The 54861-nt window shown below is 72.9% G+C and carries 55 protein-coding genes, 2 pseudogenes and 1 riboswitch (2 of these 58 cut by a window edge); of the genes and pseudogenes, 26 read left to right on the top strand and 31 right to left on the bottom strand.

The annotated features are described in order from the left end of the window. Positions 1-245: the final stretch of a hypothetical protein gene (locus ABTZ91_RS21285; protein WP_352078742.1), read on the top strand. The gene continues 547 nt to the left of window position 1, outside the view; the window shows 245 of its 792 coding nt (coding positions 548-792); the start codon falls outside the window, past its left edge; it ends in the stop codon at positions 243-245. A 222-nt stretch (positions 246-467) separates the two neighbouring features. Here the strand turns inward: ABTZ91_RS21285 and ABTZ91_RS21280 are convergent, their stop codons facing one another. The 3 genes from ABTZ91_RS21280 to ABTZ91_RS21270 all read right to left on the bottom strand — a co-directional run bounded on the left by ABTZ91_RS21280 (position 468) and on the right by ABTZ91_RS21270 (position 2625). After that, complete coding sequence (locus tag ABTZ91_RS21280; protein WP_352078741.1) at positions 468-713, bottom strand: chaplin; 246 nt, start codon at positions 711-713, stop codon at positions 468-470. A 129-nt stretch (positions 714-842) separates the two neighbouring features. Beyond that, complete coding sequence (locus ABTZ91_RS21275) at positions 843-1487, bottom strand: response regulator transcription factor (RefSeq protein WP_352078740.1); 645 nt, start codon at positions 1485-1487, stop codon at positions 843-845. Further along, the gene (locus tag ABTZ91_RS21270; RefSeq protein ID WP_352078739.1) at positions 1480-2625 is read right to left on the bottom strand and encodes a GAF domain-containing sensor histidine kinase; all 1146 of its coding nucleotides are present in this window, start codon (positions 2623-2625) and stop codon (positions 1480-1482) included. Before ABTZ91_RS21270 ends, ABTZ91_RS21275 begins: the two co-directional genes overlap by 8 nt. 700 nt (positions 2626-3325) lie before the next feature. Between ABTZ91_RS21270 and ABTZ91_RS21265 the strand changes: the two genes are divergently transcribed. Next, positions 3326-4063: a transglycosylase SLT domain-containing protein gene (locus tag ABTZ91_RS21265; RefSeq protein WP_352078738.1), complete on the top strand. Its 738-nt coding sequence runs from the start codon at positions 3326-3328 to the stop codon at positions 4061-4063. Between the two features lie 100 nt (positions 4064-4163). Here the strand turns inward: ABTZ91_RS21265 and ABTZ91_RS21260 are convergent, their stop codons facing one another. Then, positions 4164-6767, bottom strand: a complete 2604-nt coding sequence (locus tag ABTZ91_RS21260; protein ID WP_352078737.1) for an FHA domain-containing protein — start codon at positions 6765-6767, stop codon at positions 4164-4166. Positions 6768-6987: 220 nt separating this feature from the next. Here ABTZ91_RS21260 and serB point away from each other — a divergent pair, with 220 nt between their 5' ends. After that, on the top strand, positions 6988-8220 hold the full coding sequence (gene serB, locus ABTZ91_RS21255) for a phosphoserine phosphatase SerB (RefSeq protein ID WP_352078736.1): 1233 nt from the start codon (positions 6988-6990) through the stop codon (positions 8218-8220). A gap of 199 nt (positions 8221-8419) precedes the next feature. Here serB and ABTZ91_RS21250 read toward each other — a convergent pair whose 3' ends face one another. The 4 genes from ABTZ91_RS21250 to ABTZ91_RS21235 form a co-directional block, all read right to left on the bottom strand. Continuing rightward, positions 8420-8941, bottom strand: a complete 522-nt coding sequence (locus ABTZ91_RS21250) for a histidine phosphatase family protein (RefSeq protein WP_352078735.1) — start codon at positions 8939-8941, stop codon at positions 8420-8422. A 35-nt stretch (positions 8942-8976) separates the two neighbouring features. Further along, on the bottom strand, positions 8977-9201 hold the full coding sequence (locus ABTZ91_RS21245) for a hypothetical protein (RefSeq protein WP_352078734.1): 225 nt from the start codon (positions 9199-9201) through the stop codon (positions 8977-8979). 179 nt (positions 9202-9380) lie between these two features. Next, positions 9381-9497, bottom strand: a complete 117-nt coding sequence (locus ABTZ91_RS21240; protein WP_345489730.1) for an SGM_5486 family transporter-associated protein — start codon at positions 9495-9497, stop codon at positions 9381-9383. A gap of 17 nt (positions 9498-9514) precedes the next feature. Next, complete coding sequence (locus ABTZ91_RS21235) at positions 9515-10903, bottom strand: MFS transporter (protein ID WP_352078733.1); 1389 nt, start codon at positions 10901-10903, stop codon at positions 9515-9517. 86 nt (positions 10904-10989) lie between these two features. Between ABTZ91_RS21235 and ABTZ91_RS21230 the strand changes: the two genes are divergently transcribed. Then, entirely contained in the window at positions 10990-11724 is a 735-nt protein-coding gene (locus ABTZ91_RS21230) for a FadR/GntR family transcriptional regulator (RefSeq protein WP_352078732.1), read from the top strand. A gap of 17 nt (positions 11725-11741) precedes the next feature. On the opposite strand, the gene ABTZ91_RS21225 is transcribed toward ABTZ91_RS21230, so the two are convergent. The 3 genes from ABTZ91_RS21225 to fabG all read right to left on the bottom strand — a co-directional run bounded on the left by ABTZ91_RS21225 (position 11742) and on the right by fabG (position 13819). After that, complete coding sequence (locus ABTZ91_RS21225) at positions 11742-12137, bottom strand: hypothetical protein (RefSeq protein WP_352078731.1); 396 nt, start codon at positions 12135-12137, stop codon at positions 11742-11744. A gap of 181 nt (positions 12138-12318) precedes the next feature. Continuing rightward, positions 12319-13095, bottom strand: a complete 777-nt coding sequence (gene fabI / locus ABTZ91_RS21220; RefSeq protein WP_352078730.1) for an enoyl-ACP reductase FabI — start codon at positions 13093-13095, stop codon at positions 12319-12321. 4 nt (positions 13096-13099) lie between these two features. Continuing rightward, positions 13100-13819 (bottom strand): 3-oxoacyl-[acyl-carrier-protein] reductase, encoded by a 720-nt coding sequence (gene fabG, locus ABTZ91_RS21215; RefSeq protein WP_352078729.1) that lies wholly within the window; start codon positions 13817-13819, stop codon positions 13100-13102. Between the two features lie 186 nt (positions 13820-14005). Here fabG and ABTZ91_RS21210 point away from each other — a divergent pair, with 186 nt between their 5' ends. The 3 genes from ABTZ91_RS21210 (at position 14006) to tyrS (ending at position 18292) form a co-directional block, all read left to right on the top strand. After that, a complete protein-coding gene (locus ABTZ91_RS21210; protein WP_352078728.1) occupies positions 14006-15574 on the top strand; it encodes a TldD/PmbA family protein in 1569 nt (522 codons plus the stop codon). Then, complete coding sequence (locus ABTZ91_RS21205; RefSeq protein ID WP_352078727.1) at positions 15571-16962, top strand: metallopeptidase TldD-related protein; 1392 nt, start codon at positions 15571-15573, stop codon at positions 16960-16962. Before ABTZ91_RS21210 ends, ABTZ91_RS21205 begins: the two co-directional genes overlap by 4 nt. 64 nt (positions 16963-17026) lie before the next feature. Then, positions 17027-18292: a tyrosine--tRNA ligase gene (gene tyrS / locus ABTZ91_RS21200; protein WP_352078726.1), complete on the top strand. Its 1266-nt coding sequence runs from the start codon at positions 17027-17029 to the stop codon at positions 18290-18292. A gap of 88 nt (positions 18293-18380) precedes the next feature. On the opposite strand, the gene ABTZ91_RS21195 is transcribed toward tyrS, so the two are convergent. Beyond that, positions 18381-18656: a GlsB/YeaQ/YmgE family stress response membrane protein gene (locus tag ABTZ91_RS21195; RefSeq protein ID WP_352078725.1), complete on the bottom strand. Its 276-nt coding sequence runs from the start codon at positions 18654-18656 to the stop codon at positions 18381-18383. A gap of 175 nt (positions 18657-18831) precedes the next feature. On the opposite strand from ABTZ91_RS21195, the gene ABTZ91_RS21190 reads away from it, so the two are divergent. Both ABTZ91_RS21190 and ABTZ91_RS21185 read left to right on the top strand, forming a co-directional pair. Then, entirely contained in the window at positions 18832-19188 is a 357-nt protein-coding gene (locus tag ABTZ91_RS21190) for a DUF3099 domain-containing protein (RefSeq protein ID WP_352078724.1), read from the top strand. Between the two features lie 169 nt (positions 19189-19357). Further along, positions 19358-19603, top strand: a pseudogene (locus tag ABTZ91_RS21185) (hypothetical protein); the annotation flags it as partial. Between the two features lie 81 nt (positions 19604-19684). On the opposite strand, the gene moaA reads toward ABTZ91_RS21185, so the two are convergent. The 3 genes from moaA to ABTZ91_RS21170 form a co-directional block, all read right to left on the bottom strand. Next, the gene (gene moaA / locus ABTZ91_RS21180) at positions 19685-20674 is read right to left on the bottom strand and encodes a GTP 3',8-cyclase MoaA (RefSeq protein WP_352078723.1); all 990 of its coding nucleotides are present in this window, start codon (positions 20672-20674) and stop codon (positions 19685-19687) included. A 150-nt stretch (positions 20675-20824) separates the two neighbouring features. Further along, positions 20825-22450: a cation acetate symporter gene (locus tag ABTZ91_RS21175; RefSeq protein ID WP_352078722.1), complete on the bottom strand. Its 1626-nt coding sequence runs from the start codon at positions 22448-22450 to the stop codon at positions 20825-20827. Continuing rightward, complete coding sequence (locus tag ABTZ91_RS21170; RefSeq protein WP_352078721.1) at positions 22447-22839, bottom strand: DUF485 domain-containing protein; 393 nt, start codon at positions 22837-22839, stop codon at positions 22447-22449. Before ABTZ91_RS21170 ends, ABTZ91_RS21175 begins: the two co-directional genes overlap by 4 nt. Before the next feature lie 271 nt (positions 22840-23110). Here ABTZ91_RS21170 and ABTZ91_RS21165 point away from each other — a divergent pair, with 271 nt between their 5' ends. Both ABTZ91_RS21165 and ABTZ91_RS21160 read left to right on the top strand, forming a co-directional pair. After that, the gene (locus ABTZ91_RS21165; protein ID WP_352078720.1) at positions 23111-24649 is read left to right on the top strand and encodes a S8 family serine peptidase; all 1539 of its coding nucleotides are present in this window, start codon (positions 23111-23113) and stop codon (positions 24647-24649) included. A gap of 87 nt (positions 24650-24736) precedes the next feature. Continuing rightward, positions 24737-26053, top strand: a complete 1317-nt coding sequence (locus tag ABTZ91_RS21160) for a CoA transferase (RefSeq protein ID WP_352078719.1) — start codon at positions 24737-24739, stop codon at positions 26051-26053. Here ABTZ91_RS21160 and ABTZ91_RS21155 read toward each other — a convergent pair. From ABTZ91_RS21155 to ABTZ91_RS21130, 6 genes and pseudogenes are all read right to left on the bottom strand, one after another. Next, positions 26043-27086 (bottom strand): zinc-dependent alcohol dehydrogenase family protein, encoded by a 1044-nt coding sequence (locus ABTZ91_RS21155; RefSeq protein ID WP_352078718.1) that lies wholly within the window; start codon positions 27084-27086, stop codon positions 26043-26045. The two genes, ABTZ91_RS21160 and ABTZ91_RS21155, sit on opposite strands and share 11 nt — an antisense overlap. A gap of 12 nt (positions 27087-27098) precedes the next feature. Then, positions 27099-27791: a lysoplasmalogenase gene (locus ABTZ91_RS21150; RefSeq protein WP_352078717.1), complete on the bottom strand. Its 693-nt coding sequence runs from the start codon at positions 27789-27791 to the stop codon at positions 27099-27101. Beyond that, the gene (locus tag ABTZ91_RS21145) at positions 27788-28681 is read right to left on the bottom strand and encodes a sterol desaturase family protein (protein ID WP_352078716.1); all 894 of its coding nucleotides are present in this window, start codon (positions 28679-28681) and stop codon (positions 27788-27790) included. Before ABTZ91_RS21145 ends, ABTZ91_RS21150 begins: the two co-directional genes overlap by 4 nt. Before the next feature lie 114 nt (positions 28682-28795). Continuing rightward, on the bottom strand, positions 28796-29509 hold the full coding sequence (locus ABTZ91_RS21140) for a VIT family protein (RefSeq protein ID WP_352078715.1): 714 nt from the start codon (positions 29507-29509) through the stop codon (positions 28796-28798). Positions 29510-29583: 74 nt separating this feature from the next. Next, on the bottom strand, positions 29584-30468 hold the full coding sequence (locus tag ABTZ91_RS21135) for an SDR family NAD(P)-dependent oxidoreductase (RefSeq protein ID WP_352078714.1): 885 nt from the start codon (positions 30466-30468) through the stop codon (positions 29584-29586). 104 nt (positions 30469-30572) lie between these two features. Beyond that, positions 30573-30734: pseudogene (locus ABTZ91_RS21130) on the bottom strand (acetoacetate decarboxylase); the annotation flags it as partial. Positions 30735-30980: 246 nt separating this feature from the next. Here ABTZ91_RS21130 and ABTZ91_RS21125 point away from each other — a divergent pair. The 5 genes from ABTZ91_RS21125 (at position 30981) to ABTZ91_RS21105 (ending at position 36122) form a co-directional block, all read left to right on the top strand. Further along, positions 30981-31955 carry a DEDDh family exonuclease gene (locus tag ABTZ91_RS21125; protein WP_352078713.1) on the top strand — a complete coding sequence of 325 codons (975 nt, stop codon included), beginning with the start codon at positions 30981-30983 and terminating at the stop codon, positions 31953-31955. Between the two features lie 53 nt (positions 31956-32008). After that, a complete protein-coding gene (locus ABTZ91_RS21120; protein ID WP_078489738.1) occupies positions 32009-32242 on the top strand; it encodes a hypothetical protein in 234 nt (77 codons plus the stop codon). Positions 32243-32323: 81 nt separating this feature from the next. Next, positions 32324-33163, top strand: coding sequence for an SURF1 family protein (locus tag ABTZ91_RS21115; protein WP_352078712.1), 840 nt, complete (start codon positions 32324-32326; stop codon positions 33161-33163). A gap of 64 nt (positions 33164-33227) precedes the next feature. Continuing rightward, complete coding sequence (locus ABTZ91_RS21110) at positions 33228-35030, top strand: glycoside hydrolase family 15 protein (RefSeq protein WP_352078711.1); 1803 nt, start codon at positions 33228-33230, stop codon at positions 35028-35030. Positions 35031-35366: 336 nt separating this feature from the next. Then, on the top strand, positions 35367-36122 hold the full coding sequence (locus ABTZ91_RS21105) for an SDR family oxidoreductase (RefSeq protein ID WP_352078710.1): 756 nt from the start codon (positions 35367-35369) through the stop codon (positions 36120-36122). A 74-nt stretch (positions 36123-36196) separates the two neighbouring features. Here ABTZ91_RS21105 and amaP read toward each other — a convergent pair whose 3' ends face one another. Genes amaP through ABTZ91_RS21080 form a run of 5 tightly spaced genes read right to left on the bottom strand, consistent with a single transcriptional unit; the run spans position 36197 to position 38440 of the window. Beyond that, on the bottom strand, positions 36197-36784 hold the full coding sequence (gene amaP, locus ABTZ91_RS21100; protein WP_352078709.1) for an alkaline shock response membrane anchor protein AmaP: 588 nt from the start codon (positions 36782-36784) through the stop codon (positions 36197-36199). A gap of 4 nt (positions 36785-36788) precedes the next feature. Beyond that, positions 36789-37397, bottom strand: a complete 609-nt coding sequence (locus tag ABTZ91_RS21095) for a DUF6286 domain-containing protein (protein WP_352078708.1) — start codon at positions 37395-37397, stop codon at positions 36789-36791. Then, complete coding sequence (locus ABTZ91_RS21090; protein WP_352078761.1) at positions 37394-37744, bottom strand: hypothetical protein; 351 nt, start codon at positions 37742-37744, stop codon at positions 37394-37396. Before ABTZ91_RS21090 ends, ABTZ91_RS21095 begins: the two co-directional genes overlap by 4 nt. Before the next feature lie 15 nt (positions 37745-37759). Next, complete coding sequence (locus ABTZ91_RS21085) at positions 37760-37951, bottom strand: hypothetical protein (RefSeq protein ID WP_352078707.1); 192 nt, start codon at positions 37949-37951, stop codon at positions 37760-37762. 30 nt (positions 37952-37981) lie between these two features. After that, the gene (locus ABTZ91_RS21080) at positions 37982-38440 is read right to left on the bottom strand and encodes an Asp23/Gls24 family envelope stress response protein (protein ID WP_352078706.1); all 459 of its coding nucleotides are present in this window, start codon (positions 38438-38440) and stop codon (positions 37982-37984) included. A gap of 93 nt (positions 38441-38533) precedes the next feature. Between ABTZ91_RS21080 and ABTZ91_RS21075 the strand changes: the two genes are divergently transcribed. Beyond that, positions 38534-39184, top strand: coding sequence for a hypothetical protein (locus ABTZ91_RS21075; protein WP_352078705.1), 651 nt, complete (start codon positions 38534-38536; stop codon positions 39182-39184). A gap of 175 nt (positions 39185-39359) precedes the next feature. On the opposite strand, the gene ABTZ91_RS21070 is transcribed toward ABTZ91_RS21075, so the two are convergent. The 3 genes from ABTZ91_RS21070 to ABTZ91_RS21060 form a co-directional block, all read right to left on the bottom strand. Continuing rightward, complete coding sequence (locus ABTZ91_RS21070; protein ID WP_352078704.1) at positions 39360-40196, bottom strand: enoyl-CoA hydratase/isomerase family protein; 837 nt, start codon at positions 40194-40196, stop codon at positions 39360-39362. A 130-nt stretch (positions 40197-40326) separates the two neighbouring features. Beyond that, positions 40327-40548 (bottom strand): helix-turn-helix domain-containing protein, encoded by a 222-nt coding sequence (locus ABTZ91_RS21065; protein ID WP_006123601.1) that lies wholly within the window; start codon positions 40546-40548, stop codon positions 40327-40329. A gap of 341 nt (positions 40549-40889) precedes the next feature. Continuing rightward, entirely contained in the window at positions 40890-42488 is a 1599-nt protein-coding gene (locus tag ABTZ91_RS21060; protein ID WP_345489663.1) for an ABC-F family ATP-binding cassette domain-containing protein, read from the bottom strand. Between the two features lie 221 nt (positions 42489-42709). Here ABTZ91_RS21060 and ABTZ91_RS21055 point away from each other — a divergent pair, with 221 nt between their 5' ends. Beyond that, entirely contained in the window at positions 42710-43600 is an 891-nt protein-coding gene (locus tag ABTZ91_RS21055; RefSeq protein WP_352078703.1) for a neutral zinc metallopeptidase, read from the top strand. Positions 43601-43693: 93 nt separating this feature from the next. Then, complete coding sequence (locus ABTZ91_RS21050) at positions 43694-44095, top strand: VOC family protein (RefSeq protein ID WP_345489659.1); 402 nt, start codon at positions 43694-43696, stop codon at positions 44093-44095. A 34-nt stretch (positions 44096-44129) separates the two neighbouring features. Here the strand turns inward: ABTZ91_RS21050 and ABTZ91_RS21045 are convergent, their stop codons facing one another. Continuing rightward, complete coding sequence (locus tag ABTZ91_RS21045) at positions 44130-45512, bottom strand: hypothetical protein (protein WP_407078000.1); 1383 nt, start codon at positions 45510-45512, stop codon at positions 44130-44132. Between the two features lie 484 nt (positions 45513-45996). After that, positions 45997-47124: a hypothetical protein gene (locus tag ABTZ91_RS21040; protein WP_352078701.1), complete on the bottom strand. Its 1128-nt coding sequence runs from the start codon at positions 47122-47124 to the stop codon at positions 45997-45999. Between the two features lie 335 nt (positions 47125-47459). On the opposite strand from ABTZ91_RS21040, the gene ABTZ91_RS21035 reads away from it, so the two are divergent. From ABTZ91_RS21035 to ABTZ91_RS21005, 7 genes are all read left to right on the top strand, one after another. Further along, a complete protein-coding gene (locus tag ABTZ91_RS21035; protein ID WP_352078700.1) occupies positions 47460-48722 on the top strand; it encodes an inorganic phosphate transporter in 1263 nt (420 codons plus the stop codon). A gap of 25 nt (positions 48723-48747) precedes the next feature. After that, complete coding sequence (locus ABTZ91_RS21030) at positions 48748-48969, top strand: hypothetical protein (protein ID WP_352078699.1); 222 nt, start codon at positions 48748-48750, stop codon at positions 48967-48969. 159 nt (positions 48970-49128) lie between these two features. After that, a riboswitch (cobalamin riboswitch) is annotated at positions 49129-49202 on the top strand. A gap of 54 nt (positions 49203-49256) precedes the next feature. After that, entirely contained in the window at positions 49257-50231 is a 975-nt protein-coding gene (locus tag ABTZ91_RS21025) for a cobalamin biosynthesis protein (protein ID WP_352078698.1), read from the top strand. Beyond that, positions 50228-51736, top strand: a complete 1509-nt coding sequence (locus ABTZ91_RS21020) for a cobyric acid synthase (protein ID WP_352078697.1) — start codon at positions 50228-50230, stop codon at positions 51734-51736. Before ABTZ91_RS21025 ends, ABTZ91_RS21020 begins: the two co-directional genes overlap by 4 nt. 70 nt (positions 51737-51806) lie before the next feature. Continuing rightward, the gene (locus ABTZ91_RS21015) at positions 51807-53879 is read left to right on the top strand and encodes a putative cobaltochelatase (protein ID WP_352078696.1); all 2073 of its coding nucleotides are present in this window, start codon (positions 51807-51809) and stop codon (positions 53877-53879) included. Continuing rightward, positions 53879-54487 carry a cob(I)yrinic acid a,c-diamide adenosyltransferase gene (gene cobO, locus ABTZ91_RS21010; RefSeq protein WP_352078695.1) on the top strand — a complete coding sequence of 203 codons (609 nt, stop codon included), beginning with the start codon at positions 53879-53881 and terminating at the stop codon, positions 54485-54487. Before ABTZ91_RS21015 ends, cobO begins: the two co-directional genes overlap by 1 nt. Further along, on the top strand, positions 54481-54861 hold the 5' end (the start) of the coding sequence (locus ABTZ91_RS21005) for a cobyrinate a,c-diamide synthase (RefSeq protein ID WP_352078694.1). It continues 978 nt past the right edge of the window; 381 of the gene's 1359 nt are visible here — the first part of the coding sequence; it begins with the start codon at positions 54481-54483; its stop codon lies off the right edge, out of view. The genes cobO and ABTZ91_RS21005 overlap by 7 nt, the downstream gene beginning before the upstream one ends.

Raw genomic sequence — 54861 nt, 5'->3', positions numbered from 1 at the left:
AACCCGGCCGCGAGGTCCTGGCCCCCGGCTACCCGCCGCGCGCGGTCCGCGTCCTGGAGCTGGCCCAGCGCATCGGCCTGCTCGTCGACCTGGCCTACGACCACGGCCACGGCGGCGCGGTCAGCGCGGCCGAGATGGCGGCGCGGGGGGCGGCGCTGCGGCCGGTGGAACGGGTGGCACGCCGGGCGCAGGTCGCGGCGTACAACGCGTACGTGGAGGAGCGGGAACGCGAACGGGGCGTCTGACGCCGCCCGCCGGCGCCGCCTCGCACCGGGGCCGCCCGGCGGGCGCGGTTCCTCCCGCTCCCACGGTCCGGCACGCCCGGACGCCCGCCACCACCGGTGGACGGAGTCCACCGCAGCGGGACGAAGCCCGAGAGGCGCCCGGCGCCGAGCGGTGCGGGCCCCGTGTCGAGAAGGGGACCGGCCCCCGGGGGATCGTCCAGGGGCCGGTGGTTCAGCGGGGCGTCAGTGGTTGACGGCCGTGTTGCCGAAGGCCGGGTTGAGCAGGCCGATCACGTTGACCGTGTTGCCGGAGACGTTCACGGGGACGTGGACCGGGACCTGCACCAGGTTGCCGGAGACGACGCCCGGCGAGTTGAGGGCCTGACCGTGGGCGTGCGCGCCGCCGTGGGCGGAGGCGACGCCCGCGCCGGCGGCGACGATGCCACCGGCGACCATGGTGAGGGCAGCGGCCTTCTTGAGGTTGTTCACTTCAGGATCCTCCTGGTCATCGCTGCGGCCGGTCCGCCGCAGCACGCCCTGGAGAACGCCGCCACCCCCCGTTCGTTACGCCGAACGGGGGACATCCACCCGACAGTATGAAAAAGGGAACGGTCGTGCCTACGAGGTGAGGCCGTGCCGTACGGCCCAGAGCGCGGCCTGGGTCCGGTCCGCGAGGTCCAGCTTCATGAGGATGTTGGAGACGTGCGTCTTCACCGTCTTCTCGGACAGGACCAGCGCCCGGGCGATCTCCCGGTTGGAGCGGCCGTCGGCGATCAGGCCGAGGACCTCCCGCTCCCGCTCGGTCAGCGAGGAGCCGCGGCCCGTGCCGCCGCCCTGGTCCTCCTGGCTGAGGAGCGCGTCGGCCACCTCGGGCTGGAGCAGCACGTGGCCGGCGTGGACGGAGCGGATGGCGCCGGCGAGGGCGTCGGGGTCGATGTCCTTGTAGACGTAGCCGCACGCGCCGGCGCGCAGCGCGGGGACGACCGTGCGCTGCTCGGTGAAGCTGGTGACGATCAGGACGCGGGCGGGATGGGCGAGCTCGCGCAGCCGGCGCAGGGCCTCGATGCCGTCGGTGCCGGGCATCTTGACGTCCATGAGGACGACGTCGGGCCGCAGCTCCTCGGCGGCGGCGACGCCCTCGGCGCCGTCGGCGGCCTCCCCCACGACCTCTATGTCGTCCTGGACCTCCAGGAAGGTGCGCAGGCCGCGGCGGACGACCTGGTGGTCGTCGACGAGCAGGACGCGGATGGGCTTGTCAGCCACCGGGAACCTCCATCTCGATCGTGGTGCCCCGGCCCGGGGCCGATGTGACGGTGAGCGTGCCGCCGACGCCGGCGGCGCGGTCGCGCATGGAGACCAGGCCGAGGTGGCGGCCGGCGGTGCGGACCGTGGCGGGGTCGAAGCCCCGGCCGTCGTCGGTGACGGTGAGCCGTGCTCCCTGGCCGCTGCGGCTGAGGGAGACGGTGACGCGGGCCGCGCCGGAGTGGCGCAGCGCGTTGTGCAGGGCCTCCTGGGCGACGCGGAGCATGGCCTCCTCGTGGGCGGCGGGCAGCGCGCGGACGCCGGTGCTGTCGAAGGTGACCCGGGCGGTGTGGGCGCGGTCGAGGACCTGGACCTGGGTGCGCAGGGTATGGACCAGGCCGTCCTCGTCGAGGGCGGCGGGGCGCAGCTCGACGACGGCGGCGCGCAGCTCGTCGGCGGCCTCGGCGGCGAGCTCGGCGACCTGCTGGAGCTCGCCCTTGGCGCGGGCGGGGTCGCGGTCGACGAGGGCGGCGGCGGCCTGGGCGGTGAGCCGGAGGGAGAACAGCTTCTGGCTGACGGCGTCGTGCAGCTCGTGGGCGAGGCGGGAGCGCTCCTCGGCGATGGTGAGCTCGCGGCTGCGCTCGTAGAGCCGGGCGTTGGTGAGGGCGATGGCCGCGTGCTGGGCGAGGAGGGTCAGGAGCTCCTCGTCCTCGGCGGTGAAGCCGCAGCCGCCGGACGGCATGGGGCAGCGCTTGTTGGCGAGGAAGAGGGCGGCGAGGATCTCGTCGCCGTCGCGGACCGGCAGGCCCAGGAAGTCGGACAGCTCGGGATGGGCGTCGGGCCAGCCCTCGAAGCGGGGGTCCTCGCGGACGTCGTCGAGGCGCTCGGGCTCGGCCTTGTGGAGCATGGAGGCGAGGATGCCGTGCTGGCGGGGCAGCGGGCCGATGGCGCGCCACTGCTCGTCGCTGACGCCGTCGACGACGAACTGGGCGAAGCCGCCGTGGTCGTCCGGGACGCCGAGCGCGGCGTACTCGGCGTCGAGCAGCTCGCGGGCCGAGACGACGATCGTCTTGAGGACGTCACGGACCTCCATCTGGCGGTTCATCGCCAGCAGGGCGCTGCTCACGGCGGCCAGGCCGGAGCTCGGTCGATGGCTCATGCGCTCACCGTACCGGCGGGGTGTGACGGTCCGTATCCCCCCGGGGCCGGCGGTGGGCTAGGACCACGGGCCTAGGCCGAGGGGCCGCGGCGGGGCCGGGGCGGCGGAGCCCTGGTGGGACCCGAGCCGGGCCGGGGGCCGGCGAGGTCCTGGCGGGACCGGGCCCGGGATCGGCGGAGCCCTGGTGGACGCCGAGGCGAGGGGGTCCTGGTGGGCCCCCGACAGGGGCAGCGGAGCCCTGGTGGGCCCTGTCCGCGCCGGGTGCCGGCGGGGCTCTGGTGGGACCGGGGCGGGACAGGCCCGCCCGTGCCGTGAGACCGCGGGTGGGGTGCGGGGGCGACTCCCGTAGGAGGTCGGTCGGCGGTCTCTCCTCCCTCCGGAGGAGGTGCCTCACTGTGCGCATTGCAGGCGCAACATGCGGTGAGGTTGTTACGTGACCGATGTGAGCCCGCGCATAGGACCCACGTCACGTACGAATCCCCCTAGTGGACACGTAAAGGCGAGATGAGCGCTGGGGCACCTGGTCGCGGACCCCTCGGTGCGCGCCCTTGCGAGGCCCCTGATCCACTACCGGGGATCGTACGTCACACCTTTGCCACGGGTTTTTGCTGCCGCTAAGAATTGCGTCCGTCGCCGCCGAGCAAGGCGTAGCGCCGCCCGGCCTGAGCGACCCCCCAGCGATTCGAAGAGGTAGTCCTGCATGTCTGCGAACACCCCTGGCCACAGTCGTGGTCTGAAGAAGACCCACAAGGCCACGATCGCCGGCGTCGCCGCTCTGAGCGCCGCGGCGCTCGGCTTCTCTCTCATCCCTGGCAACGCTTCCGCCGAGGTCGAGCCCCAGGCCCTCGCGAACACCCAGCAGGTCGCGTGGTCCTACGACGCGAACAGCCCGCAGGCCAAGGCCATGGCCGCCAGCCTGGACGAGCAGACCTCGGCCTTCGCCCTGAAGGCGAAGCAGGAGGCCGCCGCCAAGGCCAAGGCCGCCGCCGAGGCCAAGAAGAAGGCCGAGGCCGCCGCCAAGGCCGCCGCCGCGAAGAAGAAGGCCGAGGCCGCGGCGAAGAAGCGCGCTGCCGAGAAGGCCGCCGCGAGCCGTGCCGCCGCCCGCAAGCCCGTCTTCGCGAACAACCTCGACGGCTGGATCCGCGAGGCGCTGCACATCATGAAGAAGCACAACATCCCGGGCACCTACGAGGGCATCCACCGCAACATCATGCGGGAGTCCAGCGGTAACCCCCGGGCCATCAACAACTGGGACATCAACGCCATCAACGGCGTCCCCTCGAAGGGCCTGCTCCAGGTCATCTACCCGACCTTCAAGGCCTACCACGTGCCGGGCACCAAGTTCGACCAGTACGACCCGGTCGCCAACATCGTCGCGGCCTGCAACTACGCGGCCGACCGCTACGGCTCCATGGACAACGTCAACAGCGCGTACTGAGCCGGCGGCCGGGACGCGCAGGACATGCCGAAGGGCGGCACCCCGTGCGGGGTGCCGCCCTTGGCGTGCGTACGGACCGGGCGTACGGGCCGGGTCCCCGCTACTTGCGCATGACCTCCGGCTCGTGGCGGCGCAGCAGCCGCGCCACGAGGACACAGCAGACCGCGGCCATCAGCAGCTGGATGCCGAGGTCGATGCTCCACTGGGCGACCGTGTGCTCCCACAGCGGGTCGGTGTTGCCGGGGTTCTTGTGGTCCCACGGCGGCATCAGGTGCGCCAGGTCGAGCGTGGTGCCCGCGCCGGCGATGCCCCAGCGGGACGGCATGAGCCAGGCGAACTGCTCCAGGCCGGGCGAGCCGTACACCTGGAAGAGGATGCCGGTGAAGACGACCTGGACGATCGCGAACATGACCAGCAGCGGCATGGTCTTCTCGGCGGTCTTCACCAGCGAGGAGATGACGAGGCCCACCATCATCGAGGTCAGGCCGAGCGCGATGACCTGGACGCACAGCTCGACGGCCGGCGGCATGAACAGGCCCTCTTCGGGCAGCTCGCGGGTGGAGAAGCCGATACCGCAGATGATCACGCCCTGGAAGGCGGTGATCAGGCCGAGGACGATGACCTTGGACATCAGGTACGCGGAGCGGGACAGGCCGGTGGCGCGCTCCCGCTCGTAGATGACCCGTTCCTTGATCAGTTCTCGTACGGAGTTGGCGGCGCCCGAGAAGCACATGCCGACCGCGAGGATCAGCATGATCGTGCCGGCGTCGCCGTTGTAGCGGGACGGCGGCGTGGGCCGGCCGAGGCCGAAGTCGGCCGGGATGACCACCGAGACCGCGCCGAGGACGGCCGGCAGGATCACCATCAGGGCCAGGAAACCCTTGTCGGAGGCGATCACCGATACGTAGCGGCGGATCAGGGTCCACAGCTGGGAGCCCCAGCCCTGCGGCTTGGGCGGCTTGCTCATCGCCTGCTGCGCCTGCTGCGGCATCTGGACCGGCTGGGCGGCGACGGCGTCGATCTCGGCCGCGTACATCTGGTAGTGCTGCGAGCCCTTCCAGCGGCCCGCCCAGTCGTAGTCGCGGTAGTTCTCGAAGGCGGAGAAGACGTCGGCCCAGGTGGAGTAGCCGAAGAAGTTCAGCGCCTCGTCCGGCGGGCCGAAGTACGCCACCGAGCCGCCGGGCGCCATCACGAGCAGCTTGTCGCACAGGCCCAGCTCGGCCACCGAGTGGGTGACCACGAGGACCGTGCGGCCGTCGTCGGCGAGGCCGCGCAGCAGCTGCATGACGTCGCGGTCCATGCCGGGGTCGAGACCGGAGGTGGGCTCGTCCAGGAAGATCAGCGACGGCTTGGTCAGCAGCTCCAGGGCGACGGAGACGCGCTTGCGCTGGCCACCGGAGAGGGAGGTGACCTTCTTCTCCTTGTGGATGTCGAGCTTGAGCTCGCGCAGGACCTCGCCGATCCGGGCCTCGCGCTCGGCCTCGGCGGTGTCGCCGGGGAAGCGGAGCTTGGCCGCGTAGCGCAGGGCCTTCTGGACGGTCAGCTCCTTGTGCAGGATGTCGTCCTGCGGGACCAGACCGATGCGCTGGCGCAGCTCGGCGAACTGCTTGTAGAGGCTGCGGTTGTCGTAGAGGACGTCGCCCTGGTCGGCGGGCCGGTAGCCGGTGAGCGCCTTGAGCAGGGTCGACTTGCCGGAGCCGGAGGGGCCGATGACGCCGATGAGCGACTTCTCGGGGACGCCGAAGGTGACGTCCTTGAGGATCTGCTTGCCGCCGTCGACGGTCACCGTGAGGTGGCGGGCCGAGAAGGAGACCTCGCCGGTGTCGACGAACTCCTCGAGCTGGTTGCCGACGATCCGGAAGGTCGAGTGGCCGACACCGACGATGTCGTTGGGGCCGAGGAGGACGGTGCCGCCCTTGGGGATCGGCTGACCGTTGACGTACGTGCCGTTGTGCGAGCCGAGGTCGCGGATCTCGAACCGGCCGTCGGGCGTCGCGTGAAACTCGGCGTGGTTGCGGGAGACCTGGAGGTCGGAGACGACCAGCTCGTTCTCGAGCGCACGGCCGATGCGCATGACGCGGCCGAGGTTCAGCTGGTGGAACGTGGTGGGGCTGCGGTCGCCGTGCATCGGCATCGCGCCCTGCGGGCCGGCCTGCTGGTGCGGGACCTTCGACGCGTAGACCTCCTGCGGGGCCTGCTGCGGCTGCTGGAACGGGGCCTGCGGCGGGGCCTGGTGCGGCTGCTGCTGCCAGCCCTGCTGCTGCGGGGCGTGCTGCTGCGGCGGGGCCTGGTGGCCGGCCCAGTCGGCCTGCGGGGCCTGGTGCGGCGCGGCCTGGTGGGCCGGCTGCTGCACGGGCTGCTGCGCCTGCTGGTGCGGGACCGCCTGCTGGGCCGGAGCCCCGGCGGCGGCGAGGTTCAGCCGCGGCCCGTCGGTGGCGTTGCCGAGGTGGACGGCCGAGCCGGGGCCGATCTCCACCTGGTGGACCCGCTGGCCCTGTACGAACGTGCCGTTGGTGGAGCCGTGGTCCTCGATGACCCAACTCCGGCCGCCCCAGCTGATGGTGGCGTGCCGCCACGAGACCCTGGCGTCGTCGATCACCAGGTCGCCCTGGGGGTCACGGCCCAGGGTGTACGACCTGGACGGATCGAGGGTCCAGGTCCTTCCATTCAATTCCAGTACGAGTTCTGGCACTCCATGCCCCACTACTTGTCCCCCGATGCACCCCCGTCGTCGGGAGCCCAGGGATGGTGAACATCCTGGGGAACTATTTCAGGCCCCGGCCCGTATCCGAAAGTCGGGCCGCGTGAAGAGCTTGCGTACGTGCACAGGGCGGGCCTTCCGGACAGCAAGGCGGCCACGCGGGTGTCCGTCAGGCGGGACGGGGGACCGGGTGGCACCCGGTGCCCGATACGGTGGAAGAACCATGAGCGCATCGCAGACATCGGACGTCCCCGCCTCGGACGTGCCCACTCTTCTCGTCAAGATCTTCGGGAAGGACCGTCCCGGGATCACCGCCGGACTCTTCGACACCCTCGCCGCCTACTCCGTCGACGTCGTGGACATCGAGCAGGTCGTGTCGCGCGGCCGCCTCGTGCTGTGCGCGCTCGTCACCGAGCCGACCGTCGCCAGCCAGGGTGAGCTGCGGGCGACCGTGCACAGCTGGGCGGAGTCCATGAAGCTGCAGGCCGAGATCATCTCGGGCACCGGCGACAACCGTCCGCGCGGCGAGGGACGCTCGCACGTCACCGTGCTCGGGCACCCGCTGACCGCCGAGCAGACGGCGGCCATAGCGGCCAGGATCGCCGGGAGCGGCGGCAACATCGACCGTATCTTCCGGCTCGCGAAGTATCCGGTGACGGCCGTCGAATTCGCCGTCTCGGGCTGTGCGACGGAGGCGCTGCGCACCGCGCTCGCCACCGAGGCGCACTCCATCGGCGTCGACGTGGCCGTGGTCTCCGCCGGGCTGCACCGCCGGGCCCAGCGGCTGGTGGTGATGGACGTCGACTCGACGCTGATCCAGGACGAGGTCATCGAGCTGTTCGCGGCGCACGCGGGCTGCGAGGACAAGGTCGCCGAGGTGACGGCGGCGGCGATGCGCGGCGAGCTGGACTTCGAGCAGTCCCTGCACGCGCGGGTGGAGCTGCTCGCCGGGCTGGACGCGTCCGTGGTCGACAAGGTCCGCGAGGAGGTGCGGCTGACGCCCGGGGCGCGCACCCTGATCCGTACGCTCAAGCGGCTCGGCTACCAGGTGGGTGTCGTCTCCGGCGGATTCACGCAGGTCACCGATGATCTGAAGGAGAAGCTGGGGCTGGACTTCGCCCAGGCGAACACCCTGGAGATCGTCGACGGCAAGCTCACCGGCCGGGTGACCGGGGAGATCGTGGACCGGGCGGGCAAGGCGCGGCTGATGCGCCGCTTCGCGGCGGAGGCCGGGGTGCCGCTGGCGCAGACGGTGGCGATCGGTGACGGTGCCAACGACCTGGACATGCTGAACGCGGCCGGGCTCGGGGTGGCGTTCAACGCCAAGCCGGTGGTGCGCGAGGCAGCGCACACGGCGGTGAACGTGCCGTTCCTGGACACGGTGCTCTACCTCCTCGGGATCACCCGCGAGGAGGTCGAGGCCGCGGACGGCGGCGCGGAGGACCTGCTGCACTGAGGCACGGGTACGACGTGAGGCACGGGTACGACGTGAGGCGCGCGGACGCCTGGAGACACCCGGAGCCTGAGGACACCCGGCCGCCTGGGGAAACCCGGACGCCTTGAGGGTGAGCGGACGCCTGGAGGCGCGGGAACGCCTTGAGGGCGCGTACGACAGGGGCCCGGCCGTCGACCGACGGCCGGGCCTTCGCGTTCACTCAGGCGTGCGGGGCCCAGAAGTCGACGAGGGTGGCGTCCATGCCGTGCTCGACGGACTTCCAGGAGCCGTCGAAGGTGACGACGGCGAAGGCGGCGGTGGGGAAACCGCTGCGGTTCATCCGGGCGAGCGCGTCGCCCTCGGAGGCGCCGGCGAGGGCGTCGGCCAGTGCGTGCATCCCGGGGTTGTGGCCGACGAGCAGGAGGTCGGCCACCGTGTCGGGGGTCTCGTTGACCAGGGCGATGAGCTCGCCGAGCGAGGCCTCGTACAGCCGCTCCTCGTACACCGTCTTGGGGCGCTCGGGCAGCTGGGCGGCGGCGAGCTTCCACGTCTCGCGGGTCCGCACGGCGGTGGAGACGAGGGCCAGGTCGAAGCCGATGCCGCTGTCGGCGAGCTTGCGGCCCGCCACCGGGGCGTCCTGGCGACCGCGATCGGCGAGCGGGCGCTCGTGGTCTGAGGTCTGGGGCCAGTCCGCCTTGGCGTGTCGGAGGAGCACGATCCTTCGGGGTGTGTCGACGCTCATGCACCACAGCTTCGCATGAATCGGCCCGGGTCGGCTCAGAGAGGAAGGGTTTGCTGGATCCGTGCCAGGATGCCCCCGATTCCGGGGTCGGCGCCCGCCGCGTGGGCGTCTCCCGGTCCCGTGATGAGGAGGAAGAGGGCGACGAACGCGAGGACCGGGAGGGCCAGTGCCCACCAGGGCAGTCGGGTGTCGACGCCGGCCGGGACGGCGCGGGCGGCGCGGACGTCGCTCCGGGCTCCGGTCTGGGTTCGCGTCGTCATGGCTCGCGCCGTCATGTCCGCCTCCGTGGGAGGGGATCCGGCTGGGCCGGGATCCGTGTGCTCGCTGCTTCACGTCCCAACGTACGGAGTGCTCGGGCCCCGGCCCATCAGGTGATCCACCCACTTCACCCTGACACCCGCCCCCTAGGGGACGGGGGGACGGCCCCGTCCCCGGCGGCTCACGGAGAGGCGAGGGAGGCGATGACGGCGATGACGACCGTGATGCCGATCATCGTGCCGAAGACGATGAGGAGCTTCTTCTGGCCGTTCGGGGGGTTCGGTTCGAGTACGGGCATGCGAACAGTCTCGCATCTCAGCATTCGTCCTCGACCGTCCGGTCCCGCCCCGCGAGGCTGCCGACGACCATCTGCGGGATCATCAGGCCGCCCATGAGGGCGATCGGCAGGCCCCAGCCGCCGCTGTGCTGGTAGAGGACGCCGACGAGCAGCGGCCCTGGGATGGAGATGAGGTAGCCGACGCTCTGGGCGAAGGCGGAGAGCCGCACGACGCCGGTGCCGGTGCGCGAGCGCATCCCGATCATGGTGAGGGCGAGCGGGAAGGCGCAGTTGGAGACGCCGAGGAGCAGGGCCCAGGCCCAGGCGCCGGCGGCGGGCGCGAAGTAGAGGCCGGTGTAGCCGCCGAGGCCGCACAGGCCGAGGGCGACGACGATGGGGCCCTGGTTGCGCATCCGGGACGCGAGCCCGGGGATGACGAAGGCGAGCGGCACGCCCATGACCATGGTGACGGCGAGGAGCACGCCCGCGGTGGAGGCGGGGACGCCGGCGTCGCGGAAGATCTGCGGCATCCAGCCCATGGTGATGTACGCGCCGGTGGCCTGGAGGCCGAAGAAGACGGCGAGGGCCCAGGCCGTGCGGCTGCGGGTGATGCGCGGCGCGGCGGTGGCGGGGGCGGGAGCGGTGGCACCCGCGCGCGTGTCGGGGACGGCGGCACCCGCCTGCGTGTCGGGGGCGGCGGCACCCGCGCGCGTGGCGCCGTCCTGCCGCCCGGCGCCCTGGCCAGGAACCACGGCCCGCCCGGCGCCTCCGTCCGCGGCGCGGTCGCGCAGCAGCGGCAGCCACGGCAGGACGGCGAGGGCGGCGAGGGCCGCCCAGATGCCGAGGCCGAGGCGCCAGCCGCCGCCGAGGGCCGCGGTCATCGGCACGGTGGCGGCGGCGGCCAGCGAGGTGCCGAGGGCGAGGGCCATCGAATAGAGGCCGGTCATGCTGCCGACGCGGTCCGGGAAGTACTTCTTGACCAGGACCGGCATGAGGACGTTGCTGAGCGCGATGCCCATGAGGGCCAGGGCGCTGGCGGCGAGGAAGCCCGCGGTGCCGCCCGCGAAGGGCCGAAGCAGCAGGCCCGCGAGGATCGCGGCCATGCCGGCGCAGACCACGGCCGCGGGGCCGAAGCGGCGGGCGAGGCGCGGGGCGGCGATGCCGAAGACGGCGAAGCAGAGCGGCGGTACGGAGGTGAGGACGCCGGCGACGGTGCCGCTCATGTGGAGGTCGGCGCTGACCTCTTCGAGCAGGGCGCCGAGGCTGGTGATGGCCGGGCGCAGGTTGAGGGCGGCGAGGACGAGTCCGACGACGACGAGCCGGGTAACCCAGCGGGCGGGCCGGGCGGGTGCGGAAGAATCGGCGGCGTCCCGGGCGGGGCGGGCCGTCCGGGTGGCGGGTGCGAGGGTCTGCTGCTCGTCAGGCATGCAGCCCATCATAGAATCATGGGATGATTGGTTGTCCAATTTCGAACCAATCTCTCGCCTCTTTCGAACGGAACGGCAGGTGCAGCATGGCGCTCGGCCATCCCCGGCGTACCGGGCTCTCCGATCAGGTGATCGCCGAGCTGCGGAACCAGATCACCTCCGGCGAGTGGCCGGTGGGGTCACGGATCCCGACGGAGCCGGAGCTCGTGGAGCAGCTGGGCGTGGCCCGCAACACCGTGCGGGAGGCGGTCCGCGCGCTCGCGCACAACGGGCTGCTCGACATCCGGCAGGGCTCGGGCACCTATGTGGTGGCGACGAGCGAGCTGGCCGGGGTGATGCACCGCAGGTTCGCCGGCTCCGATCCGCGGCACGTCGCGGAGCTGCGCTCCACGCTGGAGTCCTCGGCGGCCCGGCTCGCGGCGCAGCGGCGCACGGACCGGGACCTCAAGCAGCTGGACGCCATGCTCCTCAAGCGCGAGGAGGCGTGGGAGTCGGGCGACGCGGAGGAGTTTGTGACGGTGGACGCGGCCTTCCACCACGCCGTGGTGGTGGCCTCGCACAACGAGGTGCTCACCGAGCTGTACGCGGATCTGGGGCACGTGCTGCGCGAGTGGCTGCGCGAGGACGTGGGGCGGGAGCTGCGGCCGGAGAACCACATGGACCACGCGCGTCTGGTGGAGGCGATCCGGGCGGGCGACGCCGAGCGGGCGGCGGCGGAGGCGGCGAGCTATCCGTTCCTGTGCCTGAGGGACCCGGGACGGGCTCCGGAACGGGACCCGGGACGGGCTCCGGAACGGGACACCGGAGCTCGCACGGCCTGACCCGAGGACGGCAGGCCCTACCCGCGGCCCGCCGGCTCGTGGGTGATCCAGGCCGAGCGGACCTCCTTCCAGCAGCGGCCGGTCACCTGGGCGTAGTCGGCCGGGGGCACGGCGACGGGAGCGCTGTCGGTGTCGAGGTCCCACCAGCGGGCGCATTCGACGTGCAGCCGGACCCGGTCGGTGTCGGGATAGGGGTTGCGGCAGTACGCCGTGACGTGGGAGCCCTCCACGACGATGCCGCACGAGGCGCCGAAGTTCTCGCGTTCCCCGGCGGCGGGTGCCGTGACGGTCTCGGTGAAGGAGGAGTCGTCCACCGGGGCGGGGTCGGCGCGGACCTCCGCGGCGACGGCGATGCCGGCGAGGAGAGCGGCGGCCGTGGCGAAGGCGGCGGCCCCGCGGTGCAGCACGCGCATGCCCGTACCTCCTCCCCGAGCAGTAGCCGGAACGTCACGCCCTGAACATCGTGCTCTGACCCAGTCTGAGGTGATTCGGCCCAGTTTTCGACTCGGGCCCCGGGTTGCGAAAACGCGAAGGGGCCGGGTGCCGCCCCACAGGCGGGCACCCGGCCCCTTCACACGTACGGCCGCTCCGGCGTCAGGCGCCGATCGCGTGCAGACCGCCGTCGACGTGGACGATCTCGCCGGTCGTCTTCGGGAACCAGTCGGAGAGCAGCGCCACGATCGCGCGGCCCGCCGGCTCCGGGTCGGACAGGTCCCACTCGAGCGGGGAGCGGCTGTCCCAGACGCTCGCCAGCTCGGAGAAGCCCGGGATGGACTTGGCGGCCATCGAGCCGAGCGGGCCGGCCGAGACCAGGTTGCAGCGGATGTTCTGCTTGCCGAGGTCACGCGCCATGTAACGGTTCGTGGCCTCCAGGGCGGCCTTGGCCGGGCCCATCCAGTCGTACTGCGGCCAGGCGAACTTCGCGTCGAAGGTGAGGCCGACGACCGCGCCGCCCTCGCTCATCAGCGGCAGCAGCGCCATGGTCAGCGACTTCAGGGAGAAGGCCGAGACGTGCATGGCGGTGGCGACGGACTCGAACGGCGTGTTCAGGAAGTTGCCGCCGAGCGCGTCCTGCGGGGCGAAACCGATGGAGTGCACGATGCCGTCGAGGCGGTCGCCCAGGTGCTCGCGGACCTGGCCCTCCAGACGCGCGAGGTGCTCGTCGTTGGAGACGTCGAGCTCCAGGACCTTGACCTTCTCGGGCTGCGGCAGCTTCTTGGCGATGCGCTCGGTCAGCGTCGGCCGCGGCCAGGCGGTGAGGATGATCTCCGCGCCCTGCTCCTGGGCCAGCTTCGCGGCGTGGAAGGCGATGGAGGACTCCATCAGCACACCGGTGATCAGGATGCGCTTGCCCTCGAGAATTCCGCTCATGTGATCAGTGACCCATGCCCAATCCGCCGTCAACCGGGATGACGGCTCCAGTGATGTACGAGGCGTCGTCCGAGGCGAGGAACTTCACCGTGGCGGCGATCTCCTCGGGCTGCGCGTAGCGGCCCAGCGGCACCTGGGACACGATGCCGGCGCGCTGCTCGTCGGTGAGCACCGCGGTCATGTCGGTGGCGACGAAACCGGGCGCGACGACGTTGAAGGTGATGTTGCGCGAGCCGAGCTCACGGGCGAGGGATCGCGCGAAACCGACCAGTCCGGCCTTCGAGGCGGCGTAGTTCGCCTGGCCCGCCGAGCCGAGCAGACCGACGACCGAGGAGATCAGCACGACCCGGCCCTTCTTGGCGCGCAGCATGCCGCGGTTGGCACGCTTGACGACCCGGAAGGTGCCGGTGAGGTTGGTGTCGAGGACGGACGTGAAGTCCTCCTCGGACATGCGCATCAGGAGCTGGTCCTTCGTCACGCCGGCGTTGGCCACGAGGACCTCCACCGGACCGTGCTTCTCCTCGATCTCCTTGTACGCCTGCTCCACCTGCTCGGCGTCGGTGATGTCGCACTTGACGGCCAGGCAGCCGAGGTCGGTCAGGGCGGCCGGCGGCTCGCCGGACCGGTACGTGAACGCGACCTTGTCGCCCGCCTCGGCGAACGCGCGGGCGATGGCGAGGCCGATGCCCCGGTTTCCTCCGGTGACGAGAACCGAGCGGCTCAACGGATCACCCTTTCGATAGCGGTCTGGTATGCCGAAAACCTATCGGTCCCTTCCGCGATACGGAGAATCGGGCCCTGACAGTGGCGTCCTGGTGTCACTGTCGGGTCCCTACAGAAAGGTCTGGGCATCGCGGCGGAAAGCACGACATGATCGGGGGCGACCGGTCTCACACGACAGGAGACAGCTGTGCAATCTGGGACCCCCCATTCCCTCGACGAAGCCTTCACCCAGCTTCCGTTGCGGGCGCTCGCCGACGCGGCGCTCGCCCGCGCGCGGGCGCTCGGCGCCGAGCACGCCGACTTCCGCCTGGAGCGGGTGCGCAGCGCCTCGTGGCGGCTGCGCGACGCCAAGCCGTCCGGTTCCTCGGACATCACGGACCTCGGCTACGCGGTGCGGGTGGTGCACGGCGGGGCGTGGGGATTCGCGTCCGGGGTGGACCTGACCATGGACGGGGCCGCGCGGGTCGCCTCCCAGGCCGTGGCGATGGCGAAGCTGTCGGCGAAGGTGATCGCCGCGGCCGGCTCCGACGTGGGGGCACCTCCCACGCCCGGAGGGCTGTGGGGGAGGGTGGAGCTCGCCGAGGAGCCGGTGCACGCCGACAAGGTGTGGATCTCCTCGTACGAGATCGATCCGTTCACCATCTCCCCCGAGGAGAAGAGCGGGCTGCTCGCCGAGTGGAGCGCGCGGCTGCTGCGCGCCGACGGGGTGGCGCACGTGGACGCCTCGCTGCTCACCGTCTTCGAGAACAAGTTCTACGCGGACACGGCCGGCACCGTCACCACCCAGCAGCGGGTCCGGCTGCACCCGCAGCTGACGGCGGTCGCCGTGGACGCCTCGACCGGCGAGTTCGACTCGATGCGGACGATCGCGCCGCCGGTCGGGCGCGGCTGGGAGTACCTGACCGGCACCGGCTGGGACTGGGACAAGGAGCTGGAGGAGATCCCGGAGCTGCTCGCCGAGAAGATGCGGGCGCCGAGCGTCGAGGCCGGGCGCTACGACCTGGTCGTCGACCCCTCCAACCTGTGGCTGACGATCCACGAGTCGATCGGCCACGCCACCGAACTGGACCGGGCCCTCGGCTACGAGGCGGCGTACGCCGGCACGTCCTTCGCCACCTTCGACCAGCTGGGCAAGCTGGCCTACGGCTCCTCGATCATGAACGTGACGGGTGACCGGACCGCCGAGCACGGGCTCGCGACCATCGGGTACGACGACGAGGGCGTCGAGGCGCAGTCCTGGGACCTGGTGAGGAACGGCACGCTCGTCGGCTACCAGCTGGACCGGCGGATCGCGAAGCTGACCGGCCTCGGCCGCTCCAACGGCTGTGCCTTCGCCGACTCCCCCGGCCATGTGCCGGTGCAGCGGATGGCGAACGTGTCGCTCCAGCCGGATCCCGGTGGTCTGTCCACCGAGGACCTGATCGGCGGGGTCGAGCGGGGCATCTACGTGGTCGGTGACCGCTCCTGGTCCATCGACATGCAGCGCTACAACTTCCAGTTCACCGGCCAGCGCTTCTTCCGCATCGAGAACGGCCGCCTGGCCGGTCAGCTGCGGGACGTGGCGTACCAGGCGACGACGACGGACTTCTGGGGCTCCATGGAGCAGGTCGGCGGCCCCCAGACGTACGTCCTGGGCGGCGCGTTCAACTGCGGCAAGGCCCAGCCGGGCCAGGTCGCCGCGGTCTCCCACGGCTGCCCGTCCGCCCTGTTCCGGGGTGTCAACATTCTGAACACGACGCAGGAGGCCGGTCGATGAGCCGCGTCAGCAAGCCGTACGAGATCGTCGAGCGGGCCCTTGAGCTGTCCCGCGCGGACGGGTGTGTCGTGATCGCGGACGAGGAGTCGTCGGCGAACCTGCGCTGGGCGGGCAACGCGCTCACCACGAACGGCGTCACCCGTGGCCGTACGCTCACGGTGATCGCCACCGTGAACGGGGCCGAGGGCACCGCCTCCGGTGTCGTCTCCCGGTCCGCCGTGACCGCCGACGACCTGGAGCCGCTGGTGCGGGCCGCCGAGGAGGCCGCGCGGGCCGCCGGGCCCGCGGAGGACGCCCAGCCGCTGGTCGAGGGCGTGCCGGTGTCCCCCGGCTTCACCGACGCCCCGGCCGAGACCTCCTCCGCCGTCTTCGACGCCTTCGCGCCCGCGCTCGGCGAGGCCTTCGCCCGGGCCAGGGCCGGCGGCCGCGAGCTGTACGGGTTCGCCCACCACCAGCTGACCTCGACCTATCTGGGCACCTCCACCGGGCTGCGGCTGCGCCACGACCAGCCCAACGGCACCCTGGAGCTCAACGCCAAGTCGCCGGACCGCACCCGTTCCGCGTGGGCCGGGCGCTCGACGCGGGACTTCAAGGACGTGGATCCGACCGCGCTGGACGCGGAGCTCGCCACCCGGCTCGGCTGGGCGAAGCGGCGGATCGAGCTGCCGGCCGGGCGGTACGAGACGCTGCTGCCGCCGACCGCCGTGGCCGACCTGCTGATCTACCAGCTGTGGTCCTCGGTGGCGCGGGACGCGGTGGAGGGCCGCACGGTCTTCTCCAAGCCCGGCGGCGGCACCCGGATCGGCGAGACCCTCTCGCCGCTGCCGCTGACCCTGCGCAGCGACCCGAACGAGCCGGGCCTGGAGTCGGCGCCGTTCGTGATCGCCCACTCCTCCAGCGACGACTCCTCGGCCTTCGACAACGGTCTGCCGGTCCCTCCCGTGGACTGGGTACGCGACGGCAGGCTGGAGCACCTGATCACCACCCGGCACTCCGCCGCGCTTACTCGCTTGCCCGTGGCCCCCGGAGCGGGGAACCTGATCCTGGACGCCGGCGGCGAGCGGTCCCTGGAGGAGATGGTCGCCGCCACCGAGCGCGGCCTGCTGCTGACCTGCCTCTGGTACATCCGCGAGGTCGACCCGGCGACGCTGCTGCTCACCGGGCTCACCCGGGACGGCGTCTACCTCGTGGAGAACGGCGAGGTGGTCGGCGAGGTGAACAACTTCCGGTTCAACGAGTCGCCGGTCGACCTGCTGTCGCGGGCCACCGAGGCGGGCCGGACGGAGAAGACGCTGCCGCGCGAGTGGAGCGACTGGTTCACCCGGGCCGCGATGCCCGCCCTGCGGGTGCCGGACTTCAACATGAGCTCGGTCAGCAAGGGGGTCTGACCCCCATAGACTGAGTGTGGCAACACGATGCAGCATTCCCCCCAAAGCCGAGGAGACGGACGACGTGACGGACATCGTCGACGAGCTGAAGTGGCGCGGGCTCTTCGCCCAGTCCACCGACGAAGAGGCCCTGCGCAAGGCGCTCGCGGCCGGTCCCGTCACCTTCTATTGCGGTTTCGACCCGACCGCGGCCAGTCTCCACGTCGGCCACCTGGTCCAGGTCCTCACCGTCCGCCGGCTCCAGCAGGCCGGGCACCGGCCGCTGGCGCTGGTCGGCGGGGCCACCGGCCAGATCGGCGACCCGCGGCCGACCGCCGAGCGCACCCTGAACGACCCCGAGACGGTCGCGAACTGGGTGAACCGGCTGCGCTCGCAGATCGAGCCGTTCCTGTCCTTCGAGGGCGAGAACGCCGCGGTGATGGTGAACAACCTGGACTGGACCGCCGGCATGTCGGCGATCGAGTTCCTGCGGGACATCGGCAAGCACTTCCGGGTCAACAAGATGCTGACCAAGGACTCCGTCGCCCGGCGTCTGGAGTCCGAGCAGGGCATCAGCTACACCGAGTTCAGCTACCAGCTGCTCCAGGGCATGGACTTCCTGGAGCTGTACCGGCGCTACGGCTGCACGCTGCAGCAGGGCGGCTCCGACCAGTGGGGCAACCTGGTGGCGGGCCTGGACCTGATCCACAAGCTGGAGCCCGAGGCGGAGGTCCACGCGCTGGCGACGCCGCTGATGGTGAAGGCCGACGGCACCAAGTTCGGCAAGACCGAGAGCGGGGCCGTCTGGCTGGACCCGGAGATGACGACGCCGTACGCGTTCTACCAGTTCTGGCTGAACGTGGACGACCGCGACATCTCCACCTACATGCGGATCCTGTCCTTCAAGTCCCGCGAGGAGCTGGAGGAGCTGGAGAAGCTGACGGCCGAGCGGCCGCAGGCCCGTACGGCGCAGCGGGCGCTCGCCGAGGAGCTGACCACCCTGGTCCACGGCGCCGAGCAGTGCCAGGCCGTCATGAACGCCTCCAAGGCGCTGTTCGGCCAGGGCGAGCTGGGTGACCTGGACGAGGCCACGCTGGCCGCCGCCCTGTCCGAGCTGCCCCACGCGCGCGTGTCGGAGCTGGGCCAGGTGGTGGACCTGTTCGCCGAGGTCGGTCTCGCGCCGAGCAAGTCGGCGGCCCGCCGCACGGTGAAGGAGGGCGGCGCCTACGTCAACAACGTCAAGGTGACGGCCGAGGACGCCGAGGTGTCGGCGGACGAGCTGCTGCACGGGCGCTGGCTGGTGCTGCGCCGGGGCAAGAAGAACCTGGCGGCGATCGAGGTCGCCGGCTAGGACCCCGAGATCCAGGCGGAGGCCCGGTACGCGCGCGTGGGCGCCGTACCGGGCCTCCGGCGTGACCGCGGGGCGGGTGCCCCGGGGGTCAGGTCCGCTGCCTGTTGCCTCTGATCGAGGCCCACAGCATGTCCCCGACGCCGACGATGGCGACGGCGCCGATGAGCTGGAGCAGATGACGGGTCCAGTCGATGCCCTTGGTGTCGTTGACCCCGATCCAGGTCGCGACCGCGTTGCCGAGCACACTGCCCAGAATGCCGAACACGGTCGTCAGCCACAGCGGGATCTGCTGCTTGCCCGGGAGGATCGCCTTCGCGATCAGCCCCAGGACCAGGCCCACGATGATCGCCCACAACCAACTCATCTTCGCCTCCTTGTCGCACGTCGCACGTCTGCCCAGTCTCGGCCGGGTGGCCGTACGGCGCACCTCGGGCGACGCCGTACGAGCCCCGGCTGCGCCCGCGGGCGGCGGCGGGCGTACCGTGGAAGCAGGTCCGGACCGGGGAGGGTCCGGCACGGCGCGTGGGCGGTGGAATGTGATGCGGAAGCGTGGCGGAACCGAGGTCTTCCGGATCACCGGTGCCCGGCAGGGGCTCGCCGACGACGTCCGGGGACGGCAGCGGCGGTACGTGGTCTCGATGTCGGTGCGCACGCTCGCCGTGATCGCCGCGGCATCGTTGTGGAACGTGCAGCGGCCCGTGGCGATCGTGGCGCTGGTGCTCGGCGCGGTGCTCCCGTACATCGCGGTGGTGATCGCCAACGCCGGCCGGGAGAGCGCGCCGTCCCTTCCCTCCACGTACCTGCCCGCTCCGGTGCGGCCCGCGCTGGAGCGCGGTGCGGAGGCCGTGGCGGAACCGACGTACGGCGCGTACGGCCGGACCGATCACGTTCGGTGAGCCTGAAGCTCAAGAAATGCTCAGATCAATCATGAAGTTCCGGTGCACCGCACCCCATGCGCCGTGACATACTGCCTACGCGCTCCGCATCCCCCGTCGGAGCGACGGACCGATGCCGGGCAGCTCCCCCCGTGGCTGCTCGGCATCGCCCTTGCTGGACAATGATCAGGTGATCCAGGGTCCAGTGAGCGAAGCGAAGCCGATCTGTTCCGCCAAGGGTTGCCGGGCCGAGGCCGTGTGGGTGCTCGCCTGGAACAATCCCAAGCTGCACACGCCGGAGCGGCGCAAGACGTGGCTCGCGTGCGAGGAGCACCGCGAGCACCTTTCCCAGTTCCTGGGCGTACGGGGTTTCCTGAAGGACGTCGTCCTGCTGACCGACTGGGAGTCCGGGACCGAGGGCTCCCCGGGGCAGGGGCGGCCGGGCTCCGCGGACTCCCCCGGGTCTCCGGATTCCCCGGGCTCTCCGGATTCCCCGGGCTCTCCGGATTCCCCGGGATCAGCCGCCGATCGCTGACATCGGGCGGTCGGGCTGGAGGAAGCTCGGGTCGTCGAGGCCCGAGCCGGCCTTCTTGCCCCACATGGCCTTCTTCCAGAGGTCGGCGATCGCCGCGTCCGGGGCGTCCGAGCGGAGCGCGGCCCGCAGGTCGGTCTCCTCGGTGGCGAACAGGCAGGTCCGCACCTGGCCGTCGGCGGTGAGCCGGGTCCGGTCGCAGGCCCGGCAGAAGGGGCGGGTGACGGAGGCGATGACGCCGACCGTGTGGGGGCCGCCGTCGACGACCCAGCGCTCGGCGGGGGCCGAGCCGCGCTCGTCGGCGCCCTCGGGGGTCAGCGTGAAGCGGGTGCGCAGGGACTGGAGGATGTCCCCGGCGGTGATCATGCCGTCGCGCTTCCAGCCGTGCTGGGCGTCCAGCGGCATCTGCTCGATGAAGCGGAGCTCGTAGTCGTTCTCCATCGCCCAGGCGAGCAGGTCGGGGGCCTCGTCCTCGTTGAGCCCGGGCATCAGGACGGCGTTGACCTTGACCGGGGTGAGGCCGGCCGCGCGGGCGGCCGCCATGCCGTCGAGGACGTCCTGGTGGCGGTCGCGGCGGGTGAGGGCCTTGAAGACCTCGGGGCGCAGGGTGTCGAGGGAGACGTTGACCCGGTCGAGACCGGCCGCCTTCAGGGCCTCGGCGGTGCGCTTGAGTCCGATGCCGTTGGTCGTCAGGGACATCCGGGGGCGGGGCTCCAGGGCGGCGCAGCGCTCGACGATGCCGACGAGGCCGGGGCGGAGCAGCGGCTCGCCGCCGGTGAAGCGGACCTCGGTGACGCCGAGCTCGGTGACCGCGATCCGTATCAGCCGGACGATCTCGTCGTCGGTGAGCAGGTCGGGCTTGGCCAGCCACTGCAGGCCCTCTTCCGGCATGCAGTACGTGCAGCGCAGATTGCACCGATCGGTCAGCGAGACCCGCAGGTCGGTGGCCACACGGCCGTAGGTGTCGATGAGCACTGGGCCCCCTCCCCTTCTTCCGGTTCGCTTGTGTCCGAGCCTACGTGAGGCCTCGGACATCGGGCATGGGCCGATTGTCACAGGGACCGGGACGGCCGCGTCGTAGAACCATACGACGCGGCCGTCGGCCCGCAGCGGAACGTATACGACTCAGTGCGCTCCGACACCGGTGAGGGACTTGACCTCCAGTTCCGCGTACTTGCCCTTGTCCGGCTCCTCCTTGGAGAGGACGGAGCCGAGCCAGCCGAGGAGGAAGCCGAGCGGGATGGAGACCAGGCCCGGGTTCTCCAGCGGGAACCAGTAGAAGTCGACGCTCTTGAACATGGAGGTCGGCTTGCCGGAGACGACCGGCGAGAACAGCACCAGGACGACCGCGGAGACCAGGCCGCCGTAGATCGACCAGAGCGCTCCCTGGGTGGTGAACCGCTTCCAGAAGAGGCTGTAGAGGATGGTCGGCAGGTTGGCGGAGGCGGCGACCGCGAAGGCGAGGGCGACCAGGCCGGCGACGTTGAGGTCGCGGGCGAGGGCGCCGAGGGCGATGGAGACGACGCCGATGAGGACGGTGGCCCAGCGGGCGGCCCGTACCTCCTCCTTCTCGGTGGCCTTTCCGCGCCGGATGACGTTGGCGTAGATGTCGTGCGCGAAGGACGAGGACGAGGCCAGGGTGAGGCCGGCGACGACGGCGAGGATGGTCGCGAAGGCGACGGCGGAGATGACGGCGAGCAGGATGGCGCCGCCGGTGGAGTCGGCGCCGCCGCCGATCTCCAGGGCGGCGAGCGGGGCCGCGGTGTTGCCCGCCTTGTTGGAGGCGATGATGTCGCTGTTCTTGAGCAGGGCGGCGGCGCCGAAGCCGAGGACGATCGTCATCAGGTAGAAGGCGCCGATGATGCCGATGGCCCAGTTGACGGACTTCCGGGCGGCCTTGGCGGTCGGCACCGTGTAGAAGCGGATGAGGATGTGCGGCAGTCCGGCGGTGCCGAGGACGAGCGCGATGCCGAGCGACAGGAAGTCCAGCTTGGAGGTGCCGCTGACGCCGTACTTGAGGCCGGGCTCCAGGAACGCCTGGCCCTTGCCGCTGTTGGTGGCGGCCGCGCCCAGCAGCTGGGAGAGGTTGAAGTCGAACTTCAGCAGGATGAGGAAGGTGATCAGGAGCGTGCCCGCGATGAGCAGGACGGCCTTGACCATCTGCACCCAGGTGGTGCCCTTCATGCCGCCGATCGTCACGTACACGATCATCAGGACGCCGACGAGGGCCACGATGGCGACCTTCCCGCCATCGCTGGTGATGCCGAGCAGCAGCGAGACGAGGACGCCGGCGCCGGCCATCTGCGCGAGCAGGTAGAAGATCGACACGACGATGGTGGAGGTGCCGGCGGCGGTGCGGACGGGCCGCTGGCGCATGCGGTAGGCGAGGACGTCGCCCATGGTGAAGCGGCCGGAGTTGCGCAGCGGTTCGGCGACCAGGAGCAGGGCGACCAGCCAGGCGACGAGGAAGCCGATGGAGTAGAGGAAGCCGTCGTAGCCGAAGAGGGCGATGGCGCCGGCGATGCCGAGGAAGGACGCGGCGGACATGTAGTCGCCGGAGATGGCCAGGCCGTTCTGGAAGCCGGTGAACTGCCGTCCGCCGGCGTAGAAGTCGGCGGCGCTCTTGGTCTGGCGGCCGGCCCAGACGGTGATGGCGAGGGTGGCGACGACGAAGGCCGCGAAGAGGCTGATGATCAGCGGCCGGTGCTCGCTGGTGGCGTTGCCGGCGGCGAGGAGAAGGGTGTCGCTCATGCGTCGGCCTCCGTACGGGACTCCATGCGGGACTCCATGCGGTCCTTGATGGCCTCGGCCTTGGGGTCGAGGCGGTCGGCCGCGTGCCGCGAGTAGAGCCAGGCGATCAGGAAGGTGGTCGCGAACTGGCCGAGCCCGAGGACGAGGGCCACGTTGACGTTGCCGAAGAGCCTGGTGCCCATGAAGCCGCCCGCGTAGTTGGAGAGCAGCACGTACAGCAGGTACCAGGCGATGAAGGCGATCGTCAGGGGGAAGGCGAAGGAGCGGTAGGTGCGGCGCAGTTCGCCGAACTCGGCGCTCTCCTGCACCTGGACGAACTCCCCCGTCGAGGGCTGTGCGGGGGCGTTCTCGGTGCCGCTTCGGGGCGGCGGAGGTGCGTCGGTAGCCACGGATTCTCCTCGTGACGCGGGTGCGGTGGGCAGGGACAAGGGGGGCCTCGCTGAGGGTGGGAGGCGGGGTCCGGACGGAGCCCCTCCCCTGCTCAACGGCACGGAGCGGGCCGCGAAGTGGTTCACGCGGATGTTTTTTCTTCCCCGGATCCTCATGAATGCCGCTCACCCCATTGATGACCGGGGAAGATCGGCGATAGCTTCGCTCGTCATGCACCTGCCCACGCGCAATCGGCGCCTGGGCAGTACATACGGATGATGTGGAGAACCCATGGCTCATCTGGGATCGAGGCGCGGCCGAGTACTCGCTCTGCCGGCCGGTCTCGCGCTCACCGCCTCGCTCGGCTTCCTGCCGACGGGCGCCGCTTCCGCCGCGGAGCTGAGCGACCTCCCGACGGCCGCCGTCGCCACGAACGGCCCGAAGCTGTCGTACGTCGTCAACGTCGACCACGGCCGCTGGACGGCCGCGTCGGTGAAGAAGGCGATAGCCGCCGCGGGCGGCGAGGTGGTCGTGGCCTACGACCAGATCGGCGTGATCGTCGTCCACTCGCAGAACCCGCAGTTCGCGCAGACGATCCGCCAGGTGCGTGGCGTGGTGTCGGCCGGTGCGACCCGTACGGCGCCGCTGTCCGCCGCGACCGACACCTCGGTCGGCGAGGACGCGCAGGCGCTGACCGCGGCCGAGGCCAGGGCCGCCGAGGCCGCCGCCACGGGCGAGCAGGACGCGCTGGAGCCGCTGCAGTGGGACCTGCCGGCCATCAAGGCCGACAAGGCCCACCAGAAGACCCTGGGCAGCAAGCGCGTCACCGTCGGCGTCATCGACACCGGCGTGGACGACACCCACCCGGACCTGGCGCCGAACTTCGACGCCGCCGCCTCCGCCAACTGCGTGAGCGGCAAGCCGGACACGACCCCCGGCTCGTGGCGTCCGGGCCCCAAGGAGAGCGACCACGGCACCCACGTGGCGGGCACCATCGGCGCCGCCAAGAACGGCACCGGCATCACCGGTGTCGCGCCGGGCGTGAAGCTCGCCGGCATCAAGGTGTCCACGCCGGAGGGCTTCTTCTACACCGAGGCCGTGGTCTGCGGCTTCGTGTGGGCGGCCGAGAACGGCATCGACATCACGAACAACAGCTACTACACCGACCCGTGGATGTTCGCCTGCAAGAACGACGAGGACCAGAAGGCCCTCCTCGAGGCGGTCACCCGGGCGACCCGGTACGCGGAGAAGAAGGGCACGGTCAACGTGGCCGCGGCCGGCAACTCCAAGTTCGACCTGGCGGCGGACTCCATCCTGGACAAGAGCAGCCCGAACGACAGCACCGAGGTCGACCGGGTCATCGACCCGAAGATCTGCCTCGACTACCCGGCGATGCTGCCGGGCGTGGTGACGGTGTCCGCGACCGGCGCCAAGGACCTGAAGGCGTCGTACTCCAACTACGGTCTCGGCGTCATCGACGTGGCCGCCCCCGGCGGTGACCGGACCGAGTACCAGACCCCGGACGCGCCGGCGGTCAACGGCCGCATCCTGTCGACCACGGTCAACGGCGGCTTCTCCTACAAGGCCGGCACGTCGATGGCGGCGCCGCACGCGGCGGGCGTCCTCGCCCTGCTGAAGTCGACCCACCCGCACGCGAGCCCGGCCGCGCTGAAGGCCCTGCTCTACGCGCAGGCCGACGACCGCGCCTGCACCAACCCGTACGACATCAACGGCGACGGCACCGTCGACGCGGTGTGCGAGGGCGACGAGAACAAGAACGGCTTCTACGGGGCCGGTCTGGTGGACGCGCTGGACGCGGTCCGCAAGTAACGCCTCGGGGAGGGGCCCTGGTGCGGTGCGCCACACCAGGGCCCTTCCGCATGCCCGGACGGTGGCACCGGGTGCCATAGTGCGGTCATGGACACCACGGTGCGTACGGGTACGGAGCTGCTCTGGTCGGCCCTCGGCGGCGATCCGGCCCTGGTCGACCGGGTCTCGTACACCGGGCCCTCCGGGCTGCTGCCGGCCGTGCTGCCGGTCATGGACCTGGCGCGGGCGACGGTCGCGGTCTGCTCGCTGGCGGCGGCCGAACGGGCGGGCGGGACCGGGGTGGTGCGGGTGGACGACGGGGCGGTGGCGACGGCCTTCGTGAGCGAGCGTCACCTGCGGGTGGAGGGGCGGGCGCCGGTGTCCTTCGCGCCGCTGTCCCGGTTCTGGCGGGCGTCGGACGGCTGGGTCCGTACGCACGCCAACTACCCGCATCACGAGGCGGCGTTGCGCGCCGCTCTCGGCGTCCCGGCGGACTCCGTGGGCGCGGTGGCGGCGGTCGCGGCGGCGGTCGGCGCGCGCGAGGCCGCCGAGGTCGAGAGCGCGGTGTACGGGGCCGGGGGCCTGGCCGTGGCCCTGCGCACCCCCGAGGAGTGGGCGGCGCACCCGCAGGGCCGGGAGGTGGCGAAGCGGCCGCTGCTGACGCGGGAGCGGCTGGACGAGGCCGCGCCCCGGCGCCGCTCCGGCGGCCCGCTGCGGGTCCTCGACCTCACCCGGGTCATCGCGGGGCCGGTCGCGACGCGGACGCTCGCGCTGCTGGGGGCGGACGTCCTGCGGATCGACCCGCCGGGCAACCCGGAGCTGCCGGACCAGCACGCGGACACGGACATCGGCAAGCGGACCGCCGCCCTGGACCTGGACCGCCCGTCGGACCGGCGGACCTTCGACGAACTGCTCGACACCGCCGACGTATTGGTGACCGGCTACCGGCCGGGCGCGCTGGACCGCTTCGGCCTCGACCGCCCCGGTCTGGTCACCGCCCGGCTCTCCGCCTGGGGCGACTACGGGCCGTGGGGCGGGCGGCGGGGCTTCGACAGCCTGGTGCAGGTGGCGACCGGGATCGCCGTGACCGAGGGATCCGCGGAGCAGCCGGGAGTGCTGCCGGCCCAGGCGCTGGACCACGCCACCGGCTATCTGCTGGCGGCGGCGGTGCTCCGCTCGCTGACCGAGCGGGACCGGGACGGCGGCAGCAGGCTCGTACGGCTCGCGCTGGCGCAGACCGGGCACTGGCTGACGCACGCGCTGCCCCGGTACGAGCCGGAGCGCCATCTCGCGGAGTCGGACGGCCCGCTCGGCCGGCTGCGGTACGCGCTGTCGCCGGTGACGTACGAGGGCGGACCGTCGGACTGGTCGCGCCCGCCGGGCGTGGCGGGGGCCGACGAGCCGGTGTGGGGCGTCAGGGCGTGACGAGGACCTTGAGGGCGGTGCGCTCGTCCATGGCCCGGTAGCCACCGGGGACGCCTTCGAGGCCGACGGTCAGGTCGAAGACCGGGGACGGGTCGATGCTGCCGTCGAGGATGTCCGGGAGGAGCTCGGGGATGTACGCGCGGACGGGCGCCACGCCGCCGCGCAGGGCGATGTTGCGGTCGAACATGGCGGAGAGGTCGAGGCCCGTCCCGCTGCCGTGCGGGACGCCGACGTAGCCGATGGAGCCGCCGTCGCGGGTGATGGCGACGGCGGTGCGCATGGACTGCTCGGTGCCGACGGCCTCGATGACGGCGTGGGCGCCGTGGCCGCCGGTGAGTTCGCGGACGGCCGCCTCGGCGGCCTCGCCGCGCTCGGCGACGACGTCGGTGGCGCCGAAGGCGCGGGCGATGTCGGTACGGGCGGTGTGCCGGCCCAGCGCGATGATCCGCTCGGCGCCGAGCCTGCGCGCGGCGAGGACGCCGCAGAGGCCGACGGCGCCGTCACCGACGACGGCGACGGTGGAGCCCTTGCGGACGCCCGCGCCGAGGGCGGCGTGGTGGCCGGTGCCCATGACGTCGGAGAGGGCGAGCAGCGCGGTCAGCAGGTGGTCGTCGGAGGCGGCGTCGGCGGGCAGCTTGACGAGGGTGCCGTCGGCGAAGGGCACCCGGACGGCCTCGCCCTGGCCGCCGTCGGAGCCGACCGAGCCCCAGAAGCCGCCGTCGGGGCAGGAGGTCTGGAGGCCCTCGGCGCAGTAGTCGCAGGTGCCGTCGGACCAGACGAAGGGGGCGACGACGAGGTCGCCCTGGCGGAACCCGCGGACGTCGGCGCCGGCCTCCTCGACGATCCCGAGGAACTCGTGACCGATCCGCTGACCCTTCGTACGGGCGGCCTCGCCGCGGTAGGCCCACAGGTCGCTGCCGCAGATGCAGGCGCGGAGCACGCGGACGACGACGTCCGTGGCGTCCCGGACCGCCGCGTCGGGCACGTCCTCCACGCGCATGTCGAAGGGGGCGTGGATGGTGGTGGCGCGCATGGGTCCTCGCTGTCAGACGTTCGTACGGCGTTCACCGTACCCCGCGCGCAGCACTCCCCCGGTGAGCAGCCACTGGGCCGCGAGGTAGGTGAGCATGACCCAGAAGTCGGGGACGGGCGGCTGCGGCCAGTCGGCGACGCCGGTGGCGATCAGGGTGTCGGACAGCAGGAACAGCGCGCCGCCCGCGCCCGCGAGGAGGCCGAGGGAGCTCGCCCGGTAGGCCATCGCGGTGAGCAGCAGGGAGTAGCCGGCGACGGGGACGCGCAGCTCGGCGGGGAGGTCGGGCCAGAGGGCGGTGACGGTGCCGGCGAGGGCGGCGGCGTAGAGCGCGCCGAGGGCCGGGGAGGTCCGGCGCCGGCCGAAGAGGACCAGGTAGCAGACGTGTCCGGCGGCGAAGGAGCCCATGCCGACGAGGAAGGCCCAGTCGGCGTCGAGGAGCAGGAAGACGTCGCCGCCCCAGCCGAACAGCAGCGCGGCGGTGAGCAGCCGGGGCCCGCCGCGGGTGAGCGCGTACGCGGCGAGCAGCGGCATCAGGAGGGGTTTGGCGACCTGGTGGCCGGGTTCGGCGCCGGCGAGCAGGGAGACGAGGTCGACGGCGACGGCCAGGAGGAAGGCGCCGAGGAGGACGCGGGAGGCGCGCGGGGCACGGGGGCCCTCGGTGGCGGGGGCGGTCGCGGGCGCCGAGGCGCGGTCGGTGCGGCTCATGCGGCGGGCTCGGGTGCGGTGCCGCCCTGGGTGCCGCCCTTGGGCTGCTGCGGGCCCTCCGGTGCGGGCTGCCAGCCGGGCCCGCGGAACAGCCGCCCGCCGCGCTCGCGCCAGCTGCGCGCGGCCTTCAGGTCGCGTGCGATGGCGGCGTATTCGTGGGTGGCGACCCGCAGCGGGTTGTAGGTGGAGATGTTCTTGGTGAGGCCGTAGACGGGCTTGTCGGTCTCGGCCACGAAGGAGCCGAACATCCGGTCCCAGACGATGAGGATGCCGCCGAAGTTGCGGTCCAGGTAGCCGCCCTGGGAGGCGTGGTGCACCCGGTGGTGCGAGGGCGTGTTCAGGACGAACTCGAAGGGCCGCGGCAGCTTCCCGACCCGCTCGGTGTGGATCCAGAACTGGTAGACGAGGTTGACCGAGTAGCAGAACGCCACGGCGGCCGGGTGCACCCCGAGCGCGATCATCGGCAGGTAGAACGGCCACGAGGTGACGCTGGTCCAGGGCTGCCGCAGCGCCGTGGTGAGGTTGAACTTCCGGCTGCTGTGGTGCACGACGTGACAGGCCCACAGGATCCGGACGACGTGGTGCCCGCGGTGCTGCCAGTAGTAGCAGAAGTCCTGCGCGAGCAGCATGAGCGGGATCGTCCACCACAGCACGGGCACCCGCAGCGGCGTCAGCTCGTAGACGGCGGTGTAGATCGCGACGACCGGGATCTTCCACAGCGCGTCGAAGACGAGACTGCCCAGCCCCATCCCGATGCTGGTGGCGGCGTCCTTCGCCTCGTACCCGGCGGCGTCCTCGTCCGGGTGGATCCGGTAGCTGACCATTTCCAGGACGGTGAGCAGGACGAACGCCGGTATGGACCAGAGCACGACATCGGGCAGGTTCGGCATGCCGACGACGGTAGGGGCGAGGGGCGGGGCACGGCTAGACGTCGTTACCGACAAGTATGCGAGACGGCTTGTCAGCAAGCTTTGGCACCTTCCGACAAGACGGACCGATCGCGGTCACACCCCCGCCGCCCCCAGCAGCGACCCCGCCCCGTACGTCACCGCCATCGCCAGCGCGCCGCCCGCCGTGTTGCGCAGGACCGCCCGGCCGGGTGGGGCGGCGCCGAGGCGGGCGGAGGACCAGCCGGTGAGGGCGAGGGCGGCGAGGACGGAGACGACCGTGATCCAGAGGCGGTGGGCGGCCGGGGGCAGCACGATCGCGAGGAGGGGGAGCAGGGCGCCGGCGGTGAAGGCGAGGAAGCTGGCGCCGGCGGCGTGCCAGGGGTTGGTCAGGTCGTCGGGGTCGATGCCCAGCTCCACGCGCGCGTGGGCGCGCAGGGCGTCGCGTTCGGTGAGCTGTTCGGCGGCCTCGCGGGCGACGTCCGGGGTGAGGCCGCGGGCGGTGAGGAGCTCGGTGAGTTCGGCGAGTTCGGCCTCGGGCCGCTCGCGCAGTTCGCGGCGTTCCTGGGCGAGGGCGGCCTTCTCGGAGTCGCGCTGGGTGGAGACGGAGACGTACTCCCCCGCCGCCATGGACATCGAGCCGGCGAGCAGGCCCGCGAGGCCGGCGGTGAGCAGGGCGGAGCGGGACTCGGTGGCGCCGGCGACGCCGACGACGAGGCCCGCGGTGGAGACGATGCCGTCGTTGGCTCCGAGCACGGCGGCCCGGAGCCAGTTGAGCCGGGTGCCCAGGCCGCCGCCGTGGGCCTCGTCGTGTGCGGGGGCTTCAGTCACCCCAGGAGGTTCGCATCCGGTGCGGCACCGGACGCGGACCGACCCGCCCGGGGCGAAGCCCGGACTCCGAGCCCTCAGTCGAGAGGGAAGCCCTCCAGGTACGTGGGGTCGGAGCGGTCCAGCATCGACCGCGCACGGGCCCTGATCCGGCGGTCGCTGTGCTCGCTCTCGGGAAGCATCCAGAACCGGTCGGCCCTGATCCCGTCGACGACGTGCCCGGCGACCTCCTCGACCGGGGTGAAGGCGACCTCGTGCCCGGCCTCCTTCATGGCGGCCTCCCCCTGGTCGAGGCTGCGGTACGGCGTCTTCCGCGGGCGCTGCCTGGCGTACCGCTCGGGCCGGTTGCGGTGCGACTCCCCCAGTCCGGTGCGCACCATGTGCGGGCCCGGGAACAGCACGGAGGCGCCCACGCGCGCGTGCTCCGCCTTCAGGTGGGCGTAGAGCGACTCGGTCATGGTGACGACGGCGGACTTGGTGACGGCGTAGGCCGAGGCGGTGGGCAGCGGGGCGATCCCGCCGTCGCCGGAGGAGGTGTTGACGACATGACCCGGCTCGCCGCCCGCGAGCATCCGCGGCACGAAGGCCTGGATGCCGTGGAAGACGCCCCACACGTTGACGGCGAAGGCCCACTTCCAGTCGTTCGGGTCGTGCTCCCACATGCGGCCCTCGGCGCCGGAGCCGACCCCCGCGTTGTTGCAGAGCACGTGGACGGCGCCGAAGGTGTCGTACGCGGCGTCGGCGAAGGCCCGTACGGAGTCGGGATCGCTGACGTCGACGGTACGGGCGAGGATCTGCGCCCCGCCGTCCATCAGCTCCTCGGCGGCCCTGGCCAGCGGCTCCTCCTCGACGTCCCCGAGGACCACGGTGAGCCCCTCGGCCGCGAACCGGCGGACCAGGGCGAGCCCGATGCCACTGGCGGCGCCGGTCACGACGGCGACCTGTCCTTCCCGCAGCTCCATCAGCCAGCGCTCCCTTCCGGGGGGACGTCGAGCGCCTGCGACGAGTCTTCGTGGCGCTGGTGCGGACAGGACACGAGGCCCTGGCGGCTGACCCGTTCGACCGGCGTGGGTCTGAGCGGGGGCGGCAGGACGGCCGCCACGACGTCCGGGTCGGTCTCCCCGGCGGCGACCACGCCGGTGGACCGGACGTCGGGAAGCCGGGTGCTCCGGACGCGGGTCGCGGCGAGCTCCGCCGCGGTGCGCGCCCCGTACCGTACTCGTGCCATGACGTACCACCTCTCGGGAACGTATCGGCCTGTCACACAGTCACACCGACAGCCCGGAAGGGAAAGAGCGGTGCACGCAGGGGAGTTACAGATGTTCCTGCCCGCCCGGCGCGCCCTGGTCCACGAGGCCCGCGCGGCCGGTCCGCTCGCGCCGGCGGCCGGCCGGAAGCCGTCGGCGCGACGGCCGGTTCCGGTCGCCGAGGGGACACCGGTGGACCGGACTGTCGGTGGCGGCCCGTATTCTCAGTGACCATGCTCGACGACCGTACGACAGCAGCGACGTGGCCGGCCGCCTACCCACAGGGGTACGCGGTCGTCGACGTGGAGACCACCGGCCTCGCCCGCGACGACCGGATAGTGTCGGCTGCCGTCTACCGGCTCGACGCACAGGGGAACGTCGAGGACCACTGGTACAGCCTGGTCAATCCCGAGCGGGATCCGGGGCCGGTGTGGATCCACGGGCTCACCAGTGACGTGCTGGAGGGCGCGCCGCTGTTCCCCGAGATCGCCGACGAGTTCGCGGCGCGGCTCGACGGGCGGGTGCTCGTCGCGCACAACGCGATGTTCGACTGGCAGATGATCGCCCGTGAGTACGCGCGCGCGAAGAGCGCCGCGCCCGTGCGGCAGCGGCTGTGCACCATCGCGCTGTCCAAGGAGCTGTCGCTGCCGCTGCCCAACCACAAGCTGGAGTCGCTGGCCGCGCACTTCGGCGTGGTGCAGCAGCGGGCGCACCACGCGCTCGACGACGCCCGGGTGCTGGCGGAGGCGTTCCGCCCGAGTCTGCACGCGGCCGCCGAGCGGAACGTGCGGCTGCCGCTGCTGGAGTGCCGTCCGCTGACCGAGTGGGCGCCGGGGCCGGAGCGGCCGCGGATCGGCCACCAGGCCGCGTACCGGGCGAACAGCTGGCGGCCCTCGCGCAAGCGGCCGGCGTGCCCGTATCCCAACCCCGGCCGTTACGAATCAGACAAACCACTCAAGCAGGGCATGCGAGTGGCGTTCTCCGGCGACACCTCCGTCGACCGCGAACTCCTGGAGGACCGCACGGTCGAGGCGGGGCTGCACGTGGCGAGCAGCGTGTCGCGGCTCACCAGTCTGCTCGTCACCAACGACCCGGACGCGGCCACCTCCAAGACGGTCAAGGCGAAGGCGTACGGCACGCCGATCGTCGACGAGGCCGCCTACACCCAACTGCTGCGGGACGTGACCCCGGCAGACGGGTGACGGCCGGGCGCGCCGCCCGCCCTTCGCCCGCGCGTGGCCGCACCCTGTGGCGCATGGCACGTTGTGAGGTCTGCGGAAACGATTACGGCATGTCCTTCGAGGTGCACGCGCAGGGCGCGGTGCACGTCTTCGACTGCTTCGCCTGCGCCATCCACCGCATGGCGCCCATCTGCGAGCACTGCCGGGTCCAGATCATCGGACAGGGCGTCGAGGTGGAGGGCAGCTGGTACTGCGGCGGGCACTGCGCCCGCGCGGAGGGGAAGGTGGGCATCGTCGACAAGGTATGACGAAACGATCCTCCGGCCGGTCGCCCCGGTGACCGGAACCCCCGTGCGCGCACCCCGCGACGCCGGATGTACGGTCGTGGGGTGTACCGCTTCCTGTTGTCCCGGCAGTGGGTGATCCTCACCCTCGTCGCCCTCGCCCTCATCCCCGTGATGATCGAGCTGGGCTTCTGGCAGTTCCACCGGCACGAGCGCCGGGTCGCCCAGAACGCCCTGATCGCGGACAACCTCGCGGCGAAGCCCGTCCCGGTCGAGGAACTCACCTCTCCCGGGCACACCGTCCCGCGCGCCGACTACTGGCGCCACGTCACCGCCACCGGCACCTTCGACACCGCGCACGAGGTCGTGGTGCGCCGCCGGGTCTCGGCCGACGAGCGGGTCGGCGTGCATGTCCTCACCCCGCTCGTCCTGGGCGACGGCAAGGTCGTCCTGGTCAACCGCGGCTGGATCCCGGCGGCCGGCAACCAGCGGGACTACCCCGAGGTGCCGCCCGCGCCCAAGGGCGAGGTCACCGTCACCGGACGTCTCATGGCCGACGAGACCACCGGCGCCAGCGGCATCAAGGACCTGAAGGGCCTGCCGGACCGTCAGGTGATGCTCGTCAACAGCGCCCAGCAGGCCGCGCTGATCGGCCGTACCGTACTCGGCGGCTACATCCAGCAGACCGCGCCCGAACCGGCTGGCGGCACCCCCGAGCTGATCCCCGCCCCCGACCACGACTCGATCGGCGCGCACATGGCGTACGCCGTCCAGTGGTGGCTGTTCGCCGCGGGCGTCCCGATCGGGTGGGTGGTCCTGGCCCGGCGCGAGAAGCGGGACCGGGAGACGGCGGCCCGCGAGACGGAAGAGTCGGAAGAGACGGAAGAGTCGGAAAAGGCGGAAGAGTCGGGCGGGACGCCCGAGCCGGCCCCCGCCTCCGTGTGAGGGGTCCGTCACCCCCACCCCCCGAACTGATTGACCACCGCCCCTTGCGGGAACAGCCCAAAGCGTGACGCAACGTATCGACGACTACGCCCTGATCGGGGATCTCCAGACCGCCGCCCTCGTCGGCCGCGACGGGTCGATCGACTGGCTGTGTCTGCCCCGCTTCGACTCCGCCGCCTGCTTCGCCTCCCTCCTCGGCGACGAGGACAACGGCCACTGGCGGATCGCCCCCAAGGGCGCCACCACGTGCACGAGCCGCCGCTACGCCGAGGACACCCTCGTCCTGGAGACCTTCTGGGAGACGCGGACCGGCACGGTCAAGGTCGTCGACTTCATGCCGCAGCGCGACAAGGCCCCCGACGTCGTCCGGATCGTGGAGGGCGTCAGCGGGACCGTGGAGATGAACGCGGTGCTGCGGCTGCGCTTCGACTACGGCTCGGTCGTGCCGTGGGTGCGCCGCTCCGACGGCCACCGGGTGGCCATCGCCGGACCGGACTCCGTGTGGCTGCGCAGCGAGCCGCCGGTGAAGACCTGGGGCCAGCAGTTCGGCACCTGGTCCTCCTTCAGCGTCACCGCCGGCGAGAAGGTCGCCTTCGTCCTCACCTGGCACCCGTCCCACGAGCCGCGCCCCGCCCTCGTCGACCCCTTCGAGGCCCTGGAGCACTCGCTCGCCGACTGGCGCGAATGGGCCGGCCGCTGCACCTACCAGGGGCCCTACCGGGACACGGTGGTGCGCTCCCTGATCACCCTGAAGGCCCTCACCTACGCCCCCACCGGCGGCATCGTCGCCGCGCCCACCACCTCCCTGCCCGAGGAGCTCGGCGGGGTGCGCAACTGGGACTACCGGGCCTGCTGGCTGCGCGACTCCTCCCTCACCCTCGGCGCGCTGCTGTCCGCCGGCTACGTCGAGGAGGCGGCCGCCTGGCGCGACTGGCTGCTGCGCGCGGTGGCCGGCGACCCGGCCGACCTGCAGATCATGTACGGACCGGCCGGGGAACGCCGGCTGCCCGAGACGACCCTGCCCTGGCTGCGCGGCTACGCCGACTCGGCGCCGGTGCGGATCGGGAACGCGGCCGTGGAGCAGCTCCAGATCGACGTGTACGGCGAGGTGATGGACTCGCTGTACCGGGCGCGGGAGGCCGGGATCCCGCCGGAGCGGCACGCCTGGAACCTCCAGCTGAGCCTGCTGGGTTTCCTGGAGTCGACCTGGCGCGAGCCCGACGAGGGGCTGTGGGAGGTGCGCGGTCCCCGGCGCCACTTCGTGCACTCCAAGGTGATGGCGTGGGCGGCGGCCGACCGGGCGGTGCGCACCCTGGAGGAGGATCCGACGCTGCCGGGGGACCCGGCGCGCTGGCGGGCGATGCGGGACGAGATCCACGCGGAGGTCTGCGAGAAGGGCTACGACCCGGTGCGCAACACCTTCACGCAGGCGTACGGCTCGCTGGAGCTGGACGCGGCGACCCTGCTGATCCCGCGGGTCGGGTTCCTGCCACCGGACGACCCGCGGGTGCTCGGCACGGTCGAGGCGGTGCGGAACGAGCTGATGGACGGCGGTTTCGTGCGCCGCTACTCGACGGCGGGCGCCTCGGTCGACGGTCTGCCGGGAGAGGAGGGCACGTTCCTGGTGTGCTCGTTCTGGCTGGCGGACGCGCTGCTGCTGACGGGGCGTCCGGAGGAGGCGCGCGAGCTGTTCGAGCGGCTGGCCGGGCTGTGCAGCGATCTGGGGCTGCTCGCCGAGGAGTACGACCCGGTGTCGGGGCGGCAGCTGGGGAACTTCCCGCAGGCCTTCAGCCATATCGGTCTGGTGGGCACCGCCCTCGCGCTGGCCGAGGCGGACCGCGAGCGGGGCCCCGCCCTCACCGAGTGAGAGCGGGGCCCCGCGACCGTACGAGCGGCTTCGCCCGGTGACGGATCAGTGCCGGGCCGGTGCCGGGTCGGTGCCGGGTCGGTGCCGGGTCAGCCGGTGACGGAGCGGCGACGGCGCGTCCACCGGGCCAGGCCCGCGCCGGCGGCGCACACCCCGGCGGCCACGCCGGCGATGGTGCCGGCGGACGTGTCGGATCCGGTGTCGGCGAGGTCGCCGCCGGGGCGCCCGGGGCTCTGGCTCGGCGCCGGCGACCCAGTGGTCGTCGAGGTCGCTCAGGCCGCACACCGTACGGGTGTTCCCGGCCCCCGCTGCCGGGCGGCAACCTAGAATCGGCCCATGGATCTTGGGCTGAAGGACCGTGTGTACGTGGTGACCGGCGCGACCCGAGGGCTCGGCCGGGCCTCGGCGGAGGCGCTGCTCGCGGAGGGCGCGAAGGTGCTGGTCACCGGGCGCGAGGAGAAGACGGTCGCCGAGGCGGCGGCCGCGCTCGGCCCGGACGCGGCGGGCGTGGCCGCCGACAACGCCGACCCGGAGACCCCGGCCCGGCTGATCGCCGAGGCGCGGTCCCGGTTCGGCGGCTTCGACGGCATCCTGATCAGCGTGGGCGGCCCGGCGCCGGGCTTCGGCGCCGACAACACCGACGAGCAGTGGGCGAGCGCCTTCGACACGGTCTTCCTGGGCGCCGTGCGCCTGGCCCGCGCGGCGGCGGAGGCGCTGCCGGAGGGCGGGGTCATCGCCTTCGTGCTGTCCGCCTCGGTGCACGAGCCGATCCCGGGTCTGACCATCTCCAACGGGCTGCGCCCCGGTCTGGCCGGGTTCGCCAAGTCCCTGGCCAACGACCTGGGTCCGCGGGGGATCCGGGTGGTCGGTCTGCTGCCGTCGCGGATCGACACGGACCGGGTGCGCGCGCTGGACGCGCTGTCCGGGGACGCCGACGCGGCCCGCGCGGCGAACGAGGCGGCGATCCCGCTGCGCCGCTACGGCACCCCGGACGAGTTCGGCCGCACGGCCGCGTTCCTGCTCTCGCCCGCCGCCTCGTACCTCACCGGCGTGATGCTCCCGGTGGACGGCGGTGCCCGCAGCGGCTTCTGAACCAGGCTCAGGCGACCCGCCGGGCCCGGTGCTCCCGGTCGACGGCGGCGCCCGCAGCGACTTCTGAACCAGGCTCAGGCGACCCGCCGGGCCCGGTGTTTGACGGCCCGCAGCCGGGCCTCGGTGGGCAGGGCGTCGAGGCCCGCCGAGGTGCGGGCGTTGCCGAGGGCCTTGTCGGACAGGGCGGTCAGGGTGTCGCCCGGGGAGGCGTAGGGCTCCAGGAGCAGGGCGATCCGGGTGCGGGGCGCGGCGCGGTGGCCGGTGAGCGCGACCCGGGCGCGGGCCACGCCGTCCTGGGCCGTCGCGTCGGCCTCCAGGACCGCCTCCAGGGCCCGGCCGCGGACCACGGCCTCCTCGCCGTCGCCGCTGTCGACGACCACTTCGCGCAGCCGGGCCCGCCGGAACTGGGCGACCAGCCACCACAGGGCGAGCAGCACCACGAGCCCGAGCAGGGCGATGACCGCCGGCCACCACCAGCCCTCGCCCCGCCAGTGCTGCCGCTCGGAGCGGCTGAGCAGCACGTCGCCGGGGCCCGACCAGGGCCACCAGGACGGTACGGACAGGCCGAGGCCGGCGGCGAGCACGGCTCCGCCGCCGACGAGGAGCAGCAGGCCGGCGAGGGCCAGCACGATCCGGTTGACGCGCCGCAGCACGCGGGTCATCCCGTCACCCCTTCCTCGGTGGCCTGGCCACCCGTACCGTCAGGCGCGGCGGGTGGGCGAGGCCGAGTTCGTCGATGCCGCCGGCGAGGACGGTCTCCAGGTCGTGCCGTACGTCGTCGAGTTCCCGGAAGTGGGAGACGGCCCGTACGGCCACCTTGGAGCGCCGCATCCTGACCCGTACGGACTGGACGCCGGACACCTCCATGGCGCGGTCGCGCAGGGCGAGGGCGGCGGCGTCGCGGTCGAGCCCGGCGCGGAGGTCGGGGTGCTGGTGGCGCATGGGCAGGACCGCCCGCAGTCCGGGTGTGAGCGCGAGGATCAGGAGCCAGACGCCGAGGAGCACGGCGAGGGCGGCGCCGGCCAGCGCCCAGGCGTTGTCGGTGGTACGGGTGCCGAGATCCTCGGCGAGCGAGCGGCGCCACGACATGGCACCGCGGTCGGCGCGGACGGCGGCGATGTCGTACAGCAGCAGCCCGGCTCCGGCGAGGACGACGGCGGCGAGGACGGCGGCGGGGATCCTCCGCACGGACCAGAACCGGCGGCCGGCGGCCCTCGGTGGCGCCTTGCCCTCGTCCTCGTTCAGCACGGGTACGGTCTCGGTCGCGCCGCTCATGCCAGTCGCCCCCGTTTCCTCTGGTGCGCGGTGTGCGCCGAGTGCAGGCGCTCGACGTGTACGGCGACCTCGTGGACCTCGATGCCGGCGAGTTCCTCGACCCGGTGGCGGACCCGCCCCCGCACGGCACCGCACTGGCGGCCGATGTCGGACGGGTAGTCGAGTTCGAGGCTCACCGAGACCCGGGCGACGTCACGGTGGACGACCACCGAGGCGTGCGGGGCGGAGCCCTCCTCGGGGACGGCGTCCAGCGCCTCGCGGGCCGCCCGGGCGGCGATCTTCGCGACGACCCGGTCGGCGATCGTGGTCGCTCCCCGGGCGGCGGCCCCCACCCGGTCCTTCGCCAGCTCCACCACCCCGGGTCACCGCCGCCGTTCGCCGCGCTCGCGACCCCGGAAGAGGTCGCCTGGTTCCAGGTCCCCGTCGAGGAACCGACCGGCGATGAAGCCGATCGCTCCCAGCGCCGCGACCAGGACGAACGCGCCGAACCCGCCGAAGTACCCGGCGAAGCCGAGCGCCATGCCGGCCACCAGGCCGATCACCGCCATGCTCATGCTGAGCCCTTTCCGTCGTCACGTCGCCGGCTACTGGAGCCGGCTCTCCGGCTCTTCTTCCTCTTCGTCGTCCGGCAGCTTGACGTCGCTGACCGCGATGTTGACCTCGACGACCTCCAGGCCGGTCATGCGCTCGACCGCGGCGATGACGTTCTCCCGGACGGCGCCCGCGACATCGGAGATCGAGACCCCGTAGTCGACGACGATCTCCAGGTCGAGCGCGGTCTGCACCTCGCCGACCTCGGCCTTGACGCCCCGGGTCACGCCGGATTTCGCGCCTCCGCCGCCGGGGACGCGGTCCCGGACGGCGCCGAGGGTGCGGGAGATCCCACTGCCCATGGCGTGGACGCCAACGACATCGCGGGCGGCCATGCCGGCGATCTTCTCGACGACTCCGTCGGCGATGGTGGTCCGGCCCCGGGAGGCGGGGTCTCCGCCGCCGCGCTTGGTGACCGGGTTCTGCTGGTCGGAGTGCACGCTGTCAGCCATCGTCACTCGCCCCTTCCGTGAAGGTTCAGCCTTATTCGCCCACATTAAGGGCGCTTGCCCGAGTTCGCGCCGGGGATGCGGCAGGCTGGTGCAATGACGACGGCTGAGGTGTGGCGCACGACGGACCGGCTGCTGCCGCTGGGGGAAGCGGCGGACGGGGCGTGGATCGCCGAAGAGGCAGTACGGGCGCTGCTGATGACGGCAGCGCACGGAGTACGCGGGGTGGTCCCGGGCCGCCCGCGCTTCCGGCTCGCGGACTCCCCCGCGGAGTCCGCCTTCCCCGTCCCCCCGGGCGGACTGCCACCCGGCAGGCTGCGGATCTCCCTGGACTTCGCGGCGGTGACGGGCCGCCCGCTCCCCCAGCTCGCGAGCCGGCTGCGGGTCGCCCTCCTCGACGCGGCGGAGGGCACGCTGGGCCTCGCGGTGGCGGAGGTGAACCTGCGGATCACGGATCTGCTGGACGCGGCGCCGGATTCCCCGCCATCCGCTCCGCCACCCGGGCGAACCTCCCCGCCCGCCCCCGACGACCCCGCCGCCCTGGCGGCCCTCGGCGCCCCGGGCGTGGCCGCCCTGAGCGACGCCTTCGGCGCGCCCCTGGTCCGTACGCCGGCCGGTCTGCGCGTCGAGGTCGCGGTGACGGCCGGGCACCACCCGGTGACCGTCATCCGCGCGGTCCGCACGGCGGTGACGGCCGCGGACCCGGACGCACCGACGGTCACGGTGGTGGTGTCGGAACTCCGGTGACCGGCCCGGGACCACGGTGACCGGCCCGGCACGACGGTGACCGGCCCGGGACCACGGTGATCGGCCCGGCACGACGGTGACCGGCCCGGGACCACGGTGATCGGCGGCGGCCGGCCCCATCCGAGGAGGGGCGGGCCGTCCGCCCGGGGGCAGGTCGGCTGCCGAGGCCGCGGCCTCAGTCGCCCAGGCCCGCCAGGTCCCGCAGCCGGCGCGCCTGCGCCGCCCGCTCGGCGACGCGCTGGTCCTCGTAGGAGCGGCCGGAGGCGCCCTGGAGGAGGGCCTTGGTCTCGATGACGGCGGAGCGCGGCGCGGCGAGCAGGGCGGCGCTGAGGTCCCGTACGGCGCTGTCGAGTTCGGCGGCGGGCACGGCGAGGTTGGCGAGGCCGATGCGCTCGGCCTCGTCGGCGTGGACGAAGCGCCCGGTGGCGCAGATCTCGAGCGCGCGGGCGTAGCCGACGAGGGAGACCAGCGGGTGGGTGCCGGTGAGGTCGGGTACGAGCCCGAGGCTGGTCTCGCGCATGGCGAACTGCACGTCGTCGGCGACGACCCGCAGGTCGCAGGCGAGGGCCAGCTGGAAGCCGGCGCCGATGGCGTGGCCCTGGACGGCCGCGATGGACACGATGTCGCTGCGGCGCCACCAGGTGAAAGCGTCCTGGTACTCGGCGATGACCGCGTCGAGGTCCTCGTCGGATCCCCGGGCCATGTCGAGGAAGGACGGCTCTCCGTCGAAGCCCTCGGGCGTGAACGCCCGTCGGTCGAGGCCCGCGGAGAAGGACTTGCCCTCGCCGCGCAGGACCACGATCCGCACGCTGCCCGGCAGTGACCGGCCGGCTTCCGTCAACGCCCGCCACAGAGCGGGAGACTGGGCGTTGCGCTTCGCCGGATTGGTCAGGGTCACCGTGGCAACGGCGTCCTCGACGGTGAGCCGTACACCGTCCTTGTCGATGACGAGCTCGTGGAGCTGTCCGTGCTCGTTGTGCTCTTCGTGCTCAGAGTCGTGGAGCGAAGTCATGGGGCGCCTCCGGTTCCGGTGCAGCACTGCATCCGATGCTAAGTGACTGCACAGTAACCACCCGGTCGGCCTCACGGCCGACCGGGTGGCCACCGAGAGAACCCGGTGGCCCGATCGAGCCGCCCCGATGTCAGGCCGAGGCCGCCTTCTTGCCCCGTGTCGCTCCGCCGCGTCCGCGCAGCGTGACTCCGGACTCGCTGAGCATCCGGTGGACGAATCCGTAGGAGCGGCCCGTTTCCTCGGCCAGCGCCCGGATGCTCGCACCGGAGTCGTACTTCTTCTTCAGGTCTGCCGCGAGCTTGTCGCGCGCGGCGCCGGTCACCCGGCTGCCCTTCTTCAGAGTCTCGGCCACCCGTGCCTCCTCATGGGAAGTGCGCTCTGGACTTCTCATGATCACCCCTCCCGGACGTCCTGGCCACCCATTCGACAAGGTCCGTGCCATTCGCTTGGCGCGAGCGGCGGCGACGGTCACGACCGGAATTGATCCTTCCGCGCGTCGAGAATCCCTCGCCGCACCCCGCCGCGCCGGGAATCCCCAGGTCAGCGCCCCACCGGGGAAACGGGAGCGGCGCGGCCCCTGGCGGAAGGATTCCGCAGGGGCCGCGCCGGAGGTACCAGACGCACTCACTCAGATGAAGGATCACCCATGAGCCGAATGATCCAGCCCGGCATGATCCATCCGGGCCGACGGGGTCAGGCCAGGGCCACCAGGTCCGCGTAGTCCGCGCCCCACAGGTCCTCCACGCCGTCCGGCAGCAGGATGATCCGCTCCGGGTCGAGCGCCTCGACGGCGCCCTCGTCGTGGGTGACGAGCACGACCGCGCCCTTGTACGTGCGCAGCGCGCCGAGGATCTCCTCGCGGCTGGCCGGGTCCAGGTTGTTGGTCGGCTCGTCGAGCAGCAGCACGTTCGCGGAGGAGACGACCAGCGTCGCGAGGGCGAGCCGGGTCTTCTCGCCGCCGGAGAGCACCCCGGCGGGCTTGTCGACGTCGTCGCCGGAGAACAGGAAGGATCCGAGCACCTTGCGGACCTCGACGAGATCGAGGTCGGGCGCGGCGGAGCGCATGTTCTCCAGGACCGTGCGCTCGGGGTCGAGGGTCTCGTGCTCCTGCGCGTAGTAGCCGAGCTTGAGGCCGTGGCCGGGAGTGACGGTGCCGGTGTCCGGCTGCTCGACGCCGCCGAGGAGCCGGAGCAGGGTGGTCTTGCCGGCGCCGTTGAGGCCGAGGATGACGACCCGCGAGCCCTTGTCGATGGCCAGGTTCACATCGGTGAAGATCTCGAGGGAACCGTAGGACTTGGACAGGCCCTCGGCCGTGAGCGGGGTCTTGCCGCAGGGCGCGGGGTCCGGGAAGCGCAGCTTGGCGACCTTGTCGGAGACCCGCACCGCCTCCAGGCCGGAGAGCAGCCGCTCGGCGCGCTTGGCCATGTTCTGCGCGGCGACGGTCTTGGTGGCCTTGGCGCGCATCTTGTCGGCCTGGGAGTTGAGCGCGGCGGCCTTCTTCTCGGCGTTCTGCCGCTCGCGCTTGCGGCGCTTCTCGTCGGCCTCGCGCTGCTGCTGGTAGAGCTTCCAGCCCATGTTGTAGACGTCGATCGCGGCGCGGTTGGCGTCCAGGTAGAAGACCTTGTTGACGACGGTCTCGACCAGGTCGACGTCGTGGGAGATCACGATGAAGCCGCCGCGGTAGGACTTGAGGTAGTCGCGCAGCCAGACGATCGAGTCGGCGTCGAGGTGGTTGGTGGGCTCGTCGAGGAGCAGGGTGTCGGCGTCCGAGAAGAGGATCCGGGCGAGCTCGATGCGGCGGCGCTGACCGCCGGAGAGGGTGTGCAGCGGCTGGGCGAGGACCCGGTCGGGCAGGCCGAGGGCGGCGGCGATGGTGGAGGCCTCGGCCTCGGCCGCGTAACCGCCCTTGGTGAGGAACTCGGTCTCCTGGCGCTCGTACTGCTTGAGGGCCTTCTCCCGGGTGGCGCCGCTGCCGGTGGCGATGCGCTCCTCGTTCTGCCGCATCTTGCGGATCAGGACGTCGAGGCCGCGGGCGGACAGGATGCGGTCACGGGCGAGGACGTCGAGGTCGCCGGTGCGCGGGTCCTGCGGGAGGTAGCCGACCTCGCCGGAGCGGGTGATGGTGCCGCCGGCGGGCTGGCCCTCGCCCGCGAGGCACTTGGTGAGGGTGGTCTTGCCCGCTCCGTTGCGGCCGACGAGGCCGATGCGGTCGCCCTTGGCGACGCGGAAGGAAGCGGACTCGATGAGGACGCGGGCGCCGGCGCGCAGCTCGATGCCGGAAGCGGTGATCACGGACAGACTCCAGGGCGGTGGGAAACGGCGGAAGGACGGCTGGACGGGGCTTCGACGCCGCTAATGCACGGGGAGAATGGCCATGCGGCCAGTCTAACGGCCCCCTGCAACTGCTTTTAGGCCACAGATCACAGGCAGGGCGATTCACCACAGATGCCAGCAAAAGGGGTGGAAGCGTCCGGGCTCCCCGATACTCGGCAGAAACGCGGAGGGCGGTAGACATGCAGTTCGACGACGACGCCAACCTGGACACCTCGGAGGTCAAGGACGTCCGGGGCAGCCGCATCCCGGGCGGCAGGGCCACCGTCGGAGGCGGGATCGCCGGCGTCATCGCCCTGATCCTGGGGCTGCTCTTCGGCGTGGGCCCCGAGCAGCTGGGCCTGTCCTCCGACGGCGAGGAGCCGGTCGCGACCTCCTCCTCGGCCGCCCGGGTGGCGCAGACCTGCCGGAAGGGCTCGGACGCGAACACCCGCGAGGACTGCCGGATCGTGGCCGTCGTCAACAGCGTGCAGGACTTCTGGCGGGCGGAGTACCAGCGGCGCGGCGGGCGGTACGGGGACGCCTCGACCGTGATGTTCAGCGAGCGGGTCGGCACCGCCTGCGGCACGGCGACCTCGGCGGTCGGCCCGTTCTACTGCCCCGGCGACCGGCAGGTCTACCTCGACCTGGACTTCTTCGAGGAGCTGCGCACCCGCTTCGGCGCGAGCGGCGGGCCCTTCGCGCAGGCGTACGTGGTGGCGCACGAGTACGGCCACCACGTGCAGAACCTGACGGGGACGCTGGCCCGCGCCCAGGACGGCCGCACCGGCGCGGGCTCGGCCGCCGTCAGGGTGGAGCTCCAGGCCGACTGCTACGCGGGCGTGTGGGCCCGGCACGCCACCACCACGCCGGACGACCGGACCGGCCGGCCGCTGCTCACCCGGCTCACGGACGACGACGTCCGCGACGGCCTGGACGCGGCGGCGGCGGTGGGCGACGACCGGATCCAGGAGCGCTTCCAGGGCCGGGTGACACCGGAGAACTGGACGCACGGCTCCGCGGCGCAGCGGCAGCAGTGGTTCCGCACGGGCTACACCACGGGCGACATGGCGCGGTGCGACACCTTCCGGTGAGTCGCCCGCGCCGACTCCGCCGCGTTGTCGGTGGCGGCTGCGAGACGGAGACCCGGAAGTGAGATCCGGGTCACATCGAGAGGAGTGATCGGGATGGCCGAGGCACCCGACATCTGTCCGACGCTGACGTACGACGACGCCAAGGGCGCGATCAGACTGCTCACGGAGGCGTTCGGGTTCACCGCGGACGCCGTGTACGAGGGTGAGGACGGCCGCGTGGTGCACGCGGAGCTGTCCTACGGCAACGGGACGGTGATGCTCGGCAGCAAGGGCACGGGCAGCGAGTTCGACAAGCTGATGGCCGGCGCCGGCCCGGTGGGGGTGTTCGTCCACGTGACCGACGTGGACGAACACCACGCCCGGGCCGTGGCCCACGGCGTCGAGATCGTGATGCCGCCGACCGACCAGGACTACGGCTCGCGGGACTACATGGCCCGCGACGCCGAGGGCAACGTCTGGAGCTTCGGGACGTACACCCCGGGCGCGGCAGGGTAGGGACCGGCCGGCCCGCCTCCGCCCCCGCGCGCCGTCAGGCTCCGCCCGTGTGGACCTGGAAGGCGGCCCTGCGGACCGCCTTCGCCAGGGCCGGGTCCGGGTGGGCGGCGGCGAGGGCGACCAGGACCTGGACGGTGCGGGGGTGGCCGACGGCCCGGACCTCGTCGAGCAGGGCGGGCACGGTGCCCTGGACGGCGGAGTCGAGGTGCCGTACGAGCAGGGCGCTCTCGCCGTGGTCGGCGACGGCCGCCGCGGTGTCCACCCAGAGCCAGGTGGCCTCCTCGCGGGTGAGCACCTCGGGCGCCTCGTCCGGGTCGGCCCCCTCGTACTCGGCGAGCCAGAGCAGGGCGTAGGGACGGAGCGACGGCTCCGTGAGGGCGGCCCTGACCTCGGGCTCGGCCGGGGCGCCGACCACGCGCAGGGCCTCGAAGGCCAGGCCGCGCAGCAGGGCGTCCTCGCCGCGGGCGACGGCGATCAGCTCGGCGACGGCGCCGGCGAGGGTGCGGGCGGCGAGCCAGGCGCGGTACTCGTCGCGGGCCGGGCCCGGACTGAGCCGGGCGCAGCCGCGGAGCATGTCCTCGGCGGACTGCTCGATGTTGCCGGCCGGGCTCTGCGCGGCGACGCAGATCTGCTCCAGCTTGACCCACACCGCCCAGTTGCCGAGCGGGGTGAGGGTGGCGTGGCAGCCGTCCGGGCCCTCGCCGAGGGTCAGGGCGCCGACGGCGGCGAGGCCCTCCAGGGCCCAGTCCAGGAGGGCGGGCAGGCCCTCGGCGGCGGGCGCCGGCTCGACGGCGGCGCCGGGGGCCGGGACCTCGCAGCGCTCCTCGCGGAGCTCGTCGACGCGCTGCCGCAGCAGGTCCAGGAGGCCGGACACGGCGACCGGCCCGGCGGAGAGCTGGAGCAGGGAGAGGACCTGCGGAACGGCCTCGACGACCTCGGCGACGGCGCCCGGGGCCACGTCCTCGGGGGCGGGGTGGGCCAGCGACCAGGCGTCGAAGAGGGCGACCCAGCCGCGCAGGACCGCGGAGTCGTCCCGGTCCCAGGCCTGCAGCCGCCAGCCGGGACGGGCGGTGTCACCGTGCAGCTCGACGAGCCCGGCGAGCCGGGCCCGGTCCCAGCCGGCCCTGACCTGTGCGGGGGTCAGGTCCAGTGCGGTGGCGGCCCGTTCGCCGTCCGGGGGTGCCGTCTCGGCCTGCCGCTCGACCGCGGCCCACCGCGCGATCCGCACGGCGTCGGCCAGCACCGCCCGTGCATGCCGGGCCAGTTCCGCCCGGGGTGGCGTCCCCTCGGGCGGCCGGGGCGCCGGGCGGGTGCGCCGGTTCGTCACGGCCCTTCGCGCGGTGGCGAGGGACCGCGGACGGACGAGTCGGAGTCTGGAGTTGCGCGCCAATGGTTCATCGGGCTTTCGAGACGTCACGGGGGCAGTCTTCCCGCTGACGGCCCGAAAGCCCAATCGGAATCCGCAACGCCGCGGCAATGCCCCCGCCTTCCACCGAGCGGGCCCCTACGGGAGTGGGTGAGGGCCCGGCCGGGCCCCTCGCCCACGCGGCGCCCAGCCGACCGGTGTCGGGCCCGCGTGCGCCAGGCCGCCTCCCCCGGGCCGGCGGAGGGCGGGAAGGCGGGGCCCGCCCCGCTGGCCCGGGGGAAGGGCCGGGGCCGCGCCGGCCGGGAGTGCCTGCGGGGTCCCGCGCCCCTGGCCCCGGGGGGGAGGGCCGGGGGCCGCGCCGGCCGGACGTGCCTGCTGCCGCTGGACGCGACGATCCAGCGGGACGTCCGAGGGCCGCGCCCGCCCGGAATGCCTGCCGTGCCGCCGCCCAGGACCGGGAGGCGGCCGGGCCGGCCCGGGTCCGGGAGGGCGGGCGCCCGCCCGCCCCTGGCCCCGGGGAAGGAAGGCCCGGGGCTCAGACCAGCGGGGTCAGGAAGCGCCGTAGGGCTTCCTCGTAGCGCAGGGGGTCCGCGTTCCACATCGCCGCGTGGGGGGCCTGGAGGACCGTCGTGAGGGTGACCAGGTCGGGGCGGAGTTCGGCCAGGCGGCGGCTGCCGGCCCAGGGGGCGAGGGTGTCGTCGGGGCCGTGGAAGAGCAGGGTGGGGACGCGCAGGGCGTGGGGGTCGGCGGCCTCCTGGAGGCGGTCGCCGTGGAGGCCGGTCCTGCCTTGGGCGGCGCGGACGACGAGCGGGAGGAGGAGGCCGGGTACGCGGCGGGCGGAGGCCAGGTTGCGGAGGGTGGCCTCCCAGTCGAGGACCGGGGAGTCGAGGACCAGGCCGCGGATCCGGTCGCGTACCCCGGAGCTCGCGGCGGCGTGCAGGGCCATGGCGGCGCCGGTGCCCCAGCCGTACAGGACGACGTTCGCGGCCCCGCGCCGGACCGCGTAGCGGACGGCGGCGTCGACGTCGCGCCATTCGGAGTCGCCGAGGTGGCCGAGCCCGTCGGGCGCGGGCGGCGCGCCCCGGTCGCCCCGGTAGGCGGGCACGAGGACGGGGATCTGCCGGCGGTGGAAGAAGGGGAGCAGGTTGAGCGGGTGCTCCCGGGTGGTGCCGAGGCCGTGCAGGGCGATCACCCAGGTGGAGCGGGGTCCGGGCACGACCCAGGCGGGCAGGGTGCCGAGCTCGCCGGGGATCTCGGCCTCCTCGTACGGCAGGCCGAGGGCGGTCTCGGGGGTGCCGCGGTGCAGCTGCGGGGTGAGGCGGACGCGGTCGCCGGGGGCGAGGGCGCCGAGCTCGACCCGTTCGAGCCGGCGCACCACCGTGTCGGCGGTGTGCGGCACCCGGTCGAGGACGGGCCCGACGACGGCGTGCAGCCCCTCGGCCTCGATGCCGTACGTGCCCGGCCGCAGCGAGGCGAGGCTCCGGGTGAGGGTGATCCGGCCGGGTCCGGTGGCGTGCACGGTGAGTCTGGGGTCGCCGGGGAAGGGGCGTCCGGACGGCACCCCGAGGGCGGCGTCGCTGGCGTACCGGCCGACCGCCACCGCGGCCGCGCCGAGACCGATCACTGTGGTGACGGCCGCTGCCGTCGCTGTAGCCGGGCGCACGCTCCCAGTGTCCGCAGCCGGGCCGCGCCCTGCCACCGGGCGGCCCTTTCGAGTGACGTGGGTCACCTGCCGGGGTCCTCCGTGCGGCTGAAGCGGTCCACAGGGCGATACGGGGTGGGACGGGTGGCCGGGGCCGGGGTCGGCTCCGTGCCGGAACCGCACGGATTACCCGGGGTCCAGGGGTGACCGCATCGTGGACAGGGGCCCTCCGAACCCGTAAGCGGAATCTCTCGACCCCGGTTCGGGACACCACGCCGCCCGGCCCAGTTCATCTTCCGTTCACCCAGGTTGCCTACGTTCGACGAGCCACTGACGTCAAACGATTGCCTGGGTAAATGGAACACATCACGCTGCTGCTCGCGATTGTGGTCGTGACAGCTCTCGTGTTCGATTTCACGAACGGTTTCCACGACACCGCCAACGCGATGGCGACGACCATCTCGACCGGTGCACTCAAGCCCAAGACGGCGGTGGCCATGTCCGCCGTGCTGAACCTGGTCGGCGCGTTCCTCTCGGTGGAGGTCGCCAACACGATCTCCAAGGGACTGGTCAACGAAGAGGGCATCCAGCCCGAAGTGATCCTCGCCGCGCTCGTCGGCGCGATCCTGTGGAACCTGCTGACCTGGCTGGTCGGTCTGCCCTCCAGCTCCTCCCACGCCCTGATGGGCGGCCTCATCGGCGCGACCGTCGCCTCGATCGGCCTCAGCGGCGTCAACGGCGGCGTCGTCGTCACCAAGGTGCTCCTCCCCGCGATCGCCGCCCCGCTGGTCGCCGGCCTGGCCGCGATGCTCGCCGCCCGGCTGACGTACCGCCTCGACCGCAACGCGGACGCCAAGACGACCGCGAAGGGCTACCGGGCCGGCCAGATCGCCTCCGCCGGTCTCGTCTCCCTCGCCCACGGCACCAACGACGCGCAGAAGACCATGGGCATCATCACCCTCGCCCTGGTCGCCGGCGGCACCCTCGCGCCCGGCTCCAACCCGCCGGTCTGGGTCATCGTCTCCGCCGGTGTGGCGATCGCGCTCGGCACCTACCTCGGCGGCTGGCGCATCATCCGCACGATGGGCAAGGGCCTGACCGACCTCCAGCCGCAGCAGGGCTTCGCCGCCCAGACCAGCGCGGCCACGGTCATCCTGGCCTCCTCGAACCTCGGCTTCTCCCTCTCCACCACGCACTCCTGCTCCGGCGCCGTCATGGGCGCGGGCCTGGGCCGCAAGGGCGGTGTCGTGCGCTGGTCGACGGCCACCCGGATGTTCGTCGCCTGGGGCCTGACCCTGCCGGCCGCCGGCCTGGTCGGCGCGGGCGCCGAGTACGTCGCCCGCCAGGGCGACTGGGGCGTCTACACCGTCGCGGGCTTCCTGGTCGCCTCCTGCCTCGCGATCTGGCTCGTCTCCCGCCGCCAGGTGGTCGACCACACCAACGTCAACGACGTCGAGACCGAGGCCGAGCCCGCCGGCGTCGTCACCACCGCCATCGCGGCGGTCACCCCGCCGCCGGCCGGCTCCGTCGCCGCCGTCACGGACGAGGACCTGAAGGCCACCATCCCCGCGCCCGGCACGGCGGACCCGACCGCTCCCCCGGCCCCGGCCGCGGTCTGAGCAAGAGGAACAGGAAAGCAACCGCATGAAGATCGACTGGGCAGCTCTCGGCTCCGTCTTCGGAGTCAGCCTCGTGGCGACCGTCGCCCTCGTGGGCCTGTTCACGCTCGGCATCGTGGGCCTCTCCAAGCAGGAGCAGGCCTCGGCGAACGGCGGCTCCGCCGCCCTGGCCCGCACCGGCGCCTACGCCTGCTTCGCGCTGTGCGCGGCGGCCGTGGCGTACGGCATCTATCTGATCGTCGCCTGACCCGGCGACCGTGACGGCCGGGCGGTCCGCACCTGGGGTGCGGGCCGCCCGGCCGTCGTGTTTGTGGTGCTTCGCACAGTGACCCGCCGCAGGTCAAGGGTGAGTTGACGGCTGTTCGCGGGGCGTGGTGGACTGCCGAGGCCAGTACGGCGGCAATGGAGAGGAAGCCCGGTGCGAATCCGGCGCGGTCCCGCCACTGTGACCGGCCCCGCGGGGCCGGGAGTCAGGAACTCTCGCCGCCGGTCACGTCGATCCAGGGCGCGGACCCTGAGTGAGGACACAGCGCCATGCCCGGCCGCGGCCCCCGAGTTCCCGGCACCACCCGTGTCTACGCCTACGGAGCGGCCGCCGGCCTCGCCGTCGATCTGCTCCTCGGCGACCCCCGCCGCGGCCACCCCGTCGCCGCCTTCGGCCGGGCGGCGGCCGCGGTCGAGAAGCGCCTCCACGCCGACCACCGCGGCCGGGGCGCCCTGCACACCGCCGTCTGCGCCGGCACCACCGTGGCGCTCGGCGCCCTCGCCGCCCGTACGGTACGGGGCAGCCGCGCCGCCTCCGTCGCCCTGACCGCCGCCTCCGTGTGGGCCGTCGTCGGGGGGACGACGCTCGGCCGTGAGGCCCGCGCGATCGGCGGGGCGCTCGCGGCCGGCGACCTGGAGGTGGCGCGCGAGCGGCTGCCCCATCTGTGCGGCCGCGACCCGCAGTCCCTGGACGGGCCCGCGATGGCCCGCGCGGTCGTCGAGTCGGTCGCCGAGAACACCTCGGACGCCGTCGTGGGCGCCCTCTTCTGGGGCGCCGTCGCCGGTGTGCCCGGCCTGCTCGGCTTCCGGGCGGTGAACACCATGGACGCGATGGTCGGCCACAAGTCCCCCCGCTACCGGCGCTTCGGCTGGGCCTCGGCCCGCCTCGACGACCTCGCCGGCTGGCCGGGCGCCCGGCTCACCGCCGTACTCGCCACCGTGGCGGGCGGAAACCCCGGGGGCGCGCTGCGCGCCTGGCGGGCCGACGCCACGAAGCACCCGAGCCCCAACGCCGGCCCGGTGGAGGCAGCCTTCGCCGGTGCGCTCGGCGTACGGCTCGGCGGGACCCTCTCGTACGGCGGACGGGTCGAGCACCGGCCCGTGCTCAACGGGGAGGGCCGGGCCGTCGAGGTGGCCGACATCGACCGGGCCGTACGGCTGTCCCGCCGGGTGACCTGGCTGACCCTGGCCGCCTGCGTGGGCGGCCGGATCCTTAACAACGCGGTGAAGCGGAGGTACGCATGACGGGCGGGGGGCTGCTGGTCGCCGGGACCACGTCGGACGCGGGCAAGAGCGTCGTCACGGCCGGCATCTGCCGGTGGCTGGTCCGGCAGGGCGTCAAGGTGGCGCCGTTCAAGGGCCAGAACATGTCCCTGAACTCCTTCGTGACGAGGGAGGGCGCGGAGATCGGGCGGGCGCAGGCCATGCAGGCGCAGGCCGCCCGCGTGGAGCCGACCGCCCTGATGAACCCGGTGCTGCTCAAGCCCGGAAGCGACCGTTCCAGCCAGGTCGTGCTCATGGGCAAGCCGGTCGGCGAGCTGAGCGCCCGCGGTTACCACGGGGGTCGGCAGCGTGAGCTGTTCGAGCCCGTCCTCGCGTGCCTGGAGGACCTGCGGAGCACGTACGACGCGGTGATCTGCGAGGGCGCGGGCAGCCCCGCCGAGATCAACCTGCGGCGCACCGACATCGTCAACATGGGCATCGCGCGGGCCGCGAAGCTGCCCGTCGTGGTGGTCGGCGACATCGACCGGGGCGGGGTCTTCGCCCAGTTCTTCGGGACGACGGCGCTCCTCGCGCCGGAGGACCAGGCGCTGGTCGCCGGATACCTGGTGAACAAGTTCCGGGGCGACGTCACCCTGCTCGAACCGGGCCTCGACATGCTCCACGACCTCACCGGGCGCCGTACCTTCGGTGTCCTGCCGTACGCGCACGGGCTCGGCATCGACGAGGAGGACGGCCTGCGCGTCTCGCTGCGGGGCGCGGTGCGCGAGTCCGTGGTGGCGCCGCCGCTCGGCGCGGACGTGCTGAGGGTCGCCGTCTGCGCCGTACCGCTGATGTCCAACTTCACCGACGTGGACGCGCTCGCCGCCGAACCGGGGGTCGTCGTGCGGTTCGTCGACCGCCCCGAGGAGCTCGTCGACGCGGACCTGGTCGTCGTCCCCGGCACCCGGGGCACGGTGAAGGCGCTGGCCTGGCTGCGCGAGCGGGGCCTCGCGGACGCGCTGGCGCGGCGCGCCGCCGAGGGCCGTCCGGTGCTCGGCATCTGCGGCGGCTTCCAGGCGCTCGGCGAGCGCATCGACGACGAGGTCGAGTCGAAGGCGGGCACGGTCGACGGGCTCGGACTGCTGCCCGTACGGGTGCGGTTCGCGCCAGAGAAGACGCTGGCCCGGCCGGTCGGCGAGGCGCTCGGCGAGCCGGTCGAGGGTTACGAGATCCACCACGGCGTGGCCGACGTCCTCGGCGGCGAGGCGTTCCTCGACGGCTGCCGCGTGGGTGCGGTCTGGGGCACCCACTGGCACGGCTCCCTGGAGAGCGACGGCTTCCGCCGGGCGTTCCTCCGCGAGGTCGCGGCGGCCGCGGGCCGGCGTTTCGTGCCGGCCCCGGACACCTCGTTCGGCGCGCTGCGCGAGGAACAGCTCGACCGCCTCGGCGACCTGATCGAGGAACACGCGGACACGGACGCGCTGCTGCGGCTGATCGAGAAGGGCGCGCCAAAGGGGCTGCCGTTCGTGCCGCCGGGGGCGCCGTGAGGGGGCGGCTGCGCCGGACGGCGGGGCCGGTGGTTTGTCAGCGAAGTGGACTCGAGAGAAGGAAGACCCGATGAGCACCCGGTATCCGTTCACCGCCGTCGTCGGCATGGACGACCTGCGGCTGGCGTTGCTGCTGAACGCGGTCAGTCCGGCGGTGGGCGGCGTCCTCGTCCGGGGCGAGAAGGGCACGGCCAAGTCCACCGCGGTCCGCGCGCTCGCGGAGCTGCTGCCTGAGGTCACCGTGGTCGCGGACTGCCGCTTCAGCTGCGATCCCGCCACGCCGGACCCGGGCTGTCCGGACGGGCCGCACGAGGACGGCTCCCCGAAGGCCAGGGCGGCGCGGATGGTCGAGCTGCCCGTCGGCGCCTCCGAGGACCGGCTCGTCGGTGCCCTCGACATCGAGAAGGCGCTCTCCGAGGGCGTGAAGGCCTTCGAGCCCGGACTGCTCGCCGCCGCGCACCGGGGGATCCTGTACGTCGACGAGGTCAATCTCCTGAGCGATCACCTGATCGACCATCTGCTCGACGCCGCCGCCATGGGCGCCTCCCACGTCGAGCGCGAAGGCGTCTCCGTACGGCACGCCGCCCGTTTCCTGCTCGTCGGCACCATGAATCCCGAGGAGGGCGAGCTGCGGCCGCAGCTGCTCGACCGGTTCGGGCTGACCGTGGAGGTCGCCGCCTCGCGGGAGCCCGAGCAGCGGGTGGAGGTGGTGCGGCGGCGGCTCGCGTACGAGGACGATCCGGCCGGGTTCGCCGCGCGCTGGGCCGAGGAGGAGGCCGCGCTGCGGGAGCGGATCGTCGCCGCGCGGGAGTTGCTGCCGCGGGTGGTGCTCGGGGACGCGGCGCTGTTGCAGATCGCCGCGACCTGTGCGGCGTTCGAGGTGGACGGCATGCGCGCCGACATCGTGATGGCGCGCACCGCGACCGCGCTCGCCGCGTGGGCCGGGCGTACCGAGGTCACCTCGGAGGACGTACGGCAGGCGGCCCTGCTGGCGCTCCCCCACCGTCGTCGGCGCTCCCCCTTCGACGCGCCGGGACTGGACGAGGACAAGCTCGACGAGACGCTGGAGCAGTTCAAGGGCGAGGAGCCGGACGAGGACCCGGAGCCCGACGGTCCGGGTGACGGAGGGCCCGGCGGTGGCGGTGGTGGCGGGATTCCGCCGCAGAGCGAGGGGCCGGCGGCCGAGAGCGACGGCGCGGCGCCCGAGGAGTCCTCGCTGCCCGAGCAGTCCCCGGCGCCCGAGGAGTCGCCGGCGTCCGCCCCGCAGGGTGGCGGCTCCGGCTCCGGCTCCGGTGAGCGCGCCGCCGTCAAGGCCGCGGAGCCGTTCCGTACGAAGGTGCTGAGCGTGCCCGGCCTCGGCGAGGGCGCCGCCGGGCGCCGCTCGCGGGCGAGGACCGCGCACGGCAGGACGACCGGTGCCACCCGGCCCCGGGGCGCGCTGACCAAGCTGCATCTGGCGGCGACGGTCCAGGCCGCCGCCCCGCATCAGAAGGCGCGGGGCCGCTCGGGCCCGGGTCTGGTGGTGCGCCGGGACGATCTGCGGCAGGCGACCCGGGAGGGCCGGGAGGGCAATCTGGTCCTGTTCGTGGTGGACGCCTCGGGTTCGATGGCGGCGCGCCAGCGGATGAGCGCCGTCAAGGGTGCGGTGCTCTCGCTGCTGCTCGACGCGTACCAGCGGCGCGACAAGGTCGGTCTGGTCACCTTCCGGGGGCGGGACGCGGAGGTCGCGCTGCCGCCGACCTCGTCCGTGGACGCGGCCGCCGCGCGCCTGGAGAAGTTGCCGACGGGCGGGCGCACCCCGCTGTCGGCCGGGCTGCTGAGGGCCCATGACGTGCTGCGGGTGGAGCGGCTGCGGGATCCCTCGCGGCGACCGCTGCTCGTGGTGGTGACCGACGGGCGGGCGACCGGGGGCGGTAAGGACCCGGTGGCGCTCGCGGCCCGGGCCGCGCGGCTGCACGCCGCCGAGGGCACGGCCGCGGTGGTCGTGGACTGCGAGTCGGGCCCGGTGCGGCTCGGTCTCGCCGGGAACCTGGCCCGTGAGCTGGGCGGGACGGCCGTGACGCTGGACGAGCTGCGCGCCGACGCGATCGCCGGGCTCGTCAGGAACGTACAAGGCAACAGCTCTACGAGGAGGGCCGCATAGTGCCGCAGGGACAGCCGACCGTCGTGCCGGACGACGGACTGACCACCCGTCAGCGTCGTAACCGGGCGCTGGTGATGGTGCACACGGGCATCGGGAAGGGGAAGTCGACGGCCGCCTTCGGCATGGCGCTGCGCGCCTGGAACCAGGGCTGGCCGATCGGGGTGTTCCAGTTCGTCAAGTCCGCCAAGTGGCGGGTGGGCGAGGAGAACGCGCTCAAGGCGCTCGGGGAGACGGGCAAGGGCGGCACGGTCGTCTGGAACAAGATGGGCGAGGGCTGGTCCTGGATCCAGCGCGAGGTCGCCGAGGGCGAGCAGTCGCACGAGGACAAGGCGCGTGAGGGCTGGGAGCAGGTCAAGCGGGATCTCGCCGAGGAGCGGTACAAGTTCTACGTCCTCGACGAGTTCGCGTATCTGCTGCACTGGGGGTGGATCGACACCGCCGAGGTGGTGGAGGTGCTGAGGAACCGTCCGGGGCAGCAGCACGTCGTCATCACCGGCCGCAACGCCCCTCAGGAGCTGATGGACTTCGCGGACCTCGTGACCGACATGTCGAAGGTGAAGCACCCGATGGACGCGGGTCAGAAGGGCCAGCGGGGCATCGAGTGGTAGCACGTCTCGTCATCGCCGCGCCCTCCTCGGGCGCGGGCAAGACCACGGTCGCGACGGGCCTGATGGCCGCGTTCGCGGGCCGTGGGCTCGCGGTCTCCCCGCACAAGGTCGGCCCCGACTACATCGACCCGGGCTATCACGCGCTGGCGACGGGCCGGCCGGGCCGCAATCTGGACGCGTACATGTGCGGTACGGAGCGGATCGCGCCGCTGTTCGCGCACGGGGCCCGGGGCTGCGACCTGGCGGTCGTCGAGGGTGTGATGGGCCTGTACGACGGTGCCGCGGGCCAGGGGGAGCTGGCGTCCACCGCGCAGGTGGCGAAGCTGCTGCGGGCGCCGGTGGTGCTGGTCGTGGACGCCTCGTCGCAGTCGCGT

Origin of the sequence: Streptomyces sp. NPDC126499, from assembly GCF_040302485.1 — a bacterium.
GTDB lineage: Bacteria > Actinomycetota > Actinomycetes > Streptomycetales > Streptomycetaceae > Streptomyces.
This window is presented reverse-complemented; position numbering and strand designations above follow the sequence as displayed.

Coding starts and splice junctions, on each gene's coding strand:
- ABTZ91_RS21270 (WP_352078739.1), bottom strand. CDS start 2,625: ATGAGCCATCGACCGAGCTCCGGCCTGGCCGCCGTGAGCAGCGCCCTG.
- ABTZ91_RS21265 (WP_352078738.1), top strand. CDS start 3,326: ATGTCTGCGAACACCCCTGGCCACAGTCGTGGTCTGAAGAAGACCCAC.
- serB (WP_352078736.1), top strand. CDS start 6,988: ATGAGCGCATCGCAGACATCGGACGTCCCCGCCTCGGACGTGCCCACT.
- ABTZ91_RS21250 (WP_352078735.1), bottom strand. CDS start 8,941: ATGAGCGTCGACACACCCCGAAGGATCGTGCTCCTCCGACACGCCAAG.
- ABTZ91_RS21245 (WP_352078734.1), bottom strand. CDS start 9,201: ATGACGACGCGAACCCAGACCGGAGCCCGGAGCGACGTCCGCGCCGCC.
- ABTZ91_RS21240 (WP_345489730.1), bottom strand. CDS start 9,497: ATGCCCGTACTCGAACCGAACCCCCCGAACGGCCAGAAGAAGCTCCTC.
- ABTZ91_RS21235 (WP_352078733.1), bottom strand. CDS start 10,903: ATGCCTGACGAGCAGCAGACCCTCGCACCCGCCACCCGGACGGCCCGC.
- ABTZ91_RS21230 (WP_352078732.1), top strand. CDS start 10,990: ATGGCGCTCGGCCATCCCCGGCGTACCGGGCTCTCCGATCAGGTGATC.
- ABTZ91_RS21225 (WP_352078731.1), bottom strand. CDS start 12,137: ATGCGCGTGCTGCACCGCGGGGCCGCCGCCTTCGCCACGGCCGCCGCT.
- fabI (WP_352078730.1), bottom strand. CDS start 13,095: ATGAGCGGAATTCTCGAGGGCAAGCGCATCCTGATCACCGGTGTGCTG.
- ABTZ91_RS21205 (WP_352078727.1), top strand. CDS start 15,571: ATGAGCCGCGTCAGCAAGCCGTACGAGATCGTCGAGCGGGCCCTTGAG.
- ABTZ91_RS21195 (WP_352078725.1), bottom strand. CDS start 18,656: ATGAGTTGGTTGTGGGCGATCATCGTGGGCCTGGTCCTGGGGCTGATC.
- ABTZ91_RS21190 (WP_352078724.1), top strand. CDS start 18,832: ATGCGGAAGCGTGGCGGAACCGAGGTCTTCCGGATCACCGGTGCCCGG.
- ABTZ91_RS21175 (WP_352078722.1), bottom strand. CDS start 22,450: ATGAGCGACACCCTTCTCCTCGCCGCCGGCAACGCCACCAGCGAGCAC.
- ABTZ91_RS21165 (WP_352078720.1), top strand. CDS start 23,111: ATGGCTCATCTGGGATCGAGGCGCGGCCGAGTACTCGCTCTGCCGGCC.
- ABTZ91_RS21160 (WP_352078719.1), top strand. CDS start 24,737: ATGGACACCACGGTGCGTACGGGTACGGAGCTGCTCTGGTCGGCCCTC.
- ABTZ91_RS21155 (WP_352078718.1), bottom strand. CDS start 27,086: ATGCGCGCCACCACCATCCACGCCCCCTTCGACATGCGCGTGGAGGAC.
- ABTZ91_RS21150 (WP_352078717.1), bottom strand. CDS start 27,791: ATGAGCCGCACCGACCGCGCCTCGGCGCCCGCGACCGCCCCCGCCACC.
- ABTZ91_RS21145 (WP_352078716.1), bottom strand. CDS start 28,681: ATGCCGAACCTGCCCGATGTCGTGCTCTGGTCCATACCGGCGTTCGTC.
- ABTZ91_RS21135 (WP_352078714.1), bottom strand. CDS start 30,468: ATGGAGCTGCGGGAAGGACAGGTCGCCGTCGTGACCGGCGCCGCCAGT.
- ABTZ91_RS21120 (WP_078489738.1), top strand. CDS start 32,009: ATGGCACGTTGTGAGGTCTGCGGAAACGATTACGGCATGTCCTTCGAG.
- ABTZ91_RS21105 (WP_352078710.1), top strand. CDS start 35,367: ATGGATCTTGGGCTGAAGGACCGTGTGTACGTGGTGACCGGCGCGACC.
- amaP (WP_352078709.1), bottom strand. CDS start 36,784: ATGACCCGCGTGCTGCGGCGCGTCAACCGGATCGTGCTGGCCCTCGCC.
- ABTZ91_RS21095 (WP_352078708.1), bottom strand. CDS start 37,397: ATGAGCGGCGCGACCGAGACCGTACCCGTGCTGAACGAGGACGAGGGC.
- ABTZ91_RS21085 (WP_352078707.1), bottom strand. CDS start 37,951: ATGAGCATGGCGGTGATCGGCCTGGTGGCCGGCATGGCGCTCGGCTTC.
- ABTZ91_RS21080 (WP_352078706.1), bottom strand. CDS start 38,440: ATGGCTGACAGCGTGCACTCCGACCAGCAGAACCCGGTCACCAAGCGC.
- ABTZ91_RS21075 (WP_352078705.1), top strand. CDS start 38,534: ATGACGACGGCTGAGGTGTGGCGCACGACGGACCGGCTGCTGCCGCTG.
- ABTZ91_RS21070 (WP_352078704.1), bottom strand. CDS start 40,196: ATGACTTCGCTCCACGACTCTGAGCACGAAGAGCACAACGAGCACGGA.
- ABTZ91_RS21055 (WP_352078703.1), top strand. CDS start 42,710: ATGCAGTTCGACGACGACGCCAACCTGGACACCTCGGAGGTCAAGGAC.
- ABTZ91_RS21050 (WP_345489659.1), top strand. CDS start 43,694: ATGGCCGAGGCACCCGACATCTGTCCGACGCTGACGTACGACGACGCC.
- ABTZ91_RS21035 (WP_352078700.1), top strand. CDS start 47,460: ATGGAACACATCACGCTGCTGCTCGCGATTGTGGTCGTGACAGCTCTC.
- ABTZ91_RS21030 (WP_352078699.1), top strand. CDS start 48,748: ATGAAGATCGACTGGGCAGCTCTCGGCTCCGTCTTCGGAGTCAGCCTC.
- ABTZ91_RS21025 (WP_352078698.1), top strand. CDS start 49,257: ATGCCCGGCCGCGGCCCCCGAGTTCCCGGCACCACCCGTGTCTACGCC.
- ABTZ91_RS21020 (WP_352078697.1), top strand. CDS start 50,228: ATGACGGGCGGGGGGCTGCTGGTCGCCGGGACCACGTCGGACGCGGGC.
- ABTZ91_RS21015 (WP_352078696.1), top strand. CDS start 51,807: ATGAGCACCCGGTATCCGTTCACCGCCGTCGTCGGCATGGACGACCTG.